Origin of the sequence: Brevibacterium linens ATCC 9172, assembly GCF_900169165.1 — a bacterium.
GTDB lineage: Bacteria > Actinomycetota > Actinomycetes > Actinomycetales > Brevibacteriaceae > Brevibacterium > Brevibacterium linens.
Window position 1 is genome coordinate 1 of the sequence record NZ_FXYY01000007.1, and the last position, 57,671, is coordinate 57,671.

Consider the following 57,671-nt stretch of genomic DNA (forward strand, 5'->3'; position numbering starts at 1 on the left):
ATGGGCAGACCGAGGTCGACCCGGTCGGGGTGGTGATGCCGCTGACCGCGTGATTCGTAGCCCGACCCCGCTGCTTAATACCAAGTTAAAGGAACTACCGAAGAACACCACGAAAAGGGACTTGACCGAATAGATTTTGCGCTTCCTGAAGATCGGCTGAGAAATCACGGCTCTTCGATGGCGGAACGCGATCAGAATCGTCACCTACAAGCGAAGGTCATCATGTCCTACGACGCGAATGCAGCATACAACTCCGGCACCCCCGGTCAAGGAGCGCCAGGAGCCGGAGTGCCGGTCGGCCAGGGCTATGGGGGGCAGGGCTTCGGTGGAGCGCCACGCGGTGCCGCCAGCCCCGATGACCTCTCGCTGCCGCTCTACGGCGCATCCTTCGGCCAGGCCGTCAAGCGCTTCTTCAAGAACTACGTCAACTTCAAGGGACGCGCCTCGCGCAGCGAGTACTGGTTTGCTGCACTCTTCGTCTTCCTGCTGCTGCTCATCCCGGGGATCTTGTCGGGCATCGGTGCTGCGCAGACGTTGTCGGCTGCCGCCGGCTCGATCGATCCGGCCACCGGGCAGATGAACAGTGTGGCTGCCGGTGGTGGCTCGGTGCTGTCGATGATCGGTGGCACTCTCTCGACACTCATCGGATTGGCGCTCTTCATTCCACAGTTGGCGATCTCGTGGCGCCGTCTCCATGACGCCAATCTCGCTGGACCGTTCTGGTTCCTCGGTCTCATTCCGTTCGTCGGAGGAATCATCTTGATCGTCCTGATGGTCTTGCCGTCCAAGCCCGAGGGGCAGCGCTTCGACGTCTGACTCTCACGGCCTGTGACTCGCTGATGGTCGGCCGGCATTTTCATCAACATCGACACCGATGAGATGATCGGCTGGCCGACCATTCTTGTACGCGATCACTATTTGAGAGTCACCATGTCCTACGACGCGAACGCAGCATACAACTCCGACCCCGACGTGCCCGGCCCAGGAATGCCGGACCCCGGAATGCCTGGCGGACACGGGTACGATGGGCTCGGATATGGCGGAGCGCCTCGCGGTGCTGCCAGTCCCGATGACCTCTCGCTTCCGCTCTACGGCGCGACCTTCGGCCAGGCCGTCAAACGCTTCTTCAAGAACTACGCGAAGTTCTCCGGGCGGGCTTCGCGCAGTGAGTACTGGTTCGCATACCTCTTCACCGTCCTCGTGGGAATCATTCCCATGATTCTGGGGTTTGCCGGGTCGGCGATCGCCGGAATCTCGGCGTCGGGCGACTCATACAATGCCACCCCTCCCGCCGGTGCGACAGCACTCATGGCGACTGCCGGAATCCTGATGCTGGTCGCCTTTTTGGCCACGATCGTTCCGTCCATCGCGGTCTCCTGGCGACGCCTGCACGATGCGAATCTTGCGGGGCCCTTCTACTTTCTCTCGCTGATTCCCTTCGTCGGTGGGATCATCCTCATCGTGCTGATGGTCATGGAATCGAAGCCCGAAGGGCAGCGCTTCGACCGCTGAGCCAGGCACCGGTCTCGGCGCAGATATCTGTGTGAGCATCACGCCCCGCTGCTCACACGTCCTACAGCTGCGCGACCATCACGCCCCGTCAGTGGCATCTTGCACCGTTGCACAGGTGCGAGATGCCGCCGGCGGGGCGTTGTGCTGCCACGAGGACGTATTGCGAGGGCCGACCGATCAGGGTCGGCGGACGGTCCTGATGAATGACGTAACCATGGCGACGAAGACGATTGCCCATACCGCGAGGCTGACCCAGAACCAGTGCTGCCCGATCCACTCGATCGCCGGCACATGATCCGACCGACCCAGGTAGATGCTCGCCACCGCGTACATGCCCACAGGGAAGACCATGCTCCACAACCCGGCCGCATAGGTCATCGGCACCCGGTGGACGAGGTGTTTCCAGATGCCCGCGGCGACGAGCGCCGGGACGAGCCACGTGGCGATCGCCCACAGCAGCGCCGAGGATGCTCCGACCAGTACACGTGTTGCCTCGAGCAGGGGAGTCCCGCCGAGATCGAGGATCCGCGAACCCGCCACGATCGCGATCGCCAGTGCGCCCATCGTCACCCAATACGGGGCATCGAGGTCCTCGGGCCCGAACCGATGTCGAAGCACGCGCACAATGATCGCAATCACGCAGACAATGTAGAGCGACAGACCCACGGCCGACATGACCACCGCTGTGAGCACGAGGAATATGACCAGGCCGGGCGCGGAATCTGAGGTGTTCGGAAGTTCGATCCCCAGGCTCGCGGCGACCACCGCCACTGATTGAGCGGCCACTGCCCACACGAGCCACGTGCCATTCACCCCTGCCGGCACCGGCCGCGTGTGTGACCCGAGGATCGCGGTGAAGGGAATCCCGTACCCGAGCACCAGCCACAGCAGGCCGCCGAGAATGAAGAGGCTGAGCGCAGGCGGAATCATCCCCAGACCGACGAAGCCCGTCCCCAGGATGTTCGTGCCGGCCACCGCGGTGAAGAAACCGAACGCCCGGGAGGGATCATGCAGGTCGGCGCGAACAGCATCGGGATATCGGAGGACCCGCACCACGGTGAGTACGGTGAAGAACACGTACAGGGCGACGGCGAGCCAGAGCAGGCCCACGGACAGCAGATGCCACCCTGCGAGCTCGGCACCGATCGACACGATCCCGGTGGCCATCACCGAGGCGAAGCATCCGGGTGCCAGTGTCGACGGGCTCAGTCCCCACCGTCTGTGCAGTCCGGTGAGGTTGCGATCGACCGTGCTCATTCGCTCCTCATTCTCGTCGCCGTGCGTCGAGGGATATCGACGTGTTCGATACTACGACCCCGCCCTCTGTCATCGCGTTACGGCTCCCGCCTTGCGGAGCCGTGCTGCGATCCCCGCCGAGCAGCCACCCGTGCGGCAGCCCGAGGAGTCCGCTCGAGGGCCTCTGCGCGGATAACCGATGTGCAATTCGCGACATCTGAGCGTTCTCGGCTCACGCTCCCATCATTTTCATGAGAGAATTCATTGGAGTTACCAATAGGTAACTTCGCGTGGAGTCGCCCGCTCCACGCTCCCGCGCGCCGGTAGTGGCGTATTCTGCAGTTACCTGCGCGGTGCAGAGATCTCCGGTACAGACCGGTTCGACAAGGGCACAGACGACTGGGAGCGATGGCTATGGAGAGCACAACGGACACTCTCGCCGAGGACGCCGACATCGACGCGCCAGCGGTCTCGCTGCGCGGTTGGTCCCTGTCCGGAAAACAGGGCGATGTGTTCACCGATATCGACCTCGAGGTGCCGACCGGCGCCATCGCCGTCGTCCGCGGGCCCGCCGGCAGCGGGAAGACCTCCTTCCTGCTGTCCTTGGCTGCCAGGATGCGGGTCTCGGACGGGGAGGGCCGCCTCTGCGATATCGATATCCGCAAGCAGGCCCGCACCGTGCGCGGGCAGGTTGCGGTCGGACATATCGCCGGGCTGACGGACCTTGAGGACGACTTCACGGTCGCTCAACACGTCGCCGAACGACAGATCATGCTGCAGCCCTGGTATAAGCCGTGGGCGTCGAAATCGACATTGCGCGAGGTCATCGGCCTCATCCGGGACACTTTCACCACGGCCGGTGAGATGATCGACGAACTCCCGCCGGGGACGTTCTCGAAGCAGGACGCCCAGCGCGCGGACTTCCTCATCGACGATGACGGAGAGGTATTCGTCTCCGAGCTGAGCGAGCTGCAGAAATTCTTCCTCGAATTCGGGCTGGCAAGCCTCAGCCGCCCACCTGTCGTCGTCATCGACAACATCGACTACCTGCGCGAATCCGCCGACCGAGCCCGCGCTTGGGCCGGGATCCTCATCTACCAGCAGCTGCGCAGATCACGGGATCCCGAGGACCTGCTCACGGTCATCGTCTCCTGCGAGGACTCGAGCGAACTCGACATCGCCACCAGGTCGCTCGGCTCCCGCGCGGAGCCGTCGATTGTCGATCTCGAACTGCCGCCCCACCCTCCCGCTCATCGCGGGTCCAAACACTGAACTTCCTGCCCCACGTACACGAATCCGAGGAGATTCCCGAATGTTCTCCCTGCCCTGGTTAGAACTCTCACGATTCAAACGCCACACGATCACGCGCTTGGCGATGATCGTCATCATCGTCATCCCGTCGATCTACGGCGGGCTGTACCTGGCCTCGAACTGGGACCCGGCCGGGCACCTCGACAAGCTGCAGGCAGCGATCGTCAACGAGGACACCGGTGCCGAGAAGCCCGACTCGGACGGAGAGAAGCTCGACGCCGGTCAGGAACTCGTCGACGAGATCACGCCGAAGGGCGAAGGCGGATTCGACTGGGAGGAGACCAGCCAGGAAGAGGCCGACGAGGGGCTGGCCGAAGGGAAGTACTTCGCGGTCCTCGAGATCCCCTCGGACTTCTCCGAGAAGCTCGTGTCGACCGGCGGTGACGATCCGGAGCAAGCAGGGCTGCGGCTGCGCACCGACGACGCCCATAACTTCATCGTCGGGCAGATGGCCGGGACCATCCTCTCCGAGATCAAGGACGGACTGAGTAAGACGACGACCGCCGAGTACGTCAACCAGGTGTATCTCGGATTCAACGATATCCACTCCGAGACGGAGAAGGCTGCAGACGGTGCGGCCGAACTGCACGACGGAGCAGGCCAGCTCCACGACGGCACCGGAGAGCTCGTGGACGGGACGACGAAGCTCGACAAAGGAATCGGAACGCTGCAGACAGGACTCATCGACCTCGACGACGGTGCGGGAGAGCTGAAGAAAGGCAGCGGCGACCTCGCCGACGGAGCCGATACCCTGGCGAAATCCACCACCGAGGCGAAGAACGGCTCGAAGAAACTCGCCGACGGTGCCGGGCAGGTCGCCGACGGCACCTCCGAGCTGCGTGATACCGCCGATGAAGCCACGAAGAAGGCCGAGGACGTCAAACGCAAGGCTGATGACGTCGTCGACGGGGCGCGGCCGAAGCTCGAGCGCGCCGAGGGTGACTTCGACGATGCCCGGACCACCGTGCGCGGGGACATGGACGAGCGGATCAAGCAGCTGCAGGAGGACTATCCGGACGACCCGAACGTGCAGAAACTCGCCGAGGATGCCGACAGCCTCGGCGAGGACCTCGATTCCGCGCACAAGCGCGCCTCGGATGCCAAGGAAGAAGCCAAGAGCCTCGAGGACAAGCTGACCGACGCGGTCGACGGGGTGATGGACAAGATCCGCACGGCCGATAAGAAGATCGGTCAGCTCGACGACGGAGCGCAGAAGGTCGCGACCGGTGCCGACGACCTCCACTCCGGGCTGATCAAGCTCGACGCAGGTGCGGGAAAGCTCGCCAAGGGAGCCGGTGACCTCCATGACGGTGCCGTCCAGCTCAAGGACGGCACGGCGAAGGCTAAGGACGGAGCCGGTGATCTCAAGGACGGTTCGGAACAGCTCGTTGACGGGTCGACCGAACTCGACAAGGGCGCGGACAAACTCGATGACGGCTCCGGCGAACTCGCCGATGGTCTGCAGAAGGGACTCGAGCAGATCCCGACCTATGACAAGAAGGACCGGGAGAACCGTTCGGATGTCGTGGCTGTTCCCGTCGATGCAGACAAGGTCAAGGACAACGCGGTCGACGCCTACGGCGAGGGACTGTCCGCGTTCTTCGTCTCCTTGGCTCTGTGGATCGGCGGAATGATCACCTATATGGTCATCAACGCCATTCCATATCGGGCGCTGTTCTCATCGGCGACTTCGTCGCGCATCGCCTGGGCCGGCTACGTTCCCGGGCTACTCTTCGGTATCGCTCAAGTCGCAGTCCTCTACGCGATCCTCGCATTCACCTTGGACTTCTCGGCCGGAGCGTGGCTGTGGACGCTGCTGTTCTCGATGCTCGCGGCGGCGTGTTTCCACTCCGTGCACCAGTTGTGTGTCGCGGCCTTGGGCGGTGTCGGCAGACTCGTCGCTCTGGTCCTGCTGATGCTGCAGATCGCTTCGGCGGGCGGGACCTATCCGGTGGAGACGGCACCGAAGATCTTCCAGATCATCTCGCCGTTCCTGCCGATGACGCACGCGGTCAGCGGTCTGCGCACACTCGTTGCCGGTGGTGACATGTTCATCGCAGCCCAGGCGGCCGTGGTCCTGCTGCTGATGACCGCGCTCTCCCTGGTCGCCACAACCGTGGTCTGCAGTCGCAAGCGTATGGTCACGCTCACTCAGCTGCACCCGAGCCTGAGCCTGTAGGCCCGGCCGGTTGCAGGGTCGTGCCTTGGGGTGCGGGCTGCAGAGTTGTTGCAGGGCACAGGGCTGCTACGGACGACAGGCCTGATCGCAGCGCGGGCGTGGCAGCGCGAGCGTGGCCCGTTGCGGGTGCCAGACACTGTCGGCGCATTGTTTGGTCGATCCACGGTGTTTTCGCTGGGCGAAACAACGTGGATCGACCAAACAATCCAGCGAAATCCAGTTGGGAGGTGATCAAGCAACCATCGCCGAGGTGTTTGGGGGTCTCCCGGGTGCAGACTGCGCGTGTCAGCAGAGTAAGGAGTGGGTCGCCTCTGGCGTTGCGGGCGTAGGCGGCGGCTCAGTCGTCGAGGTAGCGCAGGTATCGCTGCGGGTCGTGGAGGAAACGGCGCCAGTGATCGACCATGTCGAGGTCCTCCCACGCGGATTCGCGCAAGCCCCACTCGCCAACCTCGAAGATCTTTGCGTTGTCGGCCCGGGCGAGGATGGGGGAGTGGGTGGCCATGACGGTCTGCAGGCCCTTCCGCTGGCGTTCGCGGATGAGCTGCAGAAGAGTCAGCGAGGCCGTGAACGACAGCGCGCTCTCCGGCTCGTCGAGGATCCACAATCCCAGCTCCATGAAACGGCCCGTGAGCATGTCGACGAACATCTCGCCGTGCGATCGCCGGGCATAATGATGGCCGCGCATCGAGCCGACGCCCATGAGATAGGCCATGTTCTCGTGCATCGTTTCGGCGCGAAGGAAGAATCCGCTGCGATTCGTCGTCGCTCCGCGCACGATCTGCAGGTGTTCACTCAGCTCGGGGGGCGCCTCGACGTGATCGCGCACCTCCCAATCTGAGCCGCCGCCGTGCGGGAGGTCAAGAGCCGTGGCGATGGCCTCGATGATGGTCGACTTGCCTGAGCCGTTCTCGCCGACGAAGACGGTCGTCCGATCGAATTCGAAGCCGGACAGTACGTCGCGAACGGCCGGCAGATCACGCAGCCAAGGGCTCAGCTCCGGAGGGGACAGGGCATGCTCGGCCACAGAACGCAGTGGCAGGTCGACGCGGGGATCCATGCCTGCGACGGTATCGCTCGGCTCCGACACGACCGCGGAGCCTCCGTCTGCATGCCGACCCGAGCCCCAGCTCCCACCGCGGCGACTTCCCTGCTACCCCAGCGCCAGCCGCGCGGCCAGCAGCACGAGCACGACGGCGATGATGACGTCGAGGACCTGCCAGACTCGCGGCCGCCCCAAGTAACGGGAGAGCCCACGGGCGCCGTAGCCGATGACGAGGAACCAGCTGATCGAGCCGAGCATGGCCCCGAACGTGAACGGCCAGACTCCGCCCGGACCCTGCTGGTTCGCGAGGTTGCCGAGCATGACGACGGTGTCGATGTAGACGCCCGGATTGAGGAACGTCAGCGCCAGAGTGGTGAGGATGACGGATTTGAGGGTCCGCTGATGAGTGTCCGCCTTCAGCCCGGTGGCCTCGCGCGCCGATTTCAGGCTCGTCCACGCGAACCACAGCAGGTAGGCCACGCCCAGCCAGCGCAGGACTTCGAGCGCCCACGGCGCCAACAGCACGATCGCCCCGATCCCCACCGTGCCCGCCGCGATGAGCAGCACGTCGGCGACGATGCAGATGGTGACGACGACGCCGAGGTGCTCGCGCCGAATCCCCTGCCGCAGCAGGAGCGCGTTCTGCGGGCCGACGGCGATGATGAGCGACCAGCCGGTGAGGAGTCCGGTGACGAGATGAGTGAGCACGGACCCAACAGTAGAGACCGAATGTTCAGAAGAAAAACAACAGAATATGCATGTGATGCACAATCGCTTCATGAACATCGATCACGTCAAAGCGCTCGCCGCCGCTGTCGACGAAGGCACCGTCGAGGGGGCGGCCTTCGTCCTCGGCATCACTGCCTCGGCGGCGAGTCAGCGCATCCGCACACTCGAGTCCCGCCTCGGGCAGGTCCTCATCCGCCGAACGAATCCGATCACCGTCACCGAGGCGGGGCAGGCGATCCTCCGCTACGCCAGGCAGGTCGAGCTGCTCGAGTCCGAGGCGCTCGACCGGCTGCACGGCATCGACGCCGACTCCCTCGGAGCGGGCGGATCCGGCGACCGGGGTCGTGAGCCCACGGTGCTCCGGGTGGGGGTGAATGCCGATTCGATGGCGACGTGGTTTCGCCCGATATTCGCCGAGGCGGCCGGCTGGGACGATGTCGTCCTCCGCATCGAGATGGTCGACCAGGACAAAGCGCTGCCGCTCTTGGCATCGGGAGAGGTGCTCGGCACGATCACCTCGACGTCGACCGGCGGATACGGGACGACGGTCGCCGAGCTCGGGGCGATGCGCTACACCGCCGTGGCCGAACGCTCCCTGATCGATCGGCATTCCACCGGCACCGAGGCGGACCTGACGAGGCTGCCGATGGTGAACTTCGGGAAGGACGACGACCTGCAGTTCGAGTTCCTCCGCCGCTGCGGAGTCGACGGTCGGCCGCCGATGTCGGTCGTACCGGGGTCGGCGGAGTTCGCGGCCTCAGTGGAGGCGGGCCTCGGTTGGGGGATGGTGCCGGTCATGCAGCTCGACGAACTCGACGCCGACCTCGTCGAGATCGGCACCGAGCCGCATATCGACGTCCCGCTGTACTGGCACCACTGGACTCTGGCATCGGACAAACTCTCGCGACTGACCGAGGCGCTGCGCCGCGCGGCCGCCGATATGCGGTGAGTGGGTGAGGCCGGCGTGCGGTGAGTCTCTGCTGGGCCGCTCAGGAGCTGAGGAGCTTGTCGATCGTCCATTTGACCTGTTCATGTGCAGCGTCGACCGTCATGGTCTCGGGCGAGATGATCGAATGCAGCGCGATGCCGTCGATGGTGGTGAATAGCGTTGTGGCGGTTGGCTCCACCTCGGCGGGGTCGATGTGTCCCTCCTCGGCGAGCAGATTCAGCCACCGATGCAGGCTGTCATAAGTGACCCGGTGGCCATGTTCGAGGAGTCGACGGGACACGGCCCGCTTCTCGGCGCCGAGAGCGTGCAGGTGCATGGAGAACCAGGTTTCGAGCTGCACGTCCCGATGCTCATGAGTCGGCAGAAACTGGGCACAGCACTCATAGAGCCGGTCGGCTGGGGCGCGGGCCGCATCGTCGATGGAGAAATCCTTGACGACGGTGTCGATGGAACGCAGCGCGACCGCCTCGTGGAGGTCTGCCTGGGTGGGGAAGTAGTGGCGCAGCGTCGACGGTCCGACCCCTGCTTCCTTGGCCACAGCGCGCACGCTGAGGTTCGCCTCGCCGGGCCCCGACCGTTCCGCCAGTCGGATGGCCGCGGTGATGATGTCGTCTCGCTTCGACAACCGAGCTCCTTGCGTCATTGACATCGGTGCTTTGCCTCAGTGTATAGTACATTGTACTAGTACGGTGTACTAAAGCGTGAAGAGGCGCGGCAGGAACAGTGTGCTGACCCGACCAGAGGACCCCAACGGAAGAAGAGAGAGCCCTCATGATCGACAGTCTGCAGGAATTCGCCGGAAGTTTCCCCGACTGGCTGCAGTGGGCGGGCGTTCTGCTCGTCTCAGCCATTCCCTTCGTCGAGTCGTACTTCGGCTCCGTGATCGGCGTGGCAATCGGCTTGCATCCCGTCGTCGCAATACTGGTGGCCGTCATCGGCAACGTCATTTCAATGCTCGCCTTCGTCTACGGAGCCGGTGCGATCAGGGACAGGGCGACGAAGAACAAAGAGGTCGAGGAGAAGCCGAAGCGTCAGCGGCTCAAGCGCATGTTCGACAGATTCGGCGTGCCGGGAGTCTCGTTGCTGGGCCAGACTCTCCTGCCCTCGCAGATCACCTCATCGGCAATGGTCGGATTCGGTGCGAATCGCAATGTCGTGGCCATCTGGCAGATCATCTCGATCATCCTCTGGGGCATCCTCTTCGGTGTGCTCGCCACCCTGGGCGTCGAATACGCACTGCGCTGAGCCCAAGGCGGTCCTGACCGAGCCCCGTCTCGATGTGCTGACCACATTGTGATGCGGCGCGGGGAGCGGCCCGCGATGTCAGTGCCTCCACCTAGACTGACCCCATGACGGAATCCACCCCGACATCCCCACCCGCTGCCGGCTCTTCCGGCACGCCTGACGACTTCGCGATCGAGGCGCAGCGCATCCTCGCCGAGCTCACCGCGAACCCGACCGCGCGGTTCCGCGATGGCCAGCTCGAGTCCATCCGCGACCTCGTGCAGGGCAAGAAACGCGTCCTCGTCGTCCAGCGCACCGGCTGGGGCAAGTCGGCCGTGTACTTCGTCGCCACCCGTATGCTCCGGGCCTCGGGCACCGGGCCGAGCCTCATCATCTCCCCGCTGCTGGCGCTCATGCGCGACCAGATCTCCGCAGCCGAACGCGCCGGGGTCCGCGCCGCCAGCCTCAACTCATCGAACGTCACCGAATGGGACTCCGTGCTCGAGGACCTCAAAGCCGGCAGCCTCGACGTCCTCCTCGTCTCCCCGGAGCGGCTGAACAATCCGCAGTTCCGCGACGAAGTGCTGCCGCAGCTGCTGGCCTTCCTCGGCCTCATCGTCGTCGACGAAGCCCACTGCATCTCCGATTGGGGCCACGATTTCCGCCCCGACTACCGCCGCATCGGCAGGATCCTGTCCGAACTGCCTCGCGATACCCCGGTGCTCGCGACGACGGCAACCGCAAACTCCCGCGTCGTCGCCGACGTTGCCGAACAGCTCGGCGATGACACCACCGTCGTCCGCGGCGAACTCGCCCGCGATTCCCTGCGTCTCGGAGTCCTCAGCGGGCTCGACGCCAGTGCCCGCATCGCCTGGCTGGCCTCGCACCTGAACGACTTCACCGGGTCCGGCATCGTCTACACGCTCACCGTCTCTGCCGCCGAGGACATCACCCGAATGCTGCGCGAACAAGGCCACGAGGTCCGCGCCTATACGGGCCGGACCGATGCAGAAGAGCGCGCCGAACTCGAACAGCAGCTCAAGGACAACCGCCTCAAGGCACTGGTGGCCACCTCGGCGCTGGGCATGGGATTCGACAAGCCCGACCTCGGATTCGTCATCCACATCGGCGCGCCCTCCTCGGCCGTGGCCTACTACCAGCAGGTCGGTCGCGCCGGCCGCGCCACGGACTCCGCCGACGTGCTCCTGCTGCCGGGCGCGGAAGATGAGCAGATCTGGGAGTACTTCGCGACCGCGTCGATGCCGAACCAGGATGACGCGAATGCCGTGCTCGCAGCCCTCGCTGAGGCGGACGGACCCCTGTCCGTGGCTCGCTTGGAGACCTTGGTCGGAACCAAACGCTCCCGACTCAACCTGCTGCTCAAGACCCTCGAGGTCGAAGACGCCGTGACGAAGGTCAAGGGCGGGTACGTCTCGACCAGGTTGGGGTGGACGTATGACCGGGAACGCTATGAGAAAGTGGCGGCCGTCCGAGCCGAAGAGGCCCAGGCCATGCTCGACTATGAGGCGACCGGGCAGTGCCGGATGGAGTTCCTCATCCGTCAGCTCGACGATCCCGATCCGCAGCCCTGCGGTCGCTGCGACAACTGCGCGGGAGTGTGGTTCTCCGCCGAGATCTCTGACGAACAGCGTCAGGCAGCGGCCGGAAACCTGCACAAGATCGGCCTGCCCATCGAGCCGCGCAGCACCTGGCCCAGCGGGCTGGCCAATATCGGCGTCCCGCTCAAGGGCCGGATCCCGGCCGAGGAACTCGCCGAGGAGGGGCGCGCGATCGCGCGGCTGTCCGACCTCGGGCAGGGGCAGACCCTCCGGGCGTTCCTTGCTCCGGATGCTCCCGACGCCGAGGTGCCCGGTCAGATCGGCAAGTGGTGCCTCGAAGTCCTGGCGCAGTGGGATTGGAAAACTCGGCCCGAGGTGGTCGTATCGATCCCGAGCAACCGCCGTCCCGTGACGGTGCGGTCTCTGGCCGCGAACCTTGCGGCGGCCGGCCGTCTCATCGACGGTGGCGAACTGCTGCAGGTCGGCGACCACGGCACCCCCGATGTCAACAGTGCCTTCCGCGTCAGAGACCTCTACGAGGCGTTCGTTGTTCCTCCGGAAGTCGAGGAGGCAGTGGCCGGGAATTCCGTGCTGCTCGTCGACGACGAGGTCGTCTCGCGGTGGACGATGACGGTGTGTGCACGATTGCTGCGCAAGGCGGGAGCCACCTCGGTGCTGCCGTTCGCGCTCGCTCTGCGGGCCTGAGGTGGCTGGGCGCGACGTCGAAAATCGCTGCGGCGACGACTCCTCAGCTTGCGGCTTGAGGAGATCGCCGCCACAGCGGTGCGACACGATCGGTGTCAGTCACGGTCGGTTCAGCGACGGACGGACTGCGACCGTGCGCAACTGAGCCGGGCCGCCTCGGTAATGGTCACAGATTCTGCTGCAGCTGGAACGTCGCACCCTCCGGGTCGGTGACCGTGACGATGCGACCGTACGGGGAGTCTTCGGGACCGGCGAGCACTGTGCCGCCGAGCTCGGTCACCTTCGCGGCAGAGGCATCGGCGTCTTCGACGTTGAAGTAGGTGCGCCAGTAGGAGTTCTGTGCCCACTGACTGGCATCACAGATTCCGGCCACAGCCTCGTCGCCGTCGCCGTGTGTCGAGTACGGGAAGCCCTCCATCGGGGTGATGTCGAATGAGAAGACCTTGGCATAGAAATCATTGGCCGCCTGATAGTTCGTCGTCATGAGTTCGAACCACACGGGAGTTCCCGGAGTGAGCGGAGTATCGAAGCCGGAGAACTCACCGGGCTGCCACATGCCGATGGGTGATCCCGTCGGATCGACGACGACAGCCATCTGACCGAGCGGGCCGACGGGCATGGGGCCGACGACTTCGGCCGCTCCGGCGCCCAGCGCAGCCTGATAGGTTCCGGCGATGTCGCCAGTGTGCAGGTAGGTCGACCAGGCTGTGGGCATCTCCGGACTAGGGGTGCCGTCCATGTTCATGGCTCGCATGGCGCCGCCGACGTTGCCTCCGTCCTTCGTGATCATGTTGTAGTGGCCGAAGTCCTCACCCATGTCGGTGAATTCCCAGCCGAAGAGCTGAGTGTAGAAGTTCTGGGCGGCCTCGAAGTCCTGGCAGACATAGTCGATCCAGATCGGCTGGCCTTCGCGGGGGTTGGCAGGCATTGCGTCTCCTCGTGTGATGGGTGGAGGTGAGTTGCAGTGAATGATGCCGACGGCAGGGGGATGACCCTACCGCCAAGCGCGCGTGAAATCCGCGAAGCAGTCGGTCAGCGCCGCCTGCAGAAGCGGACCGAAGGTCACGCGCCCGACCCCGAGTTCAGCGAGCTGAGAGAGGTCGAGTTCTTCGGGCACCGCGCCCTTGATCGGGTGCGCGGTGACATTGAGCGGCAGAGTGATCTGCGCGAGGATCGACGTGAGCGTGCCCACATCGGGCAGCCGGACGGGATAGACGGAGTCCGCGCCGGCTTCCGTGCACAGACGAAGGCGGCGGACCACCTCGGCGGTGGGGTCGTCGAAGTCGCCCGGATACTTGAACACATCGGTGCGGGCATTGATGACCACATGGACCCGCTGCGCTTCCGCGGCTTGGCGCAGGCTCCAGATGTATTCGGCGTGCTCTTCGGGACTGCGCATGCTGCCGCGACTGTGGACCGTGTCCTCGATGTTCACACCGACGGCTCCGGCATCGAGGAGACCGGCGATGAGTTCGGGGGCGGGGGTGTCGTACCCGGATTCGAGATCCGCGGTGACAGGAACATCCACCGCCGAGGTGATCCGGGAGATTCCCTCGAGAGCCTGCTCGAGCGTCATCTGCTCACCGTCGCCGTGGCCGAGCGAATCGGCGAGCGGATGGGATCCGATGCTCAGCGCATTGAAACCGACGTCGACCATCGCGCGAGCCGACCAGGCATCCCAGATGGTCGGCAGCACGAGGGGTTCGTCCTGGTGATGTCCCTGCAAGAGGGTGAAAGCGCGTTCGGCGAGAATCGTGTAGTCGACCATGGTCAATACTTTTCCACTGTTGTGCCTCGACACGCCAGGGGTCGGACCGGTTCACCAGAAGGTTTCAGGCGGGCGCAGTGATAGCGTGACCACCATCCGATGTCGCCGTACGGAGGAGCACAGGTGGCCGGTTCGGGCACCATCCGCGTTTCGCCCAAACCCGAGCGGGTGTGGGCACTTCTCGCCGTGCTCGCCGCCATCGCCACGATCCTCATCGAGATTCCCGCAGCTTTGCTGTCCGAAGGCGGCTACTCTTTCGCCCAGCAGCCCATCAGCCACCTGGGAATGACCGGATGCGGGGATTGGGGAGACGCGGAAACCCCGATCGAGGTCTGCTCACCTGCCCATCCCTTCGTCAACGGCGTCTCCATCATCGCCGGATCGATGCTCGCGATCATCGCCTTCATCTGGCACGACTGGATCGCCCCGAGTCGTTGGGGCAGGTGCGGGTCCTTCCTGCTCGCCGCCGGCGGAATGCTGTTGGCCGGAACCGGGATGGTCCCCGCCGATATCGATCCGAGGCTGCACGCCGTCTTCGGAATCGGCGGATCCGCAATCCAGAATCTCGGTCTGCTCTCCGCAGGCATTGCCTTGATCCGGTGGACCGAGAAACGTTGGATCGGTCCCGTCGAATTCGGCGGGCTCACTCTCGGACTGGGCGTTTTCGGTCTCGCCGGAGCACTGTTCCTGGCCGCTCCCGAGACCTGGAACCTGCCCGTCGGCATCGTCGAGAGAGCCGCGTCCTACCCGTTCCTCATCTGGTTCATCCTCGCCGGATGGATGCAGCTGCGCGACGCCTCCAGGCGAAAACGCGATCTCGCCTCCGGGAGATGAGATTCTACAGCCGCGGAGTCCGCGGCGGCGCTTGGCGACGGTCGCCCGTCGCCTCGAACGCCGCTGCGATCTCGATGAGCGCAGCATCGTCCCAACCGCGTCCGGCGATCGTCAGACCCACGGGAATCCCGGTATCGGACATGGTCCCCATCGGCACCGTCACCGAGGGAATGCCCAGATGTCGGGGCACGAGGTTGCCGTTGGCCACCCACGTGCCGTTGCGCCATCCCAGGTCCGCCGACGCTTCGTCGACGTCCATGTCCGCCGGTCCCACATCGGCCATCGCCGGGAAGACCACCGCATCGAGGCCGTGCTCATCCATCCACTCCTCGAGGTCGACCCGGCGGGTCTCCTCGAGCCCGCGCAGACCGGATGCGAGCTCGGGGATCTCCGTGACCGCGGCGTACCGGTTCGTCCGCACCTGCTCCGGGTAGGTCGTGATGTCATCATCGAAGCCGACGTAGCGGTCTGGCAGTGCACCGGGAGGATGGGGGAAGATCAGGGCTCCGTCCACCTCGGCGAGGGTGGAAAGGTTCGGGTCGCCGTTCGCGGCGAGGAAATCGTCCCACCCCCACGACGAGAGGTCGTTGATCTCCCGATCGAGGTAGTCGGCGGTGACGAACCCGCGCGTCGCGATCGTCGGGGCACCGGGCCGGTCGCCTTCGTAGTTGCTCACGACCGGGAAGTCGGTCTCGACCACCTCGGCGCCGGCCGATTCGAGATCGGCTCGCGCTGCCTGCCAGGCCTCCATCACCGAGGCGCGCGTCTCGACTCGTTGTCCGGTAGGCCCGCCGATCCCGCCGTCCGGGTTCGTCCCGGCCTCAGGATCGGCGTTGATGTACATCCGCGGCACCCCGAGCCGTTTGCCGGCCAATACTGTCTGTGCCACCGCGACCGATTCCGGCAGCAGCGCAGCATAGGAGTCCGGACGCACCATGCTCGACTTCGGGATCTCCACCCACGGCTGGACGCGCCAGAAGTCCCCGCGAGTCTGCTCGTCATCGGCGACGATGACGTCGAGGACCTCAGCGAGGTCGGCCATGGAACGGGTGTGCGGAACGACGACGTCCATGGTCGGCACGAGCGGCCAGTTTCCGCGCACGCTGATGGCCCCACGCGAAGGCGTGTAGGCGATGAGCGCATTGTGCGAGGCCGGAGCGCGACCCGATGACCACGTCTCCTCACCGAGCCCGAAAGCCCCGAAGCTCGCCGAGGTGGCTGTGCCCGAGCCGTTCGAGGAACCGGAAGCGAAAGCGCTGGTCAGCCAGTCAGCGTTGTACGGACTCTCGGCGCGACCGTAGAGTCCGCGCTGCATTCCGCCGTTGGCCATCGGCGGCATGTTCGTCAGCCCCAGGCAGATGGCACCGCCGGCACGCAGCCTCTCGATCGTGAACGCGTCCTTCTGCGCGATGAGGTCGGCGAAGGCCGGCGACCCGGAGGCCACCGTGAGGCCTGCGACCATGTAGCTGTCCTTCGCGGTGTACGGAATCCCGTCAAGGGGGCCGAACGTCTCACCTGCTGCGCGCCGTTCGTCGGAGGCGGCCGCCTCGGTCAGCGCTTGCGGATTCTTCACGATCACGGAGTTGAGCTTCGTAACGGTGTCGGGGCCGTCGAAGGCCGCGATCCGGTCCTGATAGGCCTCGACGAGCTCGACCGAGGTGGTACGGCCGTCCTCGAGGGAGGCTCGCAGATCGGCGATGGACGCTTCGACGACATCGAACTTCGACATGATCTTCCTCCGGGCACTCGGCGGTGCGTGCGCGATATGGGTGTGTTCCTGCCCAGAGTAGCGCCGATTCGACGAGGATGGGCTGCGGATTTCGTTGCCCGAGGTCCCGCGAAACCAAATTCTATAAGTTGTAGAATGGGGGTGGAGATAGTCTCCGAGCAGTTCCCCACTGAGGCAGTCGCAAGGATGTGTTGACATGCCGCGAAGAGTGAACGATTTTCGAGGACTGGCCGAGGTCAGCCGAGTCCTGCTGCTGGGCGCTGTGCAGAACCACCCGGGCAGCCGACTCAAAGAGCTCGCCGAAGAGGCCGGTCTGCACATCAACACCGCCCGTGACCACCTGCGAGTGCTCATCGACGAAGGATTCGTCTACCTGCAGTCCGAATCGACAGGGGAGCGGGGGCGGCCGCCGATGGTCTACCATCCGGTCGACGATCCGGAGTCGAACGCGGCCGCAGCCGAACGCATCGCTCGCGCTCGCGAACACCACGAAGTGCTCTGCCTCCTCGCGCCCGGAGCCGAACTGAGGCCGGCGGAGCTCGACGAACTGGGCGACGAAGCAGGTGCCCAATTCGATCTGCTCTACGAACATCTCGACGATTCGGGAATGGAGCCCGAGCCCGATTCAGAGGACCTGCGGATCTCGCTGGCACCGTGCCCGCACTATCGGATGGTCGGCGAGGAGCGCGCGATCGCCTGCGGTATTCACGCGAAGATCGTCAGAGACCTCCTCAGCCAGGTGCCGGGACCGCTCGAACTCGACCGCCTGCAGCCCTATGTCGAAGAGACCCGTTGCCAGATCCTGCTTCGCGAACACCGATGCCCGAATCCGCTCGATGCCGAAAGCGCTGAAACAGAAGGCACTGAAGCCGAAGCGTCCGATGCGGAAGGGGCCGATACCGAAAGGGCCGATGGCGAAAAAGGCGAAGGCGACCGCCCGCGATGACCGTCAGTCTCGATTGACCGTCCGTCCCCCTTTCGCCTGTCTCAGTAGTCGATGGTCTCCCAGCCGCGACGCTGGGGCTGACGTTGCCTGTCCTTCGACCGATAGATGATGTACGGCCTGGTCAGGTATCCCAGTGGTGCGGCGAAGACGTGGACGAGTCGGGTGAAGGGCCACAGCGCGAAGATGAGGATCGCTGCGAGCACGTGCACTTGGAATCCGATCGGGGCGGTCGACATGAGGGCGATATCGGGTTGGAATGCCCAGAACTGTCGGAACCATACGGACACGCCCTCCCGGTAGTCGTACCCGCCGAGTGCCGAGTCGAAGATCGTCGAATAGACCCCGGCGAGGATGACGACCGAGAGCATGAGATACATGAGTTTGTCGAGCCGGGTGGTCGCACCGAACACCCGATTGTTCGTTCTGCGACGGTAGATGAGCAGGACCAGCCCGCCGACCGTGGCCGCAGCTGCGCCGAGCCCGATCGTGATCGCCATGAAGTGATACATGTGATCGGTGATGCCCACCGCCGCAGTCCACGACTTCGGAATCACCAGGCCGACGACGTGGCCGAGGAAGACGAAGATGATTCCGTAGTGGAACAGCGGGGAACCGATGCGCAGGAGCTTCGACTCGTAGATCTGCGACGACCGCGTCGTCCAACCGAAGCGGTCACGTCGGAACCGCCAGATATGACCGAGGATGAACACGGCCAACGCCATGTAGGGGATGATCACCCACAGGAACGTCTCGAGCACCGTCGGTGAGTTCATGATCGCTCTCCTGTCACGTCCGTCAGCGGGATGAATGTCTGTTTGCCACCGGCCGAACACGGTCCCGCAGCCGCCCCAGACGACACCGAGGCAGCCGCCGTCATCGCCGCGGTGGTCTCGGCCGCGCTCGGCGGAAGATCGCCGTATCCTCCGAGTCCGTCGAGTCCCACCGTCTCCGTGGCCGGTCCTTCGGCAGCGAGCCGTTCGACGGCATGGATGTCGTCTCCGTCGAGGGCGGGCAGGGTGCCGCAGACCGCGCGGATGGTTCCGGCCCAGGGCGAGCCGATCTCGTCGAGGTGGAGACGCAGCAGTTCGATCCCGGCCCGGTTGGACAGCAGGATCCGCACCCCGGCGCGAAGATCGTGCCCGGCGGCGAACTCGAGCACATAGGTGAGATGGTCAGGCAGCTGTGATTCGTCCATGTCGAGCCCTGCCGCCCGGTAGATCTCCTTGATCTCCAACAGCGCCTGCCCGCGCTTGCGCGTGTCGCCGTTCGAGAAATAGGTAAGGAACAGACAACCGCGCCGCCTGGTATCGAAGGTTTCGACATAGTCGGCGCGCAGTCCGATGGGATCACCGGCACCGAGGTGGCCGATCGTCTCGTCCAGATCGTCCTTGAGATGATCGGGGACTCCCGCCTGGTCGAGCAGCGCAGAGATCTGAGGCAGCCGTTCGAGCAGATCGTCACCGGGGTAGTCGATGAGCCAGGATGCCGCCGCGAAGACGGCATGCAATGCCGAATCGTCGATTCCCGGGGCAGTCTGTCCGCCCGACTCGGCATGGTCGGCGGCGCGTTTCGTCCATTTGGACAGGAACTTCAGAGGTCGGTACATCGTCAGGCCCCTGCCGGTCCGTCGACGGTCGGGAACAGGCCGGTCGGACGCCCCTTCCCGTCCCAGTTGAGCAAGTTGAGCCGACCACGCAGATGCGAGCGTTCTCCCTCGTCCTCTGCGCTGCGTTCGGCCAGCGGGTCCGACATCCCAGAGGTGCCCGCAAATCCTCTGGAGGCGACATCGGGCATCTCGTTCATGCCCGGTCCGCCGTCGGCATTGAGCGGGCAGTCCGTGCCGATGCCTTCGAGACTGTGGGCCTGCTCGGAGTGGCCGGCGGGGATGACATAACGTTCGTCGTACTTCGCGATCGCCAGCAGTCGGTACATCTCCTCCATCGACTCCGGAGTCATCCCCACGGCATGGGGTATGCGCACATCGGGCTCGATGCCCATATTGATATCGCGCATGAATGCCCGCATCGCTGCCATTCGGCGGAGCACATCGGCGACGACATCCGTATCCCCGGCGGTGAACAGGTTCGCGAGGTATTCGATGGGGATGCGCAGCTCATCGATCGCGGCGAAGAGGTTGACGGCGTTCTCCGCGTCGTAGCCGGTGTCCTTGACGACGTCGACGACCGGCGACAGCGGCGGGATGTACCAGACCATCGGCATCGTCCTGTACTCCGGATGAAGCGGCAGCGCGAGGTCGTATTCCTTGATGAGCTTGTACACCGGGGACCGCTGGGCGGCCATGATCCAGTCGTGCGGAATGCCTGCCCGCTCGGCGGCATCCATGACATCCGGATCATGTGGGTCGAGGATGAGGTCCTTCTGCGCGGCGAAGAGGTCCTTCTCATCGGGGACCGACGCCGCCTCGGTGACTTTATCGGCGTCATAGAAGACCAGCCCGATATAACGCAGGCGACCCACACAGGTCTCCGCACAGACAGTCGGCTCACCGTTTTCGATGCGCGGATAGCAGAACGTACATTTCTCGGCCTTGCCGGTGCGGTGATTGAAGTAGATCTTCTTGTACGGGCATCCGGAGATGCACATCCGCCAGCCACGGCAGGAGTCCTGGTCGACGAGCACGATCCCGTCCTCCTCGCGTTTGTAGATCGCACCAGATGGGCAGGAGGCGACGCAGGAGGGGTTGAGGCAGTGTTCGCAGATGCGCGGCAGGTAGAACATGAAGGTCTCTTCGAACTCGAGTTTGACCTTGTCGCCGATCGACTTGAGCATCGGATCGAGATCGGCCTTGGCATACGTCCCGCCGAGGTCGTCATCCCAGTTGCCCGACCACTTGATGTCCATCCGCTCGCCGGTGAGCAGGGACTTCGGCGGCGCCGTGGGAATGTGCTTCTGCTCCGGAGCCGAGAGCAGGTTGTCGTATTCGTAACTCCACGGCTCGTAGTAGTCCTCGATGCCCGGCAGCTTCGGATTCGAGAAGATGGACGCGAGCTTCTTCAGCTTGCCGCCGGCCTTGAGCTTGAGCCGGCCGTTCCTGCTCAGCGCCCAGCCGCCCTGCCACTTCTCCTGATCCTCGTAGCCGCGCGGGTAGCCCTGCCCGGGCCGGGTCTCGACATTGTTGAACCACACGTATTCGGTGCCCTTGCGGTTCGTCCACGCCTGTTTGCACGTGACCGAGCATGTGTGGCAGCCGATGCATTTGTCGAGGTTCATCACCATCGCCATCTGCGCCATGATTCTCATCAGTGTGCCTCCTGTCCCCGAGTCGGTGTCTGGTGCTGATCGTCTGTGTGGGCCACGGCTGCTCAGTACTCCACGTTCTGGTTGCTGCGACGCCGGATCACGGTCACCTCGTCGCGCTGATTGCCTGTGGGCCCGTAGTAGTTGAAGGCGAACGACAGCTGGCCGTACCCACCCACGAGGTGAGTCGGCTTGATCATGATCCGTGTCAGGGAGTTGTGGATGCCTCCGCGCTGTCCGGTCGTCTCAGTGAGCGGAACATTGACCGTTCGCTCCTGCGCGTGGTGCATGAACGCCGTCCCCTGCGGCATCCGATGGGACACGACGGCGCGGGCGGCTACGACGCCGTTGCGGTTGATCGCCTCGATCCAGTCGTTGTCGGCGATGCCGACCGCCTCGGCGTCCTCGACGCTCATCCAGATCGTCTGCCCGCCGCGGCCGAGGCTCATCATGAAGAAGTTCTCCTGATACATCGAGTGGATCGCCCATTTGTTGTGCGGGGTCAGGTAGCGCACCGCGATCGCGGTGCCGTCCGAGTCGCCGATCTGCGGTTCGCCGAACAGAGCATTCATGTCCAGGGGCGGGCGGAACGTCGGCAGTGCGTCCCCCATCTCCATGAACCAGTCATGGTCGACGTAGAACTGATAGCGTCCGGTCAGTGTGTGCCAGGGTTTGAGCCGCTCCACATTGATTGTGAAGGGCGAGTAGCGGCGTCCGCCGGACTCGGAGCCCGACCACTCCGGGGAGGTGATCACCGGCACGGGGGCAGCCTTCGCATCCTCGAAGGAGACCTGTTTGCCCTCGTGCTCGGCGGAGAGATCTGCCAGCTTCTGCCCGGTGCGCCGCTCGAGGGTGGTGAAGCCCTCGGTGGCCATCAGCCCGTTCGTCGTGCCGGACAGACCGAGGATGTAGTCGGCGGCGCGCCGGTCGGTGTCCAGTCGCGGCTGGCCCTTGCCCGCACCTTTGCTCGCGACTCCGTTGAGCCGACGCAGCCGTTCGACGTGATGATCGACGTCATAGCGGATGCCGCGGGCGTTCATCCCCTGGGACTCGAGCAGCGGACCGATCGAGGTGTACTTGTCGTGGATGGCGGTGTAGTCGCGTTCGACCTCGACGAGTTTGGGCATCGTCTTGCCCGGCACCGGTTCGCATTCGCCGAACTTCCAGTCCTTGACCCGTCCGTGCGGGGTGTTCAGGGCGTCCGGGCTGTCGTGCTGGAGCGGTTGGGCCACGACATCCGTTCGCGTGCCCAGGTGAGTGCGGGCGAGCTCGGAGAACTTCTCGGCGATCGTCGCCCAGGTCTCCCAATCGTTGCGTGACTGCCACGGTGTGGAGATCGCCGGGTTGAACGTGTTGACGAAGGGATGCATGTCCGTCGTCGACAGGTCGTGCTTCTCGTACCAGGTGGCCGCCGGCAATACGACGTCCGAATGCAGCGTCGTCGTGGTCATCCTGAAATCCAGGGTCAGGAGCAGGTCGATTTTGCCCTGGGGAGCATCCTCGCGCCAGTCGACGTCGCGCGGTCGCAGATTCTCAGGCGTCTCCTCGGCGGAGACCGAATTGTCGACACCGAGCAGGTGCTTGAGGAAGTACTGGTCGCCCTTGGCGGAGGAACCCAATGTGTTCGCCCGCCACATCGACCAGATGCGCGGATAGTTGTTCCGCGCATCCGGGTCCTCGACGGCGAAGCGAAGCCTTCCGGCCTTGAGCTCGTCGACGATGTGCTCGGCACTGGTCTTGCCCGCCTGGTTGGCCGCCTCGGCGATGTCGAGGGGATTGTCGTCGAAGGTCGGATAGTACGGCTGCCAGCCCAGACGCGCGGATTGAGCGACGGCATCGGCGGTCGACATCCCTGTGAACTTTCCGTGTCCGGCCCGCGCCGAGAGCATATCGGCCCCGAACTGGTCATAGCGCCACTGATCGGTGTGCATGTACCAGTACGTCGTCTGCGTCATCTGCCGCGGCGGGCGCACCCAGTCCAGGGCATTGGCCAGGTGCAGCCATCCGGTGAAGGGACGGATCTTCTCCTGGCCGACGTAATGGGCCCAGCCGCCGCCGTTGACTCCCTGCGTTCCGCACAGCGTGGTCAGGGTGAGGAAGGTGCGGTAGGTCTGATCCGAGTGGAACCAGTGGTTCGTGCCCGCACCCATGATGATCATCGACCGGCCCTTCGAGTCCCGCGCATTGGCGGCGAATTCGCGGCCGATGCGGGCTGCTGCCTGCCACGGCACTCCCGTGATCGCCTCCTGCCAGGCCGGGGTGTTCGGGCTCGTCGCATCCTCATAGTTCTCCGCCCACGTCCCGGGCAGGCCGGGCCGCCCCACCCCGTATTCGGCGAGCATGAGGTCGAAGACCGTGGTCATGACCCTCTCGCCGAGGCGGACGACCGGAACCCCGCGCGTGATCTCGTCAATCTCGCCTTGGGCAGCGGTATCGAAGCGCGGCAGCGTGACCTCGACGGCATCGCGGATGCCGTCGGTCGCCTCGGCGATGGACAGGGCCGGGTCGATGTCCTCGAGGTCGAGGTTCCACTTGCCTTCGCCGTCGGCGGCGAAGCGGTGGCCCAGGGTGCCGTTGGGCACGGCCGGTGAGTTCGTGGCCTTGTCCCACAGGGCGGGTTTGAAGTCGGCATCCTCGGTGTCGGCCTCGGACGTGGCTGCGGAGCCGAGATCGGTGGCGGTGACGAAGCGGCCCGGTCGAAATCCACCGGTCTCGTCGGGTTCGAGCTCGACGAGGAACGGCAGGTCAGTGTACTTGCGGACATAGCCGTCGAAGTAGTCCGTCGTCGCGTCGACGAAGAATTCCTTGAGGATGACATGGCCCATGGCCATCGCCAGGGCGCCGTCGGTGCCGGTGGCCGGTGCCAGCCATTCGTCGGCGAACTTCACGTTCTCCGCATAATCCGGGGCGATGGAGATGACCTTCTGGCCGTGGTAGCGGGCTTCGGCCATCCAGTGGGCGTCCGGGGTGCGGGTCAACGGAACATTCGACCCCCACATCATCAGGTAGGAGGAGTTCCACCAGTCACCGGACTCGGGCACGTCGGTCTGGTCGCCGAAGACCTGTGGGGACGCCGGCGGCAGGTCGGCGTACCAGTCGTAGAACGACAGCATCGAGCCGCCGATGAGCTGGTGGAACCGGGCTCCGGAGGAGAAGGAGACCGGGCTCATGGCCGGAATGGGGGAGAAGCCGGTGGTGCGGTCGGGTCCGAGGTATTTCACGGTATAGACGTAGGCGGCGGCGACGATCTCGACGGCTTCGGCCCACGTCGCGCGCACGAGTCCGCCCTTGCCGCGGACTGATTTGTAGCGGCGGGCCTTGACCGGGTCCTCGACGATGGACTTCCACGCCAGCACTGGGTCGTGGCCGTTGGCGGCCTTGGCTTCGCGGAAGAGCCGCAGCAGTGCGCCGCGGACATAGGGGTAGCGGACTCGGGTGGGGGAGTAGGTGTACCAGGAGAACGAGGCTCCGCGAGGGCAGCCGCGCGGTTCGTATTCGGGCATGTCCGGGCCCGGGCTGGGATAGTCCGTGGCCTGGGACTCCCACGTGATGAGTCCGTCCTTGACGTAGACGTGCCAGGAGCACGAACCCGTGCAGTTGACCCCGTGGGTGGAGCGGACGACTTTGTCGTGTGACCAGCGGTTGCGATAGAAGGAGTCGCCCTGCCGCCCGCCGGAGTAGTGGATCTCGCGCTTGTCCTCGCTCATCGTCGCCCGAGGGGTGAAGAACTTCCGGCTTCCGATGAGCGTGTCCATGAGCGAGTTGTCGGTGCCCGGACGGACGGCCTCCGGCGGCGAGGAATCGGTCGGCGTGTACTGGTTTCTGCCCTGCGCCGTATTCTCGGTGGTCATGACCGTGTCTCCTTGTCGTCGTCGCTGATACCCGAACCCGTCGGGTCGCTGTCGGTTCCGGCGCGCTCTGCGCTCGAGCCGGCGCTGGGGGCTGCCGCGGCGGAATCATGATGGTCCACGGCTTCGGCCGTCGTCGGCGGGTTGGCGCCGATCCAGAGTGTGATGAGGAGCGCGATGACCGTGAAGCCGGCGAGCAGCAGCAGACCCAGCGAGTAGTCGTGGGTCGCCGACCACATCGCTCCCAGCAGGAGCGGCGGGACGAATCCGCCCAGTCCGCCGGCAGCGCCGACGAAGCCCGTGATCGAGCCGACTCTTGCAGGATCCGAGCGCTGCGCGATGAGCGCGAAGGTCGCACCGGAGGCCAGTCCGAAGCCTGCCGACATCGCAATGAACTCTGAGCTGTAGACGATGAACTCCACGGGGTGGAAGGACAGGGCGATGGCGCAGATGGCGACGAGTGAGTAGGCCACGCCGAGGGCCTTCACCGCCCCGAGGCGATCGGCGAGGATTCCGCCCAGCGGGCGGGTGATGACTGCGACGATGACGAAGCCGGCCATGCGCAGGGATGCATCGGCGGGTTCGAGGCCATAGTCGTTGTTGAGGTAAGTCGGCAGGTAGACGGAGAAAGCGACATAGCCGCCGAAGGCGAGAGCGTAGAGATAGGCAGCCTGCCAGGTCAGCTTGACCGACAGCGTCTGTCCCAGGGTGGTGATGAGGTTCTGGCGCACAGGCTGCCAGTCGGGTGGATTGCGCATCAACGTGAAAGCCAGGAGCGCGTAGATGACGAGGACGACGGCTGCGACCACGAAGGGCAGCTGCGGCCAGATGTTGTACAGGGGCACGGTAGTGAAGGCCGCGATCGCGGTACCGCCCATGCCCATGCCGTAGACGCCGATGGCTGAACCGCGGGACTCCTTGGGGAACCAGCGATTGACGTAGGGGACGCCGACGGCGAAGCTCGTGCCGGCGACGCCGAGGAAGAATCCGCCGACGATGAGCGTGGCGTAGTTGTACTGGCCGATGAAGCCGACGAAGAGCACCGGAATGACCGTGATGAGGGCGATGAATGACATCATGAAACGTCCGCCGAGGCGGTCGGTCAGCGCTCCCACGACAATTCGTCCCAGCGAGCCGACGAGGACGGGCACGGCGACGAGCAGCGCCGAGTCGTCGGTGAGTTTCTCCTCGACGAAGTGTGGTCCCAGGGGGCTGATGAGCGACCAGGCCCAGAACGTCACAGTGAAGCCGACGGTAGCGAAGATCAGTGCTCTGGTCCGCTGCGCATTCGTAGCCGAAGCAGGTGATCCGGCGGTCGATGGTTGATGCATCTCAGGCTGTGACATATTCTGCCCCTCCACGACGAATGTGCCGACTGCTTTCCATCACAGCAGAGTTGAGGGGAAAGTGGAACAGTTTCCACCGTGTTTAATCAGGAGGCCGCTCGGGCCGCGTCTGTGTGGAAGGTCGGACCTCGCCCACGGGGTCACAAAGTGATATACGTCATAATTGTGTGACTGATTCTACTGTCTGTAGAAAAGCGTATGATCGAGTCATGTCGATCACAGCGATGATACTCAGCGGCGGTCGCTCCCGGCGGTTCGGGGGCGTTCACAAGCCAGGTGTCCGCCTCGGCGGGCAGACGGTGATCTCGCGCATCCTCGGCACCGTCCGACAGGCCGTGCCGGAAGCGGAGGTGTGGGTGGCCGGAACCACTGACGGACTCACGGACGCCGAGGTGGACTCGGTCGGCAGCGTACGGGAGGAGCCCGAGTTCTCGGGCCCTCTGGCCGGAATCGAAGCCGCTTCCCGGGCGATGGATGACTCCGAGGTCACCGTGATCCTGGCCGGGGACATGCCGCTGGTGCGGCCGGACCATCTGCGGGCGCTCATCGTCGCGAGCCGGGAGTCCGGGCAGCCTGCCGCCGGCGTCGATGATCGCGGCAAGCTCCAGTACCTCTGCACCGCGTGGCCGACTGCGCTGCTGCGTCGACGCCTGGCCGATATCGGCCTGACACAGGACAGGGCGGTCAAACTCCTCTTCAGCGGACTCGAGGTCGCACCTGTCGACGTCGACCCCGCGGAGATCGTCGACTTCGACACCCGTGAGGAGTACGAGCGCGTCGCCCGCAGAATCTGGGCCACGGGCGCGGATACGGCAGGCGATCCTCGGGACGGGACTGCGGCGGGTGCCGACGCTCCAGGTGGCGCCAGAGCCGTACCGGAGCAGGTGCTGCGGATGCGGGATCTCGCAGCCGCCGAACTTCCGGAAGGGGCGTGGATGACAGATGACGAGGTCGCGGCCGTGCTCGAGTTCGCTTCGCACGTCAAGCATTCGGACTCATCGCTCAGTCCAGTCGTCGCCGCATTCCTCGCCGGCAGGCTCCACGCTGCGACGAGGGAGGGCGGAGCCTCACTCGCGGAAGCGCTGGCTCATGTGGAGGGGACCCTCACTCGCTCTCAGGGCTGAGCCCGAGCCCGTTCACCAAGCTGTCGACGAAGTCCAGCCCCCGGCGGTCACGGTCCGCGCCGACCACCTGGTCGTCGAGGTCTGCCCCGTCGACGCAGCCGGCGAGGAAAGTTCCGAAGGGTCCTGAGGCCCGGGTCCCCGTCTCGTCGGACCAGCGTGCGCTGGCATCGAGCAGCTCAGCGACGAGCTCGACGGCGGGCTGCGTATCCGGGAGCGGGACTCCCAACGTCTGCGCGGCGGCCGAGAGTTCGGCCGCCATCGCCGCGATGCGGTCCGATGAATAGTCTCTGGGCATCTCGTCCTCCTTGGTCACCGACCCTAGCGCAGGTGTGATGGCGGGCCCGCCGTTTCGACCGTGAATAAGTCCGGCCCGCCTCGGCGAGGGTGTCGGGGCGGGCCGGATACGGCGGTCGTCGGGGGAAGGCGGCGGCCGCCTCGGCGAGGGGATTGATCAGTCGTCGATCTGGGTCTGTTCGACGGCTTCGACGGCCTCCTCGGGGGTCAGGCGGCAGGAGATGCCGACGTAGAAGACGATGATCGAGAAGATCACGGTGACGATCTCGCCGACGATGAAGCCCATGATGTCGAGCCCGCCGCCGTAGTGGCCGATGAGGCTGAGGATGACGAGTCCTGCCATCCACAGGATCATCCACCAACCCGAGCGCATCTTCAGGTCGGGCAGGCGCGACTTGTCCGTGGCGAAGAGGTGGTGGGCAGTCATGACGACATAGCCGATGGCGACGGCGAGGAAGAGCTTCCAGTTCGTCTCCCAGCCTGTCCAGTAGACGATGAGGTTCGCGCAGACGAATCCGATGATCGGCAGCCCGTCACCGCCGGGCAGTTTGAACGGACGTTCCTGTTCAGGCAGCTGACGGCGCAGGGCGGCGCCCACGACGGGGCCGGTGGCAAACGACAGCACAGTTCCCGAGGTGATGAACCCGACGAGCTTGGCCCATGAGGGGAACGGCAGGAACATGATGCACGAGACGATGAAGACCACGAGCAGCGAGATCCAGGGAACGCCGTGCTTGTTGAGCTTGGCCAGTGCGCGCGGTGCGTTGCCGACCTTCGCCTGAGAGTACGACAGGCGTGGAGCCAGTGCAGTGTAGATCAGGCCGGTGTCGGCGGGGGAGATGATCGCATCGCCGTAGAGGATGATCGCCAGCCACACGGCACCCAGCAGGAGCGAGATCTCGGCCAGCGGGCCGGCATCATTCGTGAACGCGAGGTTCGCCCAGCCGTCCTTGAGCAGGTCGGTGGGCAGCGCCCCGATGAACGCGGCCTGCAACAGGATGTAGATGAGGCCGGTGACGAGGATCGTCCCGACGACGGCGAAGGGCACGTTCTTCTGCGGGTTCGTCGTCTCACCGGCGAATTCCACACCCTGACGGAAGCCGAGGTAGGAGAAGACGATGCCTGCGGCAGGCAGCGCAGCAAGGATCGGGGCGACTCCGTTCGGGGCGAAGCCACCGAACTGCTGGGAGGTGAAGTGCCCGGGATTGAACGCCAGCGCGAAGAACACGACGATGACGAGCAGGATGACGGCGAGCTTCCACCACACGAGCACGTTGTTGAACCGCGCGAACAGCGAGACGCCGTAGAGGTTGATGATGCTGAAGACGAGCATAAGTGCGATCGACACTGCGATGCCGGGGCCGGTGAGGACCGCGACGCCGTCGACGGTGTGCATGAGCCAGGGAAGGTAGCTCGAGGCGTACTGCACGGCCGCCATGACCTCGATCGGCACGGTCGCCGCGACCGACAGCCAGGTGATCCAGCCGGAGGTGAAGCTCGCGAAGGATCCGAATGAGAAGTGCGGGAAGCGGATGACGCCGCCGGTGACGGGGAACATGACGCCGAGTTCGGCATAGTTGAGCGCCACGAAGATCATCATCACCGCGCCCAGGCCCCACGAGATCAGCGAGGCGGGGCCGACCATCACCGAGGCGTTGAAGGCACCGAAGAGCCAACCGGATCCGATGATCGAACCGACTCCGGTGAACAGCAGGCCGATTTTGCCGATATCTCTCTTCAGACCTTTGTCATTGCGGACGTCGACCCTCATCGGTCTGCCCGGCCCGGAGGCCGCAGCTCCGGACGTCGGGGGATTCAAAACGGACATCATTGGCCTTTCGATTGTGAATTCAGTTTTCGACTGTTGAAGTGTGCGCCGCTCAAATGGTGATGTCAATGACCTTTTCGGGCTTCAGCGGCCGATTGCGCTTGCGTCTATATACAACCAATGACCAGCGAAGATACTCAGTCTTCCCAGCGATGTCCGGAGCGATTCGGAATTGGATCCAATGGTGTTGTGATTGGTGGGAAAGGGACCGGAATATCGGGGCTGCATGACAAGGGGAAATGACGGATCGGATCCGATCAGCGCATTCATTCACAGAATCTCTTCAGGGCAGATTGGTGCGGAAATGCCGCGAATCGGCCTGATTGCATTTGGGTTGCATTTTCTTGACCGCCCCGCGCGTCGCCGCGGAGGTCTATGCTTCACTGCAGGTCTGAGCTTCACAGCGGGGAACGTTGTGCGGTGGGGCCGCGGTTTCCTGGTCAGGAAGGGGCCGCCTCGGGGAACGTCTTACGGGGCGGGGGAGCCGCCTCGGTGAGGGAACGGTCCGGGAAGGGGAGTCAGGCGATGGTGCATGATCCGGCGCGCAGTGCCGCGATTGCGGCCGAACTGCGCACCCGAATCATCGGCGGACGGCTGCAGCCGGGTGCCCGCATCCGGCAGGAGGAGATCGCTGCCGAATTCGGCGTCAGCCGGATTCCCATCCGCGAAGCTCTGCGCAGCCTGTCCGATGCCGGACTCGTCACTCTCGTGCCGGCGACCGGTGCCTGGGTGACCGAGCTCAGTCTCGAGGAATGCCGCGAGGTGTACCTCATGCGGGAGCGTCTCGAACCGCTGCTGCTGTCCTTGGCGATGCCTGCCCATACTGCTGAATCGCTAGCGGAGTTCGCTCAGCTCGCCGAGGCGGTCGAGGCCGCGGACTCACCCGGTGAGTTCCTCGACCGCGATCGTGACTTCCACCGGGCGATCATGGCCGCCGCCAGAGCGGACCGGCTGCGCGCGACCGTCGACCACCTGTGGAACCTCAGCCATTACTATCGCCGTCGACTGGTCGCTCCGCAGGTGAGTCGTCGCAAAGATGATATCTTCGCCGAGCACCGGATGATCCTGCGTGCGCTCGAGATCCGTGACGCCGAAACCGCCGAGGCGGCCATGTCTGCCCATATCCGGCACACCCGCCTGCTCGCCGAGACGGCCCCGCAGCTCTTCGAGCGCGGCTGAGGTTCAGCCCTGGCGGGCTTTGAATCGGGGATTCTTCTTGTTGATGACATAGACGCGTCCGCGGCGGCGCGCAACCTGTGAACCGGGCTGGGACTTCAACGAACGCAGTGAACGACGAACCTGCATGAGCGTGACTCCTTAATGAGAATGAGTAGCATTAGATTCAATACTATGTTCTCGACCGGAGGGAAGCGAATGCGGGAATCAGGAGAGCGCGGCCGAAGCCCTGTTCTCGACGGAATCGAAGCGATCGCCGTCGTCGGACTCTGCACAAGCGAGCGCAGGCGCTATGCGATGGGGCTGGCCAGGGATCGCGGTTATGTGTTCGTGCCCGCCGAGCAGACTGAGCAGGGCATCGATGCGATCGACCGCCTCGTCGATCTGGTCGGAATGACTGCGGGAGTGCATGGTTTCGTCCTCGAGTACGGCGATGATGCGGACTGCGCGGAGATCATCGGAGCGCTCAGCGCTGCGGAATCGCGGGCCGTGCTCACAGACCTCGTCTGTGTGCTCGACTTGGCCTGCCTGCACAGTGATCTCGAGTCCGAGACTCGCGCCGGAACACTGGTCGGGCAAATCGAATTCGCCTCGACCCTGGCGCTGTTGGCATCCGATGCCTCCGCTTCGACGGGGATCGAGGCGGCTGAATCTTTGGTCGCGCATCTCGCGTCCGAAGCGCAGCGGTTCCTGCTCCGCGATTGAGCCGTGCATGAGCCCGTGTGCTGGCGGTTCGGGCAGAGGCCTCCTGCTGCGGGGTAGACGGCGATACTCAACTCGGAGTTTCGGCCGCAGATGCAGTCCGGTGGTGTCCGCGTGTGCCGTTTCGAACAGCCGCGGCCGTTTCATCCCCGGCGGCTGCAGGCGGTGCTCGAGGCTGCACTCGGGAGGGACTGTTGGGGTCGGATCGTCCGTTCTGCCGGATTCGCCAAACTGGCATCTCGGCCCTATGTGACAGCGCACTGGGATCAGGCGGGCACCCTGCTCACGCTGGCACCGCTGACGGCTGATCCTCTGCCCGGTGATGGTGCCGAGCTGCTGGCGCTCGGCCAGGATCTCGCGTTCATCGGCATCGACCTCGATGAGGCGGGGCTATGTGCAGCGCTCGAGAGCGCGGTCCTCACCGATGCTGAGCTGCTGGACGGGCCGATGGCATGGCTGCAGTACGTTGATGAGTTCCCTGCCTGGGACTCCGCCCGCCGCGGCTGAGCTGGTCTTTTCCGGCTCCAGCTTGGTGAACCTGCAGCAGCTCGGTCCCTGCACCAAGCTGTTGCGGTTTCACCGAGCTGAAGTGCCTTCTGTCGTCACCCGGCTGCGGCTGCCGCCCCGGCAGTCGGCGCACAGGCCGAAGATCTCGAACACGTGATGGGTGACCTCGAAGCCGTTCTTCTCGGCGACCTTGCGCATCCAGTCTTCGCTGGGCGGGTCGATCTCAACAGCGGTGCCGCAGTTCTCGCAGACGAGGTGATGGTGGTGTTCGGTCTGTGAACAAGCGCGGAAGAGCTGGGTCTCGGCAATGGTGATCGTGTCTGCGGCGCCGCCTCTAGCGAGGGCATTGAGCTGCCGGTAGACGGTGGCCAGCCCGACGCTGGCACCTTCGTCTTCGAGCCGGCGGTGAAGCTGTTTGGCAGAGACGAAACGGGTCTCAGTTTCCAGGGCTGAGCGGATGAGGGCCTTTTGTGCAGTGCTGCGCGTCTTCCTTGGGTGTGCGTTCCCAGATGTCTGTGCGCTCATGTCCGTCCCCTCTCTGGCATCGCCGGACCCATTATCGCTCAATCGTGCGAACCGTTCTGCGCACTCGGCCGGTGCGTGCCTCCCATATAAGCACACCATCGCCGAGGCGACCGAAAGAGGCCGTCCCCGCCGGGGTGGGCGAGGACGGCCGTTGTCACCGCGGGTCAGATTTCGAATTCAGCTGACGGGTTGGCCCTCCCGCAGTGCGGTGAGACGTTCGAGAACGGTCTCCGGAACCGCCTCGGCGGGGATCTCAGCGAACAGGACAGATCCGGTGACGGCCGCCTCGGTGCCGGTGAAGATCTCCGGATCTGCGATCGGGATCTCTGTGCTCGGATTGAAGTACAGAGTCTCGTCGTGGCGGTGGCCAAGCAGCACTCCGAAGTGCTCGGTGGTGTTGGTGATCGGCTGGTAGACCGCGGCGGGACAGAGGTGGCTGCGTTCGTCGAAGATGATGCCTTCGATGCCGACCGAAGCGAAGCCGCGGATCCAATCGGCGCCGTATACGGCGGCATTCTCGGCATCATCGTCATCGAACTCGTGTCCGCTGCCCGGCGCGGCAGCCGCATCCGCGGCCAAGAGCAGCGCCTTCGGGGACGGCAGTTGGACGACGACGGGGCTGCGCTGGGTCTCGGCGGCGGTGCGGACGAGGGCCTGAGCGGTTTCACGCAGCTTCTCATCGCTGAGCAGGGCACGCAGAGCGAAGCCCTTGCGGGTCTTCACTGTCATCGCCTCGCGCAGTGCCGAGTTCGATTCGATCTCCTCGGCGAGCATGTCGTCGAGGCGGATGAGCACGATGTCGGATCCGAGCAGCGACTGTATGCTGGAGAGATGGTTGGAGAATGCGGTGGCATCGTGCCAGGGCACGGGCCGATCCTGGAGGATCACGTGCTGAGCGTAGGCGGCGGCGTCGAGGAGCAGTTTGGGCGGACCATCGGTGGTCTCGAGCAGCGCGGTGAGTCGGGCGGACATCATGCTTCCTTTCATCGGTGCGGGGTTGTGAACCGGTGGAACCGGCACCCCTGAATCGGGGTGCCGGTTCCGGGAGGTCCGGCCGGACTCAGGTCCGGTGCTGGGTGACCTCTTCGTAGCGTTCTTCGAGTTCGCGGATGCGTTCCTCGAGTTGGCCGATCTTCACCACGTGCCGGTTGGGCACGGTGATGAGCGGGATCTCATCGACGGTTCCCTCCACCCGCTCGGGGCCGTTGTGGCCCCAGACGGTGGCGTAGAGATGTTCGTCGTTCTCCTGGCCCCAGGAGCCGAAGTACGGCACATCTGCCGGTGGTTCCTCCTTGACGAATTCCTTGACGAACTCGGCGTAGGGCTTGGATCGCTTCAGTCGTGCCTGACGCTCGGCGTCACGCATCCGCTGCGTCTCTTCGGCGTCGACGGCGAAGGTCTCCGGATCCCAGGCCACCTGGTAGATGTCCCGGGCGACGCGGTCGGAGATCCGGTCGAGGCGCAGATCCTCCAAGACGTTCTCCGGATCGCGTTCGAGCACATCTCCGTAGCCGCCGCCGGCACCCTGGGCGATCATGTACAGCTCGCCTTCCTGCGCGACGTCGAACTGCAGACCCATGTGGTAGGTCTGGTATTTCCCGCCTTCGAAGGGCTGCTCGTTCATCACCCGTTCCATCGAGAGGTCGAACTGCGAAGGGTCCTTCTTCACGATGTCGAAGATGTTGATGCCCTTGACCATCGCCAGCGGGTAGGTCGGGCAGCCGTAGCCGCCGAACAGTCCGGCCACGGAGGAGAAACTCGCACCGGAGGTCACTGTCATGAAGCCCCAGTTCGGTGTGTTCCGTGCGGCGACGATCATTTCGTAGCCCATGCCTCCGCGGAACTTGCCGAAACCCTGGTTGTCGCGCACCACGCGCTTGCTCACCAGTTGGAGGAACGGCACTTCCTCCTCCATGACTTCCTGTTCACCGGTGTCGGCCATTGCGCAGAACAGAGGAGCCACGGCATCCTCACCGTCCTGGAAGGGCTTTGCGCCGCCGCTCATTCCGTTGAGGTCAGCACACAGGTTGCCGACCTGTTCGCTATGCTGCGTGGTTCCACCCCAGAGGAAGTTGTTGATCTGGTTGAACCAGGGGGCGAGCACGTTCGCATACTTCTCCGTGACAGAGAACTGGAGCTTCGCATAGGCGATCTGCAGGGCGCTGAAGGCGCGGAACGAAGCCTGCAGGTTCTGCCCGGTCGGAGCATCGTAGCTGCAGTCGGCCCAGGTGCCTTCGTCGGAGATGACCTCGATGGGAGACAGGGCTCCGGTCGAACGCGGCAGGTCCGGCCACCAGTAGGACAGGATCGCCTGGGACAGGAACGCCTTCGTCGATGCCAACGGTGAGTTGATCGCCCGGTTGATGATCTCCGGTCCGGTGCCCCGCAGATCGACGATGAGCCGGTCGCCATTGACGGTGACCTTCGCGGCGAACTTGATGAGGATGTTCTCCTTCAGCGTCGAGTCGACGAACTGGTTGACCGTCACCGTGCCGTCGGGCATTTCGGTGATGCGACGGCGCACTTCCTCTTCGACGTCCTCGACGGTCATCCGGATCGAACCCACGAAGGTCTCGACTCCGAACTCTTCGATCGACTGATCGACGATGTCCATCACGCGTTTGACAGCACCCATCTTCACCTTGATGTCGGCGAGCATGAGCTTCGGGTCGCGGGTGGAGTGCTGGAGGAAGGTGAGGAGGTCGCGGCGCAGCTTGCCGCGCTCGACGATCTTCATCGGGGAGCCGCGCAGACCGTCGTCGAAGGGCGTCTCCGAGCCGGACGGCATACCGCCGGGCTCACAAGCACCGTTCTCGCCTTCATGGATCGTCGCACCGACCCAGGCGATGACCTCGCCTTCGCGCATCACCGGCACGAGCATCGACTGGTCAGTGTTGTGGACCATGCCGAAGCGCGCATCGTTGTGGAAGAAGCCGTCACCGGGGTTGATGCCGACCGTCGGCTCATCCTTCCAGTACTTCATGATGTGGCGGATCGGGTGGTGGAGAACAGCGGAGAACGCGATGACTCCGCGGTTCGACATATAGGCGACATCGCCGGAGGCCGTGTACACAGCAACGGAGAGGTCGGCCCACTTCGCGCCGGGTGCAGCACCCATGCTCTCGCACATCTCGAACGCTTCGTCCAGCGCTCCGGCCAAGCGCCGGCGGATCCGATCGGCGACCAGCGGGTCGAGGTCGTTGGCGAGGATCCGCGTCTCGAGCGGGGTGCGCTCGGCGATGCTGTGCTCACGCATGATCTCCGGATCAGGGCCTAAGAACAGCGTCGTATCGTTCATGAACGCATTGACCCATTCCTGCTCCTCAGCGGTGAGGTGCGTCTCCGGAGTCGGGTGCGAGTGTGTGTGGGCGATCTGTGGTGAATCTGTAGTCGTCATTGTCCTGCTCCTTTACTCGACAAGTGCTGACGAGGTGTCCGAATCGGCCGAGCTCTGCGATGAGCCCGAACCTTGGGAGGCCGAAGCGAAGTCGGCGGGAGAGCTGCTCAGCGTCGATTCGCTGAGCAGCCAGACGGCGCCCTGCGGCGTCGGCTCGATGCGCCAGCCGTGTTCGACGAGGTAGGTCGTGTTGTCCGTGGTGATGACGGCGGGTCCGTGCACGACATAGTCGGCGCTCAGAGCGCTGGCGTCGTAGATCGGAGTATCGACCGGGTCGTCGTGGCCGACGAAGTGCACGAGGCGACGTTCGACGGGTTCGGGTGTGCTGCGCTGACCGCCGTACTCGAGGTCGTCGAAGTTCACGACCTCACCTTCGATGTACGAAGCCACGCGTACCGTCTGCACCCGGACACCCGCCTCGGGGGCCTGTGTGCCTTCACCGTAGCGATCCCCGTAGATCTCGGAGAACTTGCGGATAACGCCGAGCACATCACCGACGTTCTCGATGCGGTTGATGTCGAAGGACACCGCCGTGGTGACGAGCTGGTTGCCGTAGCGCATGTCCATCTCCAGACGGTGCTTGACCTTGTCACCGTCGTAGCCCTGCCGCACGAGGTCCTCACGGCCGCGGCGTTCGAGCTCCTCGACGTAGCCGTTGAACCGCTCGTACTCATCGAACAGCGACCGCCCGATCGGTTCGTAGAGCACGATGTAGGCGCTGCGTTCGTGGATGTGCAGCGGGTTGAGGTTGCTGGCGCCGAGGGCGGAGAACACCGAGGCGAACGGCGGGAAGAGGATCCGCGAGATTCCGGCACGGGAAGCGATTCCGCAGGCGTGGAGAGGACCGTTGCCGCCGTAGGCGACCATTGTGTAGTCCTCGACAGTGCCGCCGCGCGAACGCAGCTCCATCTCGATGCCGATGGCCATCTGCTCGTCAACGGTGCGCTTGATGACCTTGGCTGCATCGACGGGTTCGAGGTCGAGCTCATCGCAGAGCGCTTCTTCGATCGCGAACGTTGACCGTTTCGGGCTGAGCTTGATGAAGCCGTTGGCGTAGTTGTCCGGGTCGAGGTAGCCGAGTACCAGGTCGGCATCGGTGACGGTCGGGCGCAGTCCGCCGCGGTCATAGCAGGCGGGACCGGGATCCGAACCGGCTGATTCGGGTCCGACCACCACAGACTTGTGGATCCGGTCGTAGGAGGCGATCGAACCGCCGCCTGAACCGAGGGTGTTGAGGTGGATCATCGGTACGGACACGAGCCAGCGTCCGATCGTGGGCTGGAAGTCGTAGTGTTGGACTCCGCCTTCGGGCACGAGCCCGATGTCGAAGGAAGTTCCGCCCATGTCCATCGAGACAACGTCGCCGATGCCGGTGGACTCCGACAGGTGCTGTGCCCCGCCGACCCCGGCGATCGGACCCGAGTGGATCGTCTGCAGCGCGTCGGTCGAGTTCGATTGCGCCATTCCACCGGAGTTGTGGATGACGAGCATCGGCTTCTCGTAGCCGGACTCCCGGAGGTTCGCCGAGAGCTGGTTGAGCGCGTGGAACATCGTCTCGTGGAGGAAGGCGTCGATGATCGTCGAGTTCGCGCGGACGTATTCGCCCTTGCGTCCGGAGACGTCGCTGCTGAGCAGGACGGGGATCGAGCCGAGCTCGTGAGCCGGGTAGTCCTCGAGGATCATTTCGAGGATCTGCTGTTCGTGTGCGGGATTCTCAGTCGCGTTCGTCAGCGCCACGACGATCGCCTCGGCGCCGTTGTCGACGAGTTCACGGACCTGTTTGCGCACGTCATCGGCTTGGACGGCGACGAGGACTTCACCGACGGAGTCGACGCGTTCCTTCACCGACCGCACCATGTCCCTGGGCACGAGTGGGGCCGGACGTGCGGCGTCGGCCATATCGCCCTGTTTCTGCGGGTCGAGACCGGCTCCGTAGCCCTTCGACCGGGAGATGTGGATCGTGTCTTCGAAGCCGTGGGTGACGATCGCAGCCACACGTGGACCTTTGGCCTCGATGAGGGCGTTGGTGCCTAGCGTAGTCGCGTAGCGGACCGAGTCGACTTCCTTGAGCACGTCCTCACGGGTCAGGCCGGCCGCCTCGCAGGCGTTGTCGAGTGCCGAGTTGAACCCGAGCGCGAGGTTGTGATGGGTGGTCAGTGCCTTGGACTCGATGTAGTGCTCGTCCCAGGCGAAGAAGCAGTCCGTGAAGGTACCGCCGATGTCTACTGATATGCGTTTCATGTCGAGTCTCCGGTTCAGCTCTGTGCGGCCGGGGCAGTGGCCGCCTCGTCGTAGCGTGGACGCAGGTCGGCGAGGGCGTTCTCGTCGGGTCCGTAGTTGATGACATCGACGGCGTTCTCACCGAAGCGAGCCCATCGTTCCTTGAGGGAGTCGATGTCCCAGATCATGTCGACCGTCGGCGGGTGGCCGGGCGGCAGGTACTCCGCTTCGATCTGCGTTCCGCAGCCCGGGCAGCAGTATTCGAGGATCCGGCAGAATCCCGGGTCGGGCGAGAAGGTGTATTTGTACTTCGTCGGGTCGATGTGCGGGGAGTGGATCTCCTCGGGGTTGCGGTCGTAGACCAGCGTGCCTTCCTTGTAGTTCCCCCGTGCATCGCCGAGGTCGTGAGCGCAGACGCGGCACTGCCAGCGTTCGCTCTCGAGGTCGATGTAGAGGTATTCCGTCATCGGGACTTTCATTGCACTGTTTCCTTCCAGTTCGTCATTGAATGGGTCTGCGGAATTGATGAGCGCCGAGGCGGCCCTCCGTGACCGCCCAGATGGCCCTGCGATCGGGGCCAGGTCAGGCGCGGTCGTTGAGCAGGAGGTCGCCGGTATCGGAGACGACGAACTCCCAGTCCTCGGGCACCCGGGCGGTGAAGAACGGGCCTTCGATGATCGCCGGTCCCACGCCTGCGGCGTTGGGCGCTTGATCTTCGAGGACGACGACCGGGACGTCCGTGCGCTGACCGTTCGTGCCGAGCACCGTGCGGGTCGACTCGGCGACCGCCTTCTCTCCGCCGGTCGGCAGGGTGGTATTGAGCTCGGGGTGCGGAAGCGCGTGCCGGGCGTCGAGTTCGAGGAAGGTCCGCTGGCCCTCGCCGAGGCGGCCGGCATCGGGCAGGCCCTGATCGGCTGAGTGCCGGGCGCCTTCGCTGCCGTCAGCGTTTTCGACGATGAGGCTCCAGGTCAGGGTGCAGTCTTCGAGCGCATACCCTTCCTGGTACATGTAGCGTTCGGCGCGGTCGAGGAAGTCCTTGCGGATCTCTTCGACTGCTGCCTCGTCCAGTCCGGTGACATCGGCTTCGAAGTTCTGTCCGATATCGGAGAAGCTGATGCCGTAGGCGGAGAACACAGACGCAAGCCGGGGCACGAGCACCTGCTTGACGCCGGCCGCGCGAGCGGCCAGGCAGGCGCTCATCGGTCCGCCGCCGCCGAAGGCAGCCAGCGTCGTCGAACCGTCGGGGCGCACCTGGTCGGCGAACGCTTCGGCGATCTTCGTTGCGTGGGCCTTCTCCAACTCCAGCAGCGCCTCGTCGAGGGAGACTCCCAGCGGTTCGGCGATGTTCTTCTCGATGACCTGCTTCGCGCGTTCGGGGTCGAGCCGCATCGCACCGTTGAGGTAGGTCTCGGGGTCGAGGATGCCCATGAGCAGATTGACGTCGGTGATGGTCGCTTCCTGACCGCCGAAGCCGAAGCAGGCGGGTCCGGGGGCGGCACCGACACTGTCGGGACCGACCTTGATCTGTCCGTCGACGACGCGGAAGATCGAGCTGCCGCCGACGCCCTTGGACTGGACATCGCTGAGTTCGAAAGAGATCGGGACTCCGCTGACTCGGCCGCGACGGTCGGTGGCGATGCGCAAGTCTTCGACGGCGCCGACGTCGGTCGTAGTGCCGCCGACATCAATCATGAGCACATGCGGGATTCCGTAGGCTTCGGCCAGGGCGCGGGTGCCTTCCAATCCACCGCGTGGACCCGAGGAGTAGGTCTTGAGCGCCACGGACTTCGCCACACGGGAACTCGCTCCGTCGTTGCGGTAGATAAGCAGAGGGTTCTTGACCTTCTGCGCCCGCAGACGGTGTTCGGCGCTGTAGAGGAAACGTTCGAGTGTGGGGTGGAGGAACGAGTTGAGGATCGCCGACCACAGGCGCCGGCTGCGCAGCGAGTCTGCGGCGAACTCCCACGAGAAGAGCACTGGCACCGAGCCGAGCAGGTGACGGGGGAAGCGGCGGAGGAAGATGCGCTTGACCTCCTTCTCCTTGGCCTGGTCGGAGGCCGCGACGACGAGTCGTTCGGCACCGGCCGTGGTCAGGGTGTTGACCGCTTGGACGACGACCGAATCGAGGGCCGTGGCATCCTCGGTGGCATCGATGACGGAGACCCGGTCGCCGACGAGTTCGTCGAACAGCTCCGAGGTGGTCTCGTCGAAGCGGATCTGGTCGCGGAAGTCCTTGTCATCGGTGAGGATACCGATGGCTGGTCCCTTGCGTTCAACGAGGGCGTTCGTGCCCTGTGTCGAGGAATAGCGGATGATATCGGTCTTCTGCAGCAGAGGGGCCGGGTCGTTCGAACCGGTGACTTCCTCGGCCGCCTGCTTGATGCCGTTGAAGAAGCACTCGGAGAGGTCGGTCGGGGTCGTCAGGGTCTTCGTATAGAAGATCCCTTCCTCTCCGGCGACACACACATCCGTGAGTGTGCCTCCGTTGTCGATGTTGATCAGGTAGTCCATTGAACTCCTCCTTGAGTTGAGCGGATCGCCGAGACGATGCTTACCGGTCTGGCCTTGAGGCCGCCTCGGTGACATTGAATCTAGCGACGGTCCAGGAGGGGCCCGCAAGCCGCCCAGGGGGAGGGTTGGCACGGACCACCCGGGGTGGTTGAGGGGCACAGGGGGTGGCCGGCGGGCGGTCTCACGATAGGATTCGTCGCAAGCACAGACGTACACGCCCAGACGTACGTGCCGATTCGACCACGCTGGAGTGCCTCGATGATCCATATGCCGCCGACTGCTTCTACCCGGTTCCGGCCACCCACCCCGGTGGGGCGCTGGCTGACGCGTCCGCGCATGGACGCGCTCATCGACCAGGTCGAACTGCGTCGCCTCACCCTCATCCACGCCCCTGCTGGATTCGGGAAATCGACCGTGGCGGCACAATGGGCGGACGAGCTGTCCCGCCGCGGCAACAAGACGATGTGGTTCTCACTCGACGACGATGACAACCGCACACCGTGGTTCCTCGGGCACCTCCTCGAATGCCTCCGCCCTATTCACCCCGACCTGGATGAGAGCATCTTCCAGATACTCGAAGAACGCCCCGAAGACGCCGAACGCTTCGTCGTCCCGCTCATCATCAATGTCGTCCACCAGGCCGAATTCCGCACCGTCGTTGTCCTTGACGACTGGCATGTCATCGATGATGAACGGACCCAACGGGCCTTGGCCCGACTGCTTGAGGACTCAGGTGACAAGCTCGGACTCCTCGTCACCAGTCGAACGGCAACGGGACTGCCGCTGACATCCCTGCGCGTCCACGACCAGGTCGTTGAGATCAGCCCGGAGACACTGCGCTTCGATGAGCGGGAGGCACGCCAGTTCCTCGTTGATGTCAAAGGCCTCGACCTCAGCAGCACCGAGCTGACTGCACTCCATACGAAGACCGAAGGGTGGATCGCAGCCCTGCAGCTGACATCGTTGTCTCTGCAGAAGGACTCCGATGTCACCGGACTGCTCGACAGTCTGGCCGACCGTCAGCACGGGATCAGCGATTATCTTGCGGAGAACGTCCTCGACCGTCTTGACCCCAAACTGTTGAAGTTCCTGCTCTTCACCTCGGTCCTCGACCGGGTGAATCCGGAGCTGGCCACCCTGCTCACAGGAGAGCCGCAATCTGAGCTGAGACTTGAGCAGGTGCTCTTCGGAGACCTCTTCCTCCAACGTCTCGACGATTCGGGCACGTGGTATCGCTACCATCATCTGTTCCGGGACTTCCTGCGGCAGCGTCTCGAACGCGACCATCCGGAGAAGGTCGCTGAACTCCATTCACTGGCCGCTCACTGGTTCCACACCGAAGGCATTTTCTCCTCTGCCGTCGACCATGCGCTGCTTGCCGACGAAGCCTCCTTCGCGGCCTCCGTCGTCGAGGAGCAGGCGCTGCGGCTCGTCGAACATTCGCGGATGACGACTCTGCTCGCGCTTGTTGAGAAGCTGCCACATGATGAGATCAGATCCCGGTCCTGGCTGCAGCTGGCCATCGCGTGGGCCCACTGTCTCCTCCATTTCCCCGATGAGGCCTTTGCCTCCCTCGACCTCCTTGCCGAGGCGGCAGCTGCCGATCCGCGGCTCACCGCGGCCGATCGGTTCCGGATCACGCATGAATCCCTCGTCGTGCGCGAATGCGTGGCGATGTACCGGGATCGGGTGCCGGAGGACCAGCAGCTGCGCCGAGAAGTGCTCGAAGAGGCCGAACGCCTCCATCCATGGACGGTGTCCGTGGCTGCCAATGTCGTCACCTTCTTCGATATCCACCGCGGCCGTGGGGCGGAGGCAGAGCGCCTGCAGCAGTGGGCACATCAATACCACCGGCAGGTCGTCGGCAGCTTCAGCGAGGTCTACGGCGACTGCTTCGCCGGACTCATCGCCTTCCACAACCTCGAAATCGCCTTGGCTCAGCACCATTGGACGAACGCGTTCCGCACCGCCTGCGAACGTTCGGGGCGGCAGTCGCATGCGGCACGGCTGTCGCTGGGGCTCGTGGGCAAACTCCTCTACCACCGGGGTGAGGGAGACCGTGCCGAAGAGCTGCTCGAAGAAGCGCTGCAGCTGGGACAGCGGGCCGGAGTCGTTGACTTCATGTTTCCTGTCTACGAGTCCTTGGCGAATATCCGTGCTGGTCGCAATGACTTACAGGGTGCGTGGGACATCCTCGAGCAGGGTGAGCAGGCAGGACTGTCTCTGTCTCTGCCGCGGCTGTGGTCTCGAATGGTGACGACGAAGCAGCGCCTGGGTTTTGAGACCAGGCGACCGACGAACCCCTTCGACGCGGCAGATGATCACACCGATGACCAGTCGGCCGGAGATCGGTACGTGATGGATCGGCAACGTGCAGAATTCGAGGGCGAACTCCTCCGCTTCGACCTGGCCCGAATCCTCCATGACGCTGATGGTGACGCTCTGGCGAGACTCGGACCGTATGTCGAGGTATTGTTCGCAGAGTCGCAGGGTCAGGGAAACCGCTTCCAGGCGCTGCGTGACCAGATTCTCTGGGCGTCGGCACTCGAAGCGTGCGGACAGACCGATCAGGCGGAGGAGACGATGCACGACGTGATCCCGGACTGCCAGGCCAGCGGGCTGAGCCAGCCGCTGCTCGAAGGCGGACCGCTGATACGCCAGATAGCAGCACGGCTCATCGCCGATCCGGAATCTTGGTGCCTGCGTCAACGGACTCTTGACTGGATGACGGAGGTGTTCGACTCCAACAGCCCCCTGCGGGCGAACCTCGGAACAGCAGTGGCCGCAGGTGTGGCCGGTGCCAGCAGAACTTGGGGAACCGGACCAGATGAGTTCGACGTCCTCGCTGCGGTGCCGAAGCGGTCGATCTCCTTGAGCGAGCGGGAACGCGATATCCTCCGCCTCGTCGACGCGGGGTATACGAATCGGGAGATCGCCGGACGGCTGTACATCGGCCAGAACACGGTGAAGTGGTATCTGCGCAAGCTCTACCGCATGCTCGGGGTGTCCTCGCGCGAAGACTGTGTGCAGCGTGCGAAGAATCTGCAGGTGCTCCACTGATATCCCGCACCATCCCTCAGACGAACCGCGCAGTGGGCAGGTCGTCCCGAGCCAAGCGCAGACCCGCGATCCCGGTCATCCTGCTCACCGGCTACCTCGGTGCCGGAAAGACGAGCCTGCTCAACCACCTCCTGCGCCATCCGGATGCTCGCATCGGCGTCATCGTCAACGACTTCGGCGACCTCAACATCGACGCGGGACTCGTCGTCGGCCAGGTCGACGAACCGCTGTCGATCTCCGGCGGCTGCGTGTGCTGCCTGACGGATGACTCCGAACTCGAGGACGCCCTCGTCGCCATGACGAACCCCAAGCTCCGGCTGGACGCGATCATCGTCGAGGCCAGCGGATTCGCCGAACCCCTGACTCTGGCCCGCATGATCACGCGCATGGGCCATCACCGCTTCCACCTCGGCGGGGTCATCGACGTCGTCGACGCGACCATGTACTTCGACACCGTCGACACCTCGAGTCTGCCGCCGCTGCGCTTCGCGGCAACGACATTGGTGCTGGTCAACAAGCTCGACCAGCTTCCGGCCGCCGACCGTGACGCCACGGTCGAAGCCGTCCGCGCCCGCGTCCACGAACGCAATCCCCGCGTCATCGTCATCGGCACCCACCACGCCCGCCTCGACCCCACCCTCATCTTCGACCCGGGCGAAGGAGAGCGAGACCCCCGCCGAGACGGCTCCGACGTCGGCGAGGACCCGATCCAACCCGAACTGCCGATCCGGGAACTGCTGCGTCAGGCCTACGCCGAGGCGGCAGTCGACGAGATCGGTGACGACGAGGTCGATGCGGAATCCATGCCACACCGCCACGCCCAGTCCGTGACCGTCACCGGCAGCGGCCCTGTCGATCCGGATGCGGTGATGGATTTCGTCGAGGACCTCCCGTCCGGGGTGTACCGGGTAAAAGGCACCGTGCGCGTGGCCGCGGGCTCCGGTCAGCGCGACTTCGTCGTGCAGGCGGTCGGCCCGAACGTCTACGTCGCCGAGGCCGCCCGACCCGCACCGAAGGCTCCGTCCTCGAACGTGGGAGACGGTGAGGGGCCGGATGCCGACAGCGTCCTCGTCGCCATCGGAGAGGACTTCGACACCGAGGCGGCCGAAGCCACTCTGACCGCCGCCCTCAACAGCGACGCCGCCGGAGGCCTGGATGTCGCGGCACCAGGCAGTGACCGCTCCGAACGCCTCCTCCACCACGTCCGCCTCCACACGTAGTTACTACCTCACGGCGGCCCAGCACCCGCGCGAGGGGTTGCGGGGCCGCCGTGAGGTAGTACGGGGAGTGGCAATCCTCCGGTTTCCCTCCGTGTTTCCTAAGGGTGGTCTGGAGGTCAACACCCGTGCCGGGAACCTGTGACCGCTTCTAGGGTCGAAACGTGATCCGCCGAACGGGCATGATCGACCTGCCGGGAACAGCAGTGAGAATCATCCTTTTGGGGGACACCGTTGACTACTTTCGGGCGATCCGCTGAGGCGCTGCGCTTGGAAGACTGACTGGAGCACCCTGCTCACACCCCCGAGCCCGGAGGAACCCCGTGCACCTGATCACCCGGATGAGTCTGAAGAACCGCCTCATCGTCGGATTGCTCACCCTCGTGATCGCCGTCTTCGGCATTGTCGCGACCACCTCACTCAACCAGGAGACGATGCCCTCGGTCGACCTGCCCGGCACCTCGGTGCAGGCCACCGTCCCCGGAGCCTCCCCGGAGGTGATCGAGGAGACCGTCACCAAACCTCTCGAGACCGCGCTCGACGGGGTCGGAGAGCTCGAATCGGTGACCACCTCCACCTCGTCGGGGATGATGACCGCCGAGGTGACCTGGCCCTTCGGCAAGGACTCCGAAGAGATGACCGACGCCGTCCGCTCCGCCGTCGACGGAGTGAAGTCCGACCTGCCCGCCGATGCGGAAGCCGAGGTGCTGTCGTATCAGATGGATGAGGTCCCGGTGACGATGTTCGCCGTCTCCGGCGGGGACTCCGCCACCCTCGGTGACCGTCTTGAGACCGACCTCGTCCCCGAACTCCGCGCCCTCGACGGAGTCTCGAGCGTTGAGGTCACCGGCCAGGACGAGCGGCGAGTCTCCATCACGTTCCGACCCGAGGATGTGGCGGAGAAGAACGTCGTCGAATCCTCCGTTCCCGACGAGCTCGAAGCCGCCGGCACCGTCGTTCCCGCCGGCCAGAGCTCACAGGGCGACACATCGATGGCCGTCGAAGTCGGCACCGAGGTCGACGCTGTCGAGCAGATCGAGAAGACGCCGCTGCGCACCGCAGACGGCACGGTGCTGCTGGGCGAGGTCGCCGACGTCGACCTCGACGCGGTCGAGAAGACCTCCCTGTCCCGCGCCGACGGCAAAGATTCCGTGACTGTGTCGGTGACCAAAGACCAGGACGCCAATGTCGTCGATGTCTCCCACAAGGTCGCCGACACCCTCGAAAAGGTCGGCCCGAAACTCGGTGAGGACACGCAGTTCTCGACGATCTTCGATCAGGCTCCGGAGATCGAGAAGTCGATCCACGACCTCTCCGTCGAAGGCGGACTCGGCCTGATCTTCGCGATCTTCGTCATCCTCGCCTTCCTCGGCTCGTTCCGTTCGACCATCGTCGCCGCGATCTCGATCCCGATGTCGCTGCTCATCGCGATGATCGGCCTCATGGTCGGCGACTACACGCTGAACATCCTCACCTTGGGTGCCCTGACGATCGCCGTCGGCCGAGTCGTCGACGACTCCATCGTCGTCATCGAGAACATCCGCCGACGCCAGGGCACGACCGACCTGACGGTCGAGGACATCGTCGCCAGCGTCAAGCAGGTCGCCGGTGCCATTACCGCCTCGACTCTGACCACCGTCGCCGTGTTCCTGCCCATCGCGTTCGTCGACGGCATCGCCGGACAGCTGTTCCGGCCCTTCTCCGTCACCGTGTCCTTGGCACTGCTGGCCTCCCTCGTCGTGGCGCTGACGATCGTCCCCGTGTTCAGCTACTGGGTCCTGCGCCGCAGCCCCAAACCGCTCTCGCCCAAACGGCAAGCCGCCACCGACCGCAGCTATGAGCTGTGGGCGGCCAAGCAGCACCGCCGCTCGGTGGCCCGAGCCGAACGCCGCCAGAAGGCGATCGAGAAGAAGAACGCCAAACGCGCGGCCAAGGGCAAGGACCCGCTGCCGGACGCGACCGTCGAACCCGTCGTCGCTCCCGCACCCGGAAACGGTGAGGCCTCCGGCCGAGTCGATCGCCTCCAGCAGCGCAGCCTGCCGGCGGTCATCTCGGCCCTGCACCACCCCTGGAGGACCATCGCCTTCTCCGTCGTCATCTTCGTTGTCACGATGATGTGCGCGACCTTCCTCAAGACGGACCTGCTCGGATCGGCCGGGCAGAACTCCGTGTACATCACGCAGACCCTCCCCGCCGGCGCTTCGCTCGAAGCTGGTGACAAGGCCGCGAAGCGCGTGGAAGCCGTGCTCGGCGATGATCCGGACGTCGACACCTACTCGACGACGGTCAACGGCCCGGAATCCGGAGCGGAGAACCAGTTCAACGTCACCCTGGCCGAAGACTCCGAGGCCGAGGTCGCGACGAACCGCCTCCGCACCCAACTCGACGACCTCGGGAAGGACGCGGGCGAGATCGACGTCCAGGACGCCGGCGGCTCCGTCAGCGAGGACGTCGAGGTCACCCTTTCGGGCACCGACCTGGGTGCGCTGCGAAAGGCTGCCGACGAGGTGACGAAGAAGATGGCGGACACCGACGGCGTACAGTCCGCCCGCAACGACCTCGCCGCCGATCAGCCGGTCATCGAGGTCGACGTCGATCGGGAGAAAGCCGCCGACTACGGATTCAGCCAGGCTGAGGTCGGGCAGGCCATCGCCGCGGCCCTCCACGGTGTCGAGGCCGGCACCATCACCCTCAATGGCCAGGAGCGCGACATCACCCTCGCTCCGACTCATCCGGATGCGACCCCGGACGAGATCCGTGCTCTCGAACTGCCCGTCACCGAGGTGCAGACGCAGAACGCACAGGAAGATGCGACGGACCGGGTCGAGGAGAAGACCGATGCCCGCGCCGAGGAGGCCAAGCGCAAGGCCGCAGACGAATCGGCCGAGCAGCTCGAATCCGCTCGCGAGGCCCGTGACGATGCCGCCGACCAGCTCGAAGAGGCCCGCAGGGCCCTGCGCGATGCCGAGAACCCGCCGCCAGCACCGAGCCCCGGCGATATGGCGGCCGACCAAGTGGAGCAGGCTCGCGAAGGTGTCGAGCAAGCCGAGAAGGGACTGAAGGAAGCCAACGACGCAATCGACGACCTCATCGACGTCCAGCGTGAACAGGAGCAGACCCAGGAGGAGGAACAGGCTCTTGCCGATGAGCAGGCCGCCATTCCCGACATCAAGGGTGAGCCGATCACCGTCGATGAGATCGCGGAGGTGAAGAAGACCGAGACTCCGGCCACGATCGACCGCGCCGACGGGGAACGGAAGGTCACCGTGTTCGCGACCCCGTCCAGCGGCCAGCTCGAAACGGTCACCGCTGCGGCCACCGACCTGACCGAGACCATGGATCTGCCCGACGGAGTCAGCTTCGACGTCGGCGGTGCCAGCCAGGAGCAGGCGGAGTCATTCGGTCAGCTCGGAATGGCGATGGCAGTGGCGATTGTGCTCGTCTTCCTCGTCATGATCGCGACCTTCCGCAGCTTCGTCCAGCCGCTCATCCTGCTCGTGTCGATCCCATTCGCCGCGACCGGAGCTGTGCTCCTTCTACTGGCGACCGGCACACCCCTGGGCATCCCCTCGCTCATCGGTCTGCTCATGCTCATCGGCATCGTCGTGACGAATGCGATTGTGCTCATCGACCTCATCAACAAGCTGCGTGAGGACGGACTCGAGCTCATGGACGCGATCGTCCACGGCACCCGACTGCGCCTGCGCCCGATCCTCATGACCGCTGCCGCGACGATCTTCGCACTCGTGCCGATGTCGCTGGGACTCACCGGCGGGGGAGTGTTCATCTCGCAGCCCCCGGCGATCGTCGTCATCGGCGGCCTCACCTCATCGACGGTGCTCACGCTCATCCTCGTCCCCGCCCTCTACCTCCTTGTCGAACGACGCAAGGAGATCCGAGCGGCGCACAAGGAGCAGAAGCGCGCCAAGCGACAGGCGGAGGACGAGGCGAGGATCGAAGAGGAGACCTCCGAGGTGGCCCTGCACTCCAACGACCACTGAACCCCCAACTACTACCTGACGGCGGCCCAGCAACCTCGCGCAAGGTTGCTGGGCCGCCGTCAGGTAGCAATTGGGGTGGGTTAGGTTTCGGAGAGGCCGGGGAGGCGTGAAGCGGCGAAGCGGATGTGCTCTTCGGTGAGAGCCGCGGCATCTTCGGCGCGACCAGCAGTGATGGCGTCCATGATCCGGTGATGCTGGGACTGCAGCGTCGCCATCAGCGCCTGCTGGTCGTCGACGCGGCTGAATGAGGAGAAGATCGACTTCCGCAGAGAAGTGCGGATGGCCCCGGTGAGGTCGGAGAACAGCTGATTGCCCGCCGCCTGGGCGATGGCGACGTGGAAAGCGGTGTCCGCGTCGTTGAAAGTCTCCAAGCTGATCCCGGGAGTGTCCATCATCGCCAGCTGCGCATTGACCTCGGCCAGCGCGTCCTTATCGGCACGGGTCGCCGCGAGGACCGCGCTCGAGCGTTCGAGCTGGATGCGCGTCTCAGTCACGTCGTCGATGCTGAAGTTCGTGAGCGCGACGTGGAGGCGGAGGAACCGGGTGAGTGCAGCCGATGGCATCGCGGCGATGAACGTGCCAGCGCCGCGGCCGGATCCGCCCGAGGACCGGACGACGCCGAGGCTGTCGAGCACGCGCAGCGCCTCGCGCACACTGGTGCGACTGACGCCGAGCTTCGTCGCCAGGTCGCGTTCGGCAGGCAGAGGGTCTCCGACCCCCAGCGAACCGGTCATGATCTGCTCTTCGACGGCATCGATGACGAGCTCATAGGTGCTCGCACGGTTCACGGGTTTCCATTCGGGACCGTCGGCCGCCTCGGCGCTGACTGTCTGTTCCGGGCGGACCTCGTTCGTGTCATCGTTCATGGTCGTCTCCACCGCGCCATCATGTCATGCCTCTCTGCGCACTGCTCGTGGGCGTGACCGGAGCCGCTGCCGGATGGACAGTTGACGCAGATCACACCCTCGTCCTATGCTCAGATTAATGGTCTGACCTCATAAAGGCCATACTGAAAATTTTGATCGTTCGAGTTCGGAGCGCGTTCACAGGGGAACGGACCCGATGTGGGCAGGCCCGGCCGATTTGGAGAAGCCATGTACACACCTGAAATCGCGCCGGTGGCCGACAGCCTTCTGTGGTCGTCTCTGCTGGCGATCCTGCCGCTGCTGACGATCTTCGTCACCCTCGGCGCACTCAAATGGAAGGCCCATTGGGCCGGACTGACCGCCGTCGGTGTCGCTCTCATCGTCGCGATCGCCGCCTACGGAATGCCCGTCGGGCTCGCTGCGCTCTCGGCGACACAGGGGTTCGCCTTCGGACTGTTTCCGATCATGTGGATCGTCATCACCGCGATCTGGCTCTACGAACTCACCGTGCGCTCGGGCCACTTCGAGGACTTGCGGTTGGTCATCAACGTCATCTCCGATGACCCGCGCATCCAGGCCATCATCGTCGCCTTCTGCTTCGGCGGCCTCCTCGAAGCGCTCGCCGGATTCGGCGCCCCGGTGGCGATCACCGGTGTCATGCTCGTCGCCGTCGGCTTCACCGCTATGCGAGCTGCCGTCGTCGTCCTCGTTGCCAACACCGCTCCCGTGGCCTTCGGCGCCATCGCCATCCCGATCATCACCGCCGGCACTCTGACGGGAATCGACTACCAGGACATCGGCGCCATGGTCGGCCACCAGACCCCGTTCCTCGCCGCGGTCGTGCCGCTCTTCCTCGTCCTGCTCGTCGACGGGCGCCGCGGGCTCCGCCAGATCTGGCCTCTGGCCCTCGTCGTGGGCATCGCCTTCGGCCTCGCGCAGTACGTTTCGGCCACATTCCTCTCCGTCGAACTCACCGACATCATCGCTTCCCTGGTCGGCCTCGCCGCCGTCGTCATCATGCTCCGGTTCTGGAAGCCGAAGGGCGGTCAGGACGCACTCGACCGCATGGCCGACGAGCGCGAACACGAAGGCGCCGCCGCCCCTAGCGCCGGCAGCGCTTCTGCAGCTGTGGCCACCGATGTGATGAAGGAGACCGCACCGCTGACAGGGGCCCGGGTGTTCCTTGCGCTCTTCCCATACCTGCTGGTGATCGTCATCTTCTCCGTGGCCAAGCTCGTGCCTGCGCTGAACAACTGGCTGGCCTCGACCGATGTGAAGATCCCCTGGCCCGGACTGGATGGGAACATCCTCAACGCCGCCGGCGAAGTCTCGACGAGCACGGTCTACAACTTCCAATGGCTGTCTTCCCCTGGCACCCTGCTGCTCATTTCCGGTATCATCGTCGCGATCGTGTACAAGATGTCGGCGAAAGACGCCGTCGATGTCTTCATCGTCAACGTTGTGAAGATGAAATTCTCGATCCTCACCGTCGGATCGGTTCTCGCGCTGGCCTATGTCATGAACCTCTCGGGCCAGACGATCACCATCGGCACCTGGATCGCCGGCACCGGAGCCTTCTTTGCCTTCCTCTCGCCGATCCTGGGCTGGCTGGGCACTGCTGTCACCGGTTCGGACACCTCGGCGAATGCACTGTTCGCCACTCTGCAGCAGACCGCCGCGCACGAGGCTGGACTCAATCCGCTGCTGCTCGTCGGCGCCAACAGCTCAGGCGGTGTCCTCGGCAAGATGGTCAGCCCGCAGAACCTCACCATCGCGGCCACCGCCGTCGGTCTGCTCGGCAAGGAGTCCTCGATCCTCCGCCGCGTCATCGGCTGGTCGTTGGGCATGCTCGTCGCTATGTGTCTGCTCGTCGGACTCCAGTCGACGGTGCTGTCCTGGATGGTGCCCGGCTCGTGAGTCCGTGCGGCGCCGTCTCGTCGATCGGGCCACCCACACCAGCTACCACCCACTGCTAGTCAACCCCGCTTAAGAAGGAGCGATGAACATGGTCAAGAGGCAGATTCCTCAGCCGTCCGAGATCTTCGAGCTGATGAAGTTCAAGAAGTTCGAACTCGACCCGAAGAAGCGTCGCTTGGAGAACGCGCTGACGATCGAGGACCTGCGCAAGATCGCGAAGCGCCGGACCCCGGCCGCGGCGTTCGACTACACGGATGGGGCCGCCGAGGGTGAGATCTCGATGGAGCGCTCGGTCCAGTCCTTTCGCGATATCGAGTTCCACCCCTCGATCCTCAAGGACGTCACGAACGTCGACACCTCGACCCAGATCATGGGCGGCAGCTCGGCCATGCCCTTCGGCATCGCGCCGACCGGCTTCACCCGACTCATGCAGACCGAGGGTGAGACCGCCGGCGCCGGCGCCGCGGGGGCTGCGGGCATCCCGTTCACGCTCTCGACGCTGGGCACGACGTCGATCGAGGACGTCAAGAAGACCAACCCGCACGGGCGCAATTGGTTCCAGCTCTATGTGATGAAGCAGCGCGACATCTCCTACGGCCTCGTCGAGCGGGCGAAGAACGCCGGGTTCGACACTCTCTTCTTCACCGTCGACGCTCCCGTCGCCGGTGCCCGACTGCGCGATACGCGCAACGGCTTCTCCATTCCGCCGCAGCTGACCCCGCAGACGATCCTCAACGCGATCCCGCGGCCCTGGTGGTGGTGGGACTTCCTGACCACCCCGAAGCTCGAGTTCGCGTCCCTGTCGGAGACCGGCGGCACCGTCGGCGAGCTCCTCGATTCGGCGATGGACCCCTCCATCAACTTCGATGACCTCGCTGAGATCCGCGCCATGTGGCCCGGCAAATTCTCCGTCAAGGGCGTGCAGACGCTCGAGGATGCGAAGAAGCTCGCCGACCTCGGCGTCGATTCGATCGTCCTGTCCAACCACGGCGGACGTCAGCTCGATCGCGCGCCCGTTCCCTTCGAACTCCTCCCCGAGGTGGCTCGTGAGATCGGCAAGGACGTGGAGATCATCATCGACACCGGAATCCGCAACGGCGCCGACATCGTCGCGTCGTTGGCGCTGGGCGCTGACTTCACGCTCATCGGCCGCGCCTACCTCTTCGGCCTCATGGCCGGCGGTCGAGCGGGAGTGGACCGGACGATCGAGATCCTCGGCGAGCAGGTCGAGCGCACCATGCGCCTGCTCCAGGTCGCCGATGTCTCCGAGCTCAACCCGTCCCATGTGACCCAGCTGCGTCAGTTCAACCGCGACGAGCGCGCGGAGATCATCAGCTCCCGACCGGTCAAGGGCTGATTCGCCGAGGCGGCCCCGCGGCTGGCAATCAGATCACCGAGGCGGCCCCGTCCGGAGAGCCCAAAGGGCTCCATTGGCAGAGAACGGGCGGCCGGCAGCGAAAGAAATCTTCGCTGCCGGCCGCCCGTTTCGTGTTCAGGTGCTCACTTGCCGAATTCGTCCTCGATGCGGTCGAGGACGTTCGTGGCGGAGTAGTAATCGAGGCGGAATGAGTCGAGGCCCATCGCAAAGACGGCATCGTTCTTCACCGCTGGTGTGCTCTCGACCAGAGAGTTCTTCGCATACGAGGCGGCGGCCTTCTCGTTCGCGTTGAACAGGAACACGGATTCGCCGGTGACGGCCTTCGACAGGTTCTCACCGGTGACTTCGACGATATCGGCGCGTTTGCCCATCTCGCCCTGGCCGGCTGTGCCTTCGGGGACCTCGGCGAGTTCGAAGCCGACCTCTTGGAGGAGCTTGCCCTGCGCGGATTCCGGTGTCCAGATGTTCGCGCTCGCCCCGGACCCACCGCCCTTGGCCTTCTCGTTGAAGATCATGCCGGTGACCGGCTGCTTCGGGGCATCGATGGCGGATTTGACCTTCTCGGCGCGCGAACCGAATTCGTCATTGCCCTTCTTCGCCTCATCCTCGTGGCCGGTCATCTCACCGAGCTTAGTCGTGACCTCCTGCCAGTCCTTGTCGCCGTAGTCGATGACGACGGTCGGGGCGATGTCGCTGAGCTGATCGTAGATGGCATTCGCCGAGTCCTGGCCGGTCTTCGAGACCACGATGAGATCGGGTTCCTCGGCGAGCACGGCCTCAACATCGGGGTCGCCCTGGTAGAGGGCTTTGACGTCCTTCTCCTTCGCGGTGTCGCTCCACTGCGTGAAGAAGCCTTGGTCGTCGGCGACGGGGGAGTTGGGCACGGTGGCGCCGGAGGCAGTGACCGGTGCGTCGACGGCGAGGAGGGTGCCGGTGAGGGTCACCGAAGTGGAGACGATCGATTCGGGTGCTTCGTCGATGGTCACTTCGTGGCCGGCATCGTCCGTGATGGTCAGGGGCCATCGACCGTCGGCGGTGGCGTCGCCATCGCCGGAGTCGGAAGAGTCGGACCCTCCGCAGGCGCTGAGGCTGAGAGCGGTGATGAGTGTGACTGCGGCAAATACGCGTGTGCTGCCGAGTTTGACGCGGGACATAGGGGCCTTTCGAGAATGATTGCTTGAGAAGATGAGCCTAACCTAAGTTAGCCCGTGATACTGCATTCGTGATGAGACTCCGCGAAAGATGCGGTGTGTCGAGCGAGGTGAGTGCTTAGGGTAGGCTCATCTGTGTGAATCTGACGTTGAAGAATCGGGCGGTCGCAGCGGCCGCCTCCGCACTGACTCTTGCCCTGCTCGCCACCGGCTGTGCTGCCGAGGACGACAAAGGCGCCGATGGGGATGCCAGTAACAAGGACGTCGCCGTCGGCGGCAAAGACTTCGGCACTGCTGATGAGGAGACCGCGAAGCTCGGCAGCGATGCCGAGGCCGGGGTCTTCCCGCGAACGGTCACGCATGCCAACGGCACGACCGAGATCGAGAAGAAGCCCGAGCGAGTCGTCGTTCTCGACACCGGAGAGCTCGACGATGTCCTGTCGCTGGGCATCACACCCGTCGGCATGGTGACGACCGAAGGCGCCAGTCCGGTGCCGAGTTACCTCGAAGACCAGGTCGAGGGAGTCGAGACGGTCGGCACGATTCAAGAGCTTGATCTCGAGAAGATCGCCTCGCTCGAACCCGATCTCATCCTCGGCAGTCAGCTTCGCGCCGACAAGCTCTACGACGAGCTCGACTCGATCGCCCCGACGGTGTTCTCCATCCGTCCGGGATTCCCGTGGAAGGAGAACTTCCGCCTCGTCGGTGAGGCGATGGGCATGGAAGACGAGACGACGAAGGAACTCGAGGACTACGCTCGTGAGGCCGGTGACCTCAAGGACTCTGTCGACGGTGATCCGACGATCTCACTCGTGCGCTTCATGCCCGAGCGCCTGCGCCTCTATGCGAATCAGTCGCTCATCGGAGTCATCCTGAGCGACGCGGGTTTCAAGCGCCCGAAGAATCAGGACGTCGATGAACTCGCCGTCGAGATCTCCCCGGAGAACCTCGACCAGGCCGCCGGGGACTATGTCTTCTACACCAGCTACGGCGACCCTGGTGCCACAGGTGAGACGAAGGCGCTCGAGTCGAGCCAGTGGCAGGGGCTCGACGCGGTCAAAGAGGGCAGAGCCATCCGCGTCAACGATGATGTCTGGTTCCTCGGCCTCGGGCCCACCGGAGCAGGTCAGATCCTCGACGATCTGGAGGACCACCTCGGCGATTGAGTCGAATCCTCAGCTCCCCGAAGTCGCTCCTCTAGTCAGTGATCCGTGAGTTGAGCTGATCGATGAACTCATCTGCGGCGGCGAGCTGACGTGCGAGTCTGCTGCGGCGTTCGTGAGCATCATCGAGAAACTGCGCCAGCTCATTCGCTCCATCGGCCCGGGACGGCTCGCTTCCGCGAGCACTCTCCAGTGCCCGGAGCAGGTCACCCATCTGCTCCAGCGAATACCCCAGCGGCTTCATCCTGCGAATCAGCATCAGCTGGTCGTGATCGTCTTCCGTGTAGAGGCGGAAACCTCCCTCCGACCTGCCCGAAGGAGTCAGCAGGCCGATCTGGTCGTAATGGCGAATCGTCCGCAGCGACAGCCCCGTGCGTTCAGCCAGCTCTCCGATGTGCATCATTCCGGTCTCGGCCATCGACACTCTCCTCAATTCACGCCAACCCTTACGTTACGTTAAGGTTGATTCCGGCGCCCGTATGGCGGCGCGGTGCGTTCCCGGATTTCACCTTTCGCGTGAAGCGGGAGCATGCCGAACTCGCGCAGGCGCATCCCTCTTTCAGATGGTGTCACACCTGACGTGCTCCCGGACTTGGAGGCTCAAACATGACGACGACCACGACCACCGCCGACGACCGGAGCCGCTACCTGCCCGACCCCTCGGTGGCGACCGCACTGAAGACTCCGCGCCTACTCGTGCGAGAAGTCCTGGCGGGACTGGTCGTTGCGCTGGCGCTGATCCCTGAGGCGATCTCGTTTTCCATCATCGCCGGCGTCGACCCGAAATTCGGCCTGTTCTCCTCATTCATCATGGCCGTGACCATTGCCTTCGTCGGCGGACGCCCGGCGATGATCACCGCCGCGACCGGTGCGGTCGCGCTCGTCATCGCGCCGGTGGCCCGTGAATACGGAATCGACTACTTCATCGCCACCGTCCTGCTCGCCGGAGTGCTGCAGATCGTGCTCGCCGTGTTCGGTGCCGCGAAGCTGATGCGTTTCATCCCCCGCAGCGTCATGGTCGGATTCGTCAACGCTTTGGCGATCCTCATCTTCTCGGCGCAGCTCCCACAGCTGATCGATGTGCCCTGGATGGTCTACCCGCTCGTCGCAGTCGGTCTGGTCATCATGATCGTCATGCCGAAGATCACCAAGGTCGTCCCCGCTCCGCTGATATCGATCATCATCGTCACCGTCGCAGTCGTGGCCTTCGCGCTCAACGTCCCCACCGTCGGCGATCAGGGGGAGCTGCCCCGCAGTCTGCCGGAGCTGTTCATCCCCGGCGTCCCCCTGACCTGGGAGACGTTGACGATCATCGCCCCCTACTCTCTGGCGATGGCCCTCGTCGGACTCATGGAATCACTGATGACGGCGAAGCTCGTCGACGATGTCACAGACACGCATTCGAACAAGACCCGCGAAGGTTGGGGCCAGGGAGTGGCGAACATCCTTTCAGGGTTCTTCGGCGGCATGGGCGGATGCGCCATGATCGGCCAGACCATGATCAACGTCAAAGCCTCCGGCGCCCGCACCCGCATATCGACCTTCCTCGCCGGGCTGTTCCTGTTGATCCTCGTCGTCGCGCTCGGCGACATCGTGTCCGACATTCCGATGGCGGCCCTCGTCGCCGTGATGATCATGGTCTCGGTCGGCACCTTCGACTGGCACTCAATCAGGCTCGCCACGCTCAAGCGAATGCCCAAGAGCGAAACTGCCGTCATGGTCATCACCGTCGCCGTGGTCGTCGCGACTCACAACCTCGCCATCGGCGTCGTCGTCGGGGTGTTCGTGGCCTCTGTGATGTTCGTCCGTCGCGTTGCCCATCTCATCGACGTTCGCCGTGAGATCCAGGTGCAGGGTGATCAGAAGGTCGCGCGCTATGCAGTCGAAGGGCAGCTGCTGTTCGCCTCCAGCAACGACCTGACGACACTGTTCGAATACGCTGACGATCCGGATCGGGTCGTCATCGATTTCACGAAGTCGCATATCTGGGACGCGTCGACCGTCGCCGCTCTCGACACGATCGAGACGAAATACGAGCAGCACGGGAAATCAGTGGAGTTCGTCGGCATGAACGACTTCACGACTGCGTTCCATGCTCGCCTCACAGGCGGTCTCGGCGGTGGCCACTAGTGGTTTGTCGCCCTCTGTCCTCTGTCCGGCTCTGACAGGCTGCAGGGCCGGCGGGGCTGGGCCTGCGGTCATTGCGTGTCGAAGGCGAGTTCGCACGTCTGCGGTCGGCTGCAAAAAGAATTTCTCTCCCGCCGGAATAAAACGGCCCTCAGCAAAGTTGAGTCTGGTGTACGCAACTTTGATGAGGTCGACTTGACGGTCGAAACCTCGAAGAGAATACTTGAGTCCAGTTGGCTCAATGTGTGCGGTCGAGTGGTTCTGACTCAAGAACCGGAGCCGCCCGATCGCACACATTCGAGTCGCAGGAACTCACGAACAAAGGAGAGAAC

Annotated in this window: 44 protein-coding genes; 20 read left to right on the top strand and 24 right to left on the bottom strand. The window is 64.5% G+C overall.

From position 1 onward, the window contains the following. The first annotated feature begins 222 nt into the window (after positions 1-222). Both BLIN9172_RS07320 and BLIN9172_RS07325 read left to right on the top strand, forming a co-directional pair. Positions 223-816 carry a DUF805 domain-containing protein gene (locus tag BLIN9172_RS07320; RefSeq protein WP_170286939.1) on the top strand — a complete coding sequence of 198 codons (594 nt, stop codon included), beginning with the start codon at positions 223-225 and terminating at the stop codon, positions 814-816. Between the two features lie 114 nt (positions 817-930). Then, positions 931-1,512 carry a DUF805 domain-containing protein gene (locus BLIN9172_RS07325; protein ID WP_170286940.1) on the top strand — a complete coding sequence of 194 codons (582 nt, stop codon included), beginning with the start codon at positions 931-933 and terminating at the stop codon, positions 1,510-1,512. A gap of 177 nt (positions 1,513-1,689) precedes the next feature. Here the strand turns inward: BLIN9172_RS07325 and BLIN9172_RS07330 are convergent, their stop codons facing one another. After that, on the bottom strand, positions 1,690-2,769 hold the full coding sequence (locus tag BLIN9172_RS07330) for a tellurite resistance/C4-dicarboxylate transporter family protein (protein WP_101554472.1): 1,080 nt from the start codon (positions 2,767-2,769) through the stop codon (positions 1,690-1,692). A 393-nt stretch (positions 2,770-3,162) separates the two neighbouring features. Here BLIN9172_RS07330 and BLIN9172_RS07335 point away from each other — a divergent pair, with 393 nt between their 5' ends. Both BLIN9172_RS07335 and BLIN9172_RS07340 read left to right on the top strand, forming a co-directional pair. Further along, the gene (locus BLIN9172_RS07335) at positions 3,163-4,020 is read left to right on the top strand and encodes an ATP-binding cassette domain-containing protein (RefSeq protein WP_145997934.1); all 858 of its coding nucleotides are present in this window, start codon (positions 3,163-3,165) and stop codon (positions 4,018-4,020) included. Positions 4,021-4,060: 40 nt separating this feature from the next. Further along, a complete protein-coding gene (locus tag BLIN9172_RS07340; RefSeq protein ID WP_101554473.1) occupies positions 4,061-6,238 on the top strand; it encodes a YhgE/Pip domain-containing protein in 2,178 nt (725 codons plus the stop codon). Between the two features lie 337 nt (positions 6,239-6,575). Here BLIN9172_RS07340 and BLIN9172_RS07345 read toward each other — a convergent pair whose 3' ends face one another. Beyond that, positions 6,576-7,325, bottom strand: a complete 750-nt coding sequence (locus BLIN9172_RS07345) for an AAA family ATPase (RefSeq protein ID WP_240812181.1) — start codon at positions 7,323-7,325, stop codon at positions 6,576-6,578. Between the two features lie 63 nt (positions 7,326-7,388). Then, positions 7,389-7,988, bottom strand: coding sequence for a LysE/ArgO family amino acid transporter (locus BLIN9172_RS07350; RefSeq protein WP_240812182.1), 600 nt, complete (start codon positions 7,986-7,988; stop codon positions 7,389-7,391). Positions 7,989-8,058: 70 nt separating this feature from the next. On the opposite strand from BLIN9172_RS07350, the gene BLIN9172_RS07355 reads away from it, so the two are divergent. Then, positions 8,059-8,958 carry an ArgP/LysG family DNA-binding transcriptional regulator gene (locus BLIN9172_RS07355; RefSeq protein ID WP_101554475.1) on the top strand — a complete coding sequence of 300 codons (900 nt, stop codon included), beginning with the start codon at positions 8,059-8,061 and terminating at the stop codon, positions 8,956-8,958. A 40-nt stretch (positions 8,959-8,998) separates the two neighbouring features. On the opposite strand, the gene BLIN9172_RS07360 is transcribed toward BLIN9172_RS07355, so the two are convergent. Continuing rightward, complete coding sequence (locus tag BLIN9172_RS07360) at positions 8,999-9,583, bottom strand: TetR/AcrR family transcriptional regulator (protein WP_101554476.1); 585 nt, start codon at positions 9,581-9,583, stop codon at positions 8,999-9,001. A 146-nt stretch (positions 9,584-9,729) separates the two neighbouring features. Between BLIN9172_RS07360 and BLIN9172_RS07365 the strand changes: the two genes are divergently transcribed. After that, positions 9,730-10,203: a hypothetical protein gene (locus BLIN9172_RS07365; RefSeq protein WP_101554477.1), complete on the top strand. Its 474-nt coding sequence runs from the start codon at positions 9,730-9,732 to the stop codon at positions 10,201-10,203. A 104-nt stretch (positions 10,204-10,307) separates the two neighbouring features. Next, on the top strand, positions 10,308-12,446 hold the full coding sequence (locus BLIN9172_RS07370) for a RecQ family ATP-dependent DNA helicase (RefSeq protein WP_101554478.1): 2,139 nt from the start codon (positions 10,308-10,310) through the stop codon (positions 12,444-12,446). 166 nt (positions 12,447-12,612) lie between these two features. Here BLIN9172_RS07370 and BLIN9172_RS07375 read toward each other — a convergent pair whose 3' ends face one another. Together BLIN9172_RS07375 and BLIN9172_RS07380 are read right to left on the bottom strand one after the other, a co-directional pair. After that, positions 12,613-13,374: a VOC family protein gene (locus BLIN9172_RS07375; protein WP_101554479.1), complete on the bottom strand. Its 762-nt coding sequence runs from the start codon at positions 13,372-13,374 to the stop codon at positions 12,613-12,615. A 66-nt stretch (positions 13,375-13,440) separates the two neighbouring features. Then, a complete protein-coding gene (locus tag BLIN9172_RS07380; protein ID WP_101554480.1) occupies positions 13,441-14,214 on the bottom strand; it encodes an isocitrate lyase/PEP mutase family protein in 774 nt (257 codons plus the stop codon). A 99-nt stretch (positions 14,215-14,313) separates the two neighbouring features. Between BLIN9172_RS07380 and BLIN9172_RS07385 the strand changes: the two genes are divergently transcribed. Then, positions 14,314-15,048, top strand: coding sequence for a DUF998 domain-containing protein (locus BLIN9172_RS07385; protein ID WP_101554481.1), 735 nt, complete (start codon positions 14,314-14,316; stop codon positions 15,046-15,048). 4 nt (positions 15,049-15,052) lie between these two features. Here the strand turns inward: BLIN9172_RS07385 and BLIN9172_RS07390 are convergent, their stop codons facing one another. Continuing rightward, on the bottom strand, positions 15,053-16,777 hold the full coding sequence (locus BLIN9172_RS07390) for an amidase (RefSeq protein WP_101554482.1): 1,725 nt from the start codon (positions 16,775-16,777) through the stop codon (positions 15,053-15,055). A 208-nt stretch (positions 16,778-16,985) separates the two neighbouring features. Between BLIN9172_RS07390 and BLIN9172_RS07395 the strand changes: the two genes are divergently transcribed. Next, on the top strand, positions 16,986-17,723 hold the full coding sequence (locus BLIN9172_RS07395; RefSeq protein WP_170286941.1) for a helix-turn-helix domain-containing protein: 738 nt from the start codon (positions 16,986-16,988) through the stop codon (positions 17,721-17,723). 41 nt (positions 17,724-17,764) lie between these two features. Here the strand turns inward: BLIN9172_RS07395 and narI are convergent, their stop codons facing one another. The 5 genes from narI to BLIN9172_RS07420 all read right to left on the bottom strand — a co-directional run bounded on the left by narI (position 17,765) and on the right by BLIN9172_RS07420 (position 26,175). Beyond that, a complete protein-coding gene (gene narI / locus BLIN9172_RS07400) occupies positions 17,765-18,496 on the bottom strand; it encodes a respiratory nitrate reductase subunit gamma (protein WP_101554484.1) in 732 nt (243 codons plus the stop codon). Next, positions 18,493-19,329, bottom strand: coding sequence for a nitrate reductase molybdenum cofactor assembly chaperone (gene narJ / locus BLIN9172_RS07405; RefSeq protein ID WP_101554485.1), 837 nt, complete (start codon positions 19,327-19,329; stop codon positions 18,493-18,495). Before narJ ends, narI begins: the two co-directional genes overlap by 4 nt. A gap of 2 nt (positions 19,330-19,331) precedes the next feature. Beyond that, positions 19,332-20,984, bottom strand: coding sequence for a nitrate reductase subunit beta (gene narH, locus BLIN9172_RS07410; protein ID WP_025778444.1), 1,653 nt, complete (start codon positions 20,982-20,984; stop codon positions 19,332-19,334). A gap of 62 nt (positions 20,985-21,046) precedes the next feature. After that, the gene (locus BLIN9172_RS07415) at positions 21,047-24,832 is read right to left on the bottom strand and encodes a nitrate reductase subunit alpha (protein ID WP_101554486.1); all 3,786 of its coding nucleotides are present in this window, start codon (positions 24,830-24,832) and stop codon (positions 21,047-21,049) included. Continuing rightward, positions 24,829-26,175, bottom strand: coding sequence for an MFS transporter (locus BLIN9172_RS07420; RefSeq protein ID WP_240812183.1), 1,347 nt, complete (start codon positions 26,173-26,175; stop codon positions 24,829-24,831). The genes BLIN9172_RS07415 and BLIN9172_RS07420 overlap by 4 nt, the downstream gene beginning before the upstream one ends. A gap of 209 nt (positions 26,176-26,384) precedes the next feature. Between BLIN9172_RS07420 and BLIN9172_RS07425 the strand changes: the two genes are divergently transcribed. Further along, the gene (locus tag BLIN9172_RS07425) at positions 26,385-27,299 is read left to right on the top strand and encodes a molybdenum cofactor guanylyltransferase (RefSeq protein ID WP_101554487.1); all 915 of its coding nucleotides are present in this window, start codon (positions 26,385-26,387) and stop codon (positions 27,297-27,299) included. On the opposite strand, the gene BLIN9172_RS07430 is transcribed toward BLIN9172_RS07425, so the two are convergent. Both BLIN9172_RS07430 and BLIN9172_RS07435 read right to left on the bottom strand, forming a co-directional pair. Next, positions 27,280-27,594, bottom strand: coding sequence for a hypothetical protein (locus BLIN9172_RS07430; protein WP_101554488.1), 315 nt, complete (start codon positions 27,592-27,594; stop codon positions 27,280-27,282). The two genes, BLIN9172_RS07425 and BLIN9172_RS07430, sit on opposite strands and share 20 nt — an antisense overlap. A gap of 156 nt (positions 27,595-27,750) precedes the next feature. After that, positions 27,751-29,421 carry an APC family permease gene (locus BLIN9172_RS07435; RefSeq protein WP_205751072.1) on the bottom strand — a complete coding sequence of 557 codons (1,671 nt, stop codon included), beginning with the start codon at positions 29,419-29,421 and terminating at the stop codon, positions 27,751-27,753. 525 nt (positions 29,422-29,946) lie between these two features. Here BLIN9172_RS07435 and BLIN9172_RS07440 point away from each other — a divergent pair. After that, complete coding sequence (locus tag BLIN9172_RS07440; protein WP_170286942.1) at positions 29,947-30,600, top strand: GntR family transcriptional regulator; 654 nt, start codon at positions 29,947-29,949, stop codon at positions 30,598-30,600. Positions 30,601-30,603: 3 nt separating this feature from the next. On the opposite strand, the gene ykgO is transcribed toward BLIN9172_RS07440, so the two are convergent. Continuing rightward, on the bottom strand, positions 30,604-30,726 hold the full coding sequence (gene ykgO / locus BLIN9172_RS07445) for a type B 50S ribosomal protein L36 (protein WP_098730823.1): 123 nt from the start codon (positions 30,724-30,726) through the stop codon (positions 30,604-30,606). Positions 30,727-30,771: 45 nt separating this feature from the next. On the opposite strand from ykgO, the gene BLIN9172_RS07450 reads away from it, so the two are divergent. Both BLIN9172_RS07450 and BLIN9172_RS07455 read left to right on the top strand, forming a co-directional pair. Then, on the top strand, positions 30,772-31,302 hold the full coding sequence (locus BLIN9172_RS07450; protein ID WP_101554490.1) for a CobW family GTP-binding protein: 531 nt from the start codon (positions 30,772-30,774) through the stop codon (positions 31,300-31,302). 90 nt (positions 31,303-31,392) lie between these two features. Next, a complete protein-coding gene (locus BLIN9172_RS07455) occupies positions 31,393-31,806 on the top strand; it encodes a CobW C-terminal domain-containing protein (RefSeq protein WP_101554491.1) in 414 nt (137 codons plus the stop codon). Between the two features lie 69 nt (positions 31,807-31,875). On the opposite strand, the gene BLIN9172_RS07460 is transcribed toward BLIN9172_RS07455, so the two are convergent. The 6 genes from BLIN9172_RS07460 to BLIN9172_RS07485 form a co-directional block, all read right to left on the bottom strand. After that, entirely contained in the window at positions 31,876-32,331 is a 456-nt protein-coding gene (locus BLIN9172_RS07460) for a Fur family transcriptional regulator (RefSeq protein ID WP_101554492.1), read from the bottom strand. A 177-nt stretch (positions 32,332-32,508) separates the two neighbouring features. Then, a complete protein-coding gene (locus tag BLIN9172_RS07465) occupies positions 32,509-33,303 on the bottom strand; it encodes a hypothetical protein (RefSeq protein ID WP_101554493.1) in 795 nt (264 codons plus the stop codon). Positions 33,304-33,391: 88 nt separating this feature from the next. Then, positions 33,392-35,728, bottom strand: a complete 2,337-nt coding sequence (locus BLIN9172_RS07470; RefSeq protein ID WP_101554494.1) for a hydantoinase B/oxoprolinase family protein — start codon at positions 35,726-35,728, stop codon at positions 33,392-33,394. A 12-nt stretch (positions 35,729-35,740) separates the two neighbouring features. After that, positions 35,741-37,969, bottom strand: coding sequence for a hydantoinase/oxoprolinase family protein (locus BLIN9172_RS07475; RefSeq protein ID WP_101554495.1), 2,229 nt, complete (start codon positions 37,967-37,969; stop codon positions 35,741-35,743). 14 nt (positions 37,970-37,983) lie between these two features. After that, positions 37,984-38,427: an acetone carboxylase subunit gamma gene (locus tag BLIN9172_RS07480; protein WP_098730830.1), complete on the bottom strand. Its 444-nt coding sequence runs from the start codon at positions 38,425-38,427 to the stop codon at positions 37,984-37,986. Between the two features lie 103 nt (positions 38,428-38,530). Then, positions 38,531-40,459 (bottom strand): hydantoinase/oxoprolinase family protein, encoded by a 1,929-nt coding sequence (locus BLIN9172_RS07485; RefSeq protein ID WP_101554496.1) that lies wholly within the window; start codon positions 40,457-40,459, stop codon positions 38,531-38,533. Between the two features lie 258 nt (positions 40,460-40,717). Here BLIN9172_RS07485 and BLIN9172_RS07490 point away from each other — a divergent pair, with 258 nt between their 5' ends. The 3 genes from BLIN9172_RS07490 (at position 40,718) to BLIN9172_RS07500 (ending at position 48,737) form a co-directional block, all read left to right on the top strand. After that, positions 40,718-43,519: a LuxR family transcriptional regulator gene (locus tag BLIN9172_RS07490; protein ID WP_101554497.1), complete on the top strand. Its 2,802-nt coding sequence runs from the start codon at positions 40,718-40,720 to the stop codon at positions 43,517-43,519. Between the two features lie 32 nt (positions 43,520-43,551). Continuing rightward, a complete protein-coding gene (locus BLIN9172_RS07495; RefSeq protein WP_205751055.1) occupies positions 43,552-44,739 on the top strand; it encodes a CobW family GTP-binding protein in 1,188 nt (395 codons plus the stop codon). A 338-nt stretch (positions 44,740-45,077) separates the two neighbouring features. Next, positions 45,078-48,737 carry an efflux RND transporter permease subunit gene (locus tag BLIN9172_RS07500; RefSeq protein WP_101554575.1) on the top strand — a complete coding sequence of 1,220 codons (3,660 nt, stop codon included), beginning with the start codon at positions 45,078-45,080 and terminating at the stop codon, positions 48,735-48,737. Between the two features lie 80 nt (positions 48,738-48,817). On the opposite strand, the gene BLIN9172_RS07505 is transcribed toward BLIN9172_RS07500, so the two are convergent. Further along, positions 48,818-49,603 (bottom strand): FadR/GntR family transcriptional regulator, encoded by a 786-nt coding sequence (locus BLIN9172_RS07505; RefSeq protein WP_101554576.1) that lies wholly within the window; start codon positions 49,601-49,603, stop codon positions 48,818-48,820. Positions 49,604-49,831: 228 nt separating this feature from the next. Here BLIN9172_RS07505 and BLIN9172_RS07510 point away from each other — a divergent pair, with 228 nt between their 5' ends. Together BLIN9172_RS07510 and BLIN9172_RS07515 are read left to right on the top strand one after the other, a co-directional pair. Next, positions 49,832-51,520, top strand: a complete 1,689-nt coding sequence (locus tag BLIN9172_RS07510) for an L-lactate permease (protein WP_101554498.1) — start codon at positions 49,832-49,834, stop codon at positions 51,518-51,520. Between the two features lie 88 nt (positions 51,521-51,608). Further along, positions 51,609-52,877, top strand: coding sequence for an alpha-hydroxy acid oxidase (locus BLIN9172_RS07515; protein ID WP_101554577.1), 1,269 nt, complete (start codon positions 51,609-51,611; stop codon positions 52,875-52,877). A gap of 143 nt (positions 52,878-53,020) precedes the next feature. On the opposite strand, the gene fepB is transcribed toward BLIN9172_RS07515, so the two are convergent. Further along, complete coding sequence (gene fepB, locus BLIN9172_RS07520; RefSeq protein WP_101554499.1) at positions 53,021-54,052, bottom strand: Fe2+-enterobactin ABC transporter substrate-binding protein; 1,032 nt, start codon at positions 54,050-54,052, stop codon at positions 53,021-53,023. Between the two features lie 134 nt (positions 54,053-54,186). Between fepB and BLIN9172_RS07525 the strand changes: the two genes are divergently transcribed. After that, positions 54,187-55,215 carry an ABC transporter substrate-binding protein gene (locus BLIN9172_RS07525; protein ID WP_308297947.1) on the top strand — a complete coding sequence of 343 codons (1,029 nt, stop codon included), beginning with the start codon at positions 54,187-54,189 and terminating at the stop codon, positions 55,213-55,215. 31 nt (positions 55,216-55,246) lie between these two features. Here BLIN9172_RS07525 and BLIN9172_RS07530 read toward each other — a convergent pair whose 3' ends face one another. Beyond that, positions 55,247-55,630 (bottom strand): MerR family transcriptional regulator, encoded by a 384-nt coding sequence (locus tag BLIN9172_RS07530; RefSeq protein ID WP_101554501.1) that lies wholly within the window; start codon positions 55,628-55,630, stop codon positions 55,247-55,249. Between the two features lie 188 nt (positions 55,631-55,818). On the opposite strand from BLIN9172_RS07530, the gene BLIN9172_RS07535 reads away from it, so the two are divergent. Further along, positions 55,819-57,342, top strand: a complete 1,524-nt coding sequence (locus BLIN9172_RS07535) for a SulP family inorganic anion transporter (protein ID WP_101554502.1) — start codon at positions 55,819-55,821, stop codon at positions 57,340-57,342. Positions 57,343-57,671: the final 329 nt, after the last annotated feature.

Bases quoted from the DNA above. Each gene is read 5' to 3' on its own strand.
- BLIN9172_RS07320 (WP_170286939.1), top strand. From the start codon at position 223: ATGTCCTACGACGCGAATGCAGCATACAACTCCGGCACCCCCGGTCAA.
- BLIN9172_RS07325 (WP_170286940.1), top strand. From the start codon at position 931: ATGTCCTACGACGCGAACGCAGCATACAACTCCGACCCCGACGTGCCC.
- BLIN9172_RS07330 (WP_101554472.1), bottom strand. From the start codon at position 2,769: ATGAGCACGGTCGATCGCAACCTCACCGGACTGCACAGACGGTGGGGA.
- BLIN9172_RS07335 (WP_145997934.1), top strand. From the start codon at position 3,163: ATGGAGAGCACAACGGACACTCTCGCCGAGGACGCCGACATCGACGCG.
- BLIN9172_RS07340 (WP_101554473.1), top strand. From the start codon at position 4,061: ATGTTCTCCCTGCCCTGGTTAGAACTCTCACGATTCAAACGCCACACG.
- BLIN9172_RS07355 (WP_101554475.1), top strand. From the start codon at position 8,059: ATGAACATCGATCACGTCAAAGCGCTCGCCGCCGCTGTCGACGAAGGC.
- BLIN9172_RS07365 (WP_101554477.1), top strand. From the start codon at position 9,730: ATGATCGACAGTCTGCAGGAATTCGCCGGAAGTTTCCCCGACTGGCTG.
- BLIN9172_RS07370 (WP_101554478.1), top strand. From the start codon at position 10,308: ATGACGGAATCCACCCCGACATCCCCACCCGCTGCCGGCTCTTCCGGC.
- BLIN9172_RS07375 (WP_101554479.1), bottom strand. From the start codon at position 13,374: ATGCCTGCCAACCCCCGCGAAGGCCAGCCGATCTGGATCGACTATGTC.
- BLIN9172_RS07380 (WP_101554480.1), bottom strand. From the start codon at position 14,214: ATGGTCGACTACACGATTCTCGCCGAACGCGCTTTCACCCTCTTGCAG.
- BLIN9172_RS07385 (WP_101554481.1), top strand. From the start codon at position 14,314: ATGTCGCCGTACGGAGGAGCACAGGTGGCCGGTTCGGGCACCATCCGC.
- BLIN9172_RS07390 (WP_101554482.1), bottom strand. From the start codon at position 16,777: ATGTCGAAGTTCGATGTCGTCGAAGCGTCCATCGCCGATCTGCGAGCC.
- narI (WP_101554484.1), bottom strand. From the start codon at position 18,496: ATGAACTCACCGACGGTGCTCGAGACGTTCCTGTGGGTGATCATCCCC.
- narJ (WP_101554485.1), bottom strand. From the start codon at position 19,329: ATGTACCGACCTCTGAAGTTCCTGTCCAAATGGACGAAACGCGCCGCC.
- narH (WP_025778444.1), bottom strand. From the start codon at position 20,984: ATGAGAATCATGGCGCAGATGGCGATGGTGATGAACCTCGACAAATGC.
- BLIN9172_RS07415 (WP_101554486.1), bottom strand. From the start codon at position 24,832: ATGACCACCGAGAATACGGCGCAGGGCAGAAACCAGTACACGCCGACC.
- BLIN9172_RS07420 (WP_240812183.1), bottom strand. From the start codon at position 26,175: ATGTCACAGCCTGAGATGCATCAACCATCGACCGCCGGATCACCTGCT.
- BLIN9172_RS07425 (WP_101554487.1), top strand. From the start codon at position 26,385: ATGTCGATCACAGCGATGATACTCAGCGGCGGTCGCTCCCGGCGGTTC.
- BLIN9172_RS07430 (WP_101554488.1), bottom strand. From the start codon at position 27,594: ATGCCCAGAGACTATTCATCGGACCGCATCGCGGCGATGGCGGCCGAA.
- BLIN9172_RS07435 (WP_205751072.1), bottom strand. From the start codon at position 29,421: ATGTCCGTTTTGAATCCCCCGACGTCCGGAGCTGCGGCCTCCGGGCCG.
- BLIN9172_RS07440 (WP_170286942.1), top strand. From the start codon at position 29,947: ATGGTGCATGATCCGGCGCGCAGTGCCGCGATTGCGGCCGAACTGCGC.
- ykgO (WP_098730823.1), bottom strand. From the start codon at position 30,726: ATGCAGGTTCGTCGTTCACTGCGTTCGTTGAAGTCCCAGCCCGGTTCA.
- BLIN9172_RS07450 (WP_101554490.1), top strand. From the start codon at position 30,772: ATGTTCTCGACCGGAGGGAAGCGAATGCGGGAATCAGGAGAGCGCGGC.
- BLIN9172_RS07455 (WP_101554491.1), top strand. From the start codon at position 31,393: ATGCAGTCCGGTGGTGTCCGCGTGTGCCGTTTCGAACAGCCGCGGCCG.
- BLIN9172_RS07460 (WP_101554492.1), bottom strand. From the start codon at position 32,331: ATGAGCGCACAGACATCTGGGAACGCACACCCAAGGAAGACGCGCAGC.
- BLIN9172_RS07465 (WP_101554493.1), bottom strand. From the start codon at position 33,303: ATGTCCGCCCGACTCACCGCGCTGCTCGAGACCACCGATGGTCCGCCC.
- BLIN9172_RS07470 (WP_101554494.1), bottom strand. From the start codon at position 35,728: ATGACGACTACAGATTCACCACAGATCGCCCACACACACTCGCACCCG.
- BLIN9172_RS07475 (WP_101554495.1), bottom strand. From the start codon at position 37,969: ATGAAACGCATATCAGTAGACATCGGCGGTACCTTCACGGACTGCTTC.
- BLIN9172_RS07480 (WP_098730830.1), bottom strand. From the start codon at position 38,427: ATGAAAGTCCCGATGACGGAATACCTCTACATCGACCTCGAGAGCGAA.
- BLIN9172_RS07485 (WP_101554496.1), bottom strand. From the start codon at position 40,459: ATGGACTACCTGATCAACATCGACAACGGAGGCACACTCACGGATGTG.
- BLIN9172_RS07490 (WP_101554497.1), top strand. From the start codon at position 40,718: ATGATCCATATGCCGCCGACTGCTTCTACCCGGTTCCGGCCACCCACC.
- BLIN9172_RS07500 (WP_101554575.1), top strand. From the start codon at position 45,078: ATGAGTCTGAAGAACCGCCTCATCGTCGGATTGCTCACCCTCGTGATC.
- BLIN9172_RS07505 (WP_101554576.1), bottom strand. From the start codon at position 49,603: ATGAACGATGACACGAACGAGGTCCGCCCGGAACAGACAGTCAGCGCC.
- BLIN9172_RS07510 (WP_101554498.1), top strand. From the start codon at position 49,832: ATGTACACACCTGAAATCGCGCCGGTGGCCGACAGCCTTCTGTGGTCG.
- BLIN9172_RS07515 (WP_101554577.1), top strand. From the start codon at position 51,609: ATGGTCAAGAGGCAGATTCCTCAGCCGTCCGAGATCTTCGAGCTGATG.
- fepB (WP_101554499.1), bottom strand. From the start codon at position 54,052: ATGTCCCGCGTCAAACTCGGCAGCACACGCGTATTTGCCGCAGTCACA.
- BLIN9172_RS07530 (WP_101554501.1), bottom strand. From the start codon at position 55,630: ATGGCCGAGACCGGAATGATGCACATCGGAGAGCTGGCTGAACGCACG.
- BLIN9172_RS07535 (WP_101554502.1), top strand. From the start codon at position 55,819: ATGACGACGACCACGACCACCGCCGACGACCGGAGCCGCTACCTGCCC.